Source organism: Bacillus sp. GbtcB14 (assembly GCF_019091205.1).
GTDB classification, from domain to species: domain Bacteria; phylum Bacillota; class Bacilli; order Bacillales; family Bacillaceae_G; genus Bacillus_A; species Bacillus_A cereus_AG.
The window spans coordinates 1-48,440 of record NZ_JAGXJT010000019.1 but is presented as its reverse complement, the minus strand read 5'-3'; the positions used below and the strand labels follow the sequence as shown (position 1 = coordinate 48,440).

Sequence of the window (48,440 nt, the reverse complement as noted above, 5' to 3'; positions counted from 1 at the left end):
GAACACGGAAGTTAAGCTCTCTAGCGCCGATGGTAGTTGGGACCTTGTCCCTGTGAGAGTAGGACGTCGCCAAGCAATTAAAAACACAAGTCTTTTGACTTGTGTTTTTTTGTGTTTTCAAACAGTACGTAAAAGAAGTAATGGTAATACAAACACGTTGCCCAAGGGTTAATCATATTATATAAGAGATGGATGTATATTTTTCTGTAAATTGTTAAGGAATAGAAGTATAAAATATGTCCATTTAAATAGGGAGGGAAGGTTATGAAAGCACAAAATGAAGTTTGTATTGTTTGTGAGACAGAAAGAAAAGAAGGGATATATGTTTATAATAATTTGATATGTTATGAATGTGAAAAAGATATGGTGAATACTGAGACAGATGATCCAAAATATATACATTATTTAAAACAGCTCCGAAAGTTAGAAGTATCATATTTATAAATAGGCATTTGCCTATTATTTTTTTTGTCTTAATATCTGTATAATAGATACAGAATGAATAATAAGGAAGAGATATATATGAATCAAAAGCGTATGCCTTTATATGAGGCCTTAATAGAGTTTAAAGAAAGAGAACCACTGTCCTTTCATGTTCCAGGTCATAAGAATGGTGTAAACTTCCCTCAGGAAGCCACTGGGGAGTTTAAAGATATACTATCCATTGATGTAACCGAACTAACAGGATTAGACGATTTACATAGTCCATTTGAGTGTATAGATGAAGCACAAAAATTATTAGCGGATGTATATGGAGTGAAAAAAAGTTATTTTTTAATTAATGGTTCAACAGTGGGGAACTTAGCAATGATTTTGTCTTGTTGCGGGGAACATGATATTGTTCTTGTACAAAGAAATTGTCATAAATCAATTATTAATGGTTTAAAGTTAGCGGGAGCAAATCCAATCTTTTTAGATCCATGGGTCGATGAAGCTTATAATGTACCAGTGGGAATTCATGATGAAATTATTAAGGAAGCAATTGAAAAATATCCAAATGCTAAAGCACTCATTTTAACGCATCCTAATTATTATGGTATGGGGATGAATCTAGAGGCGAGCATCGCTTATGCACATGCACATAAAATCCCCGTTTTAGTAGATGAGGCACATGGAGCTCATTTTTGTTTAGGCGGGGTATTTCCAAAGTCAGCATTAGCATATGGTGCAGATATTGTAGTTCATTCTGCACATAAAACATTACCCGCGATGACAATGGGGTCCTATTTACATATAAATAGTTGCTTAGTGAAAGAAGAAAAAGTTTCTACTTATCTAAGTATGCTACAGTCTAGTAGTCCATCGTATCCAATTATGACTTCTCTTGATATTGCACGCTTTACAATAGCGCGTATAAAAGAAAAGGGCCATGATGAAATTGCCGAGTTTTTACGGGAATTTAAAGAAGAATTGTGTTCTATTCCACAAATAGCTATTTTACAATATCCATTACAAGACGAGTTAAAAGTAACCGTACAGACACGTTGTCAGTTATCAGGATACGAATTACAGTCTGTATTTGAAAAGGTCGGAATATATACAGAAATGGCGGATCCATATAATGTCCTATTTATTTTGCCCTTGCAAGTAAATAAGGAGTATATGAAGGCTATAGAGATGATCCGAGTGGCATTGAAATATTATGAGGTGAAAGACAAGAAGGAATCTATTCGTTATACTTATAAAGGGGAAATTTCTCCTTTACCGTATACATATAAACAACTGGAAGGATATGAAACAAAAGTAGTATCTGTAGAGGAAGCAGTTGGGATGATAGCGGCAGAAATGGTGATTCCGTATCCACCTGGAATTCCATTGATTATGTATGGGGAAAGAATTACTTCAGAACATAAAGAGCAAATTATGTATTTAGAGAAAGCAGGCGCTCGTTTTCAAGGCAGTACGAAATATATGAAAGTGTATGATATAGAAAGTGGGTTTTAGGATGAAGGGATTATTTGTAACAATTGAAGGTCCAGAAGGTTCGGGTAAAACAACGTTAATTAAAAGTTTATTGCCGTACTTTGAACAAAAAAAACAAAAGGTAATGGCGACGAGAGAACCAGGTGGTATTGCAATTTCTGAGGATATTAGAACAATTTTACATAAACAAGAATATACGATGATGGAAGCACGTACAGAGGCGCTTCTATATGCTGCTGCACGTAGGCAACATTTGGTGGAAAAGGTTATGCCGGCACTTAATGAGGACTACCTTGTATTATGTGATCGTTTTATAGATAGCTCTTTAGCGTATCAAGGATATGCAAGAGGATTAGGTATGGATAAAGTATTCGAAATCAATCGTTTCGCAACAGAGGACTGTATGCCTAGTTTAACGATTTACTTAGACATTGAACCAGAGGTTGGTTTAGCTCGAATTGAAAAAGATGCAGGGCGTGAAGTGAATCGATTAGATATGGAAGATATCTCTTTCCATAAACGTGTGCGTGAAGGATATTTACAAGTTGTAGAACGTTTCTCAGATCGTATTGTATTAGTAAATGCTGATCAACCAATGGAAAAACTTATAGAAGAAGTTGTTCAGATTATAGAAGATAAATTGTTATAATAGAAGGAAAGAATGAAATAAGTGAGGTATGCATTATGACGAAGACGTGGGAGCAGCTTTCTGCTATACAACCCATCGGTGTAAAAATGTTGATGAATAGCATTGCAAAAGAGCGTATATCCCACGCTTACTTGTTAGAGGGAGGGAAAGGGACAGGAAAGTTTGCGACGGCAATTCAAATGGCAAAGAGTTTCCTCTGTTCTCAGCGGAATGGGGTAGAGCCTTGTCATGTATGTACAAATTGTAAGCGAATTGATTCAGGTAACCACCCGAACTTACATATTGTAAAACCAGACGGATTATCTATTAAGAAGCAACAAATTCATGATTTACAAGAAGAGTTTTCAAAAACAGGATTAGAAGCAAATAAAAAAGTATATATTATTGAGCACGCAGACCGTATGACAGCAAATGCAGCGAATACACTATTGAAATTTTTAGAAGAACCAAGTAGTGATACAACAGCTATTTTACTTACTGAACAAAGTCATCAAATTTTAAATACGATTTTATCTCGCTGTCAAGTTGTTACATTTAGACCATTACCTACGGAATCTTTAATTAGAAGATTACAGGATGAAGGTATTACAGCGTCTTTATCGACACTTGCTGCGCAGCTCACGAATAGTTTTGATGAAGCTTTAGCTTTATGTAGTGATGAATGGTTTGCACAAGCACGAGCTTTAGTGATAAAATTATGTGAAGCGCTCGAAAAGGATAAAGCCTCTATTTTTTTTGTACAAGAAAAATGGGGAAAACACTTTGGAGAGAAAGAACAATTACAGCAAGGTTTAGATATGTTACTCCTTATTTATAAGGATTTATTATATGTTCAACTTGGAGAAGAAGATCGTCTTGTTTTTCATGAGCAGAAAGAGATGTTTGAATCTTTCTCCCATGCTCAGAAGCGCATTGTATCAGCTCTCTTTAATATATTAGAGGCAAAAAATAGAATCAACGCTAATGTAAATGCGCAGCTTGTGTTCGAACAGTTAGTGTTGCGGTTGCAGGAGGGATGACCGTTTTGTATGATGTAGTAGGTGTTCGCTTTAAGAAGGCCGGAAAGGTGTACTATTTTGATCCGAACCAGTTCGATATCTCTGAAAATGAGTTTGTAATTGTAGAAACGGTAAGAGGTATTGAATACGGAAAAGTAGTTATTACCAAAAAGCAAGTTGATGAGAACGACGTTGTATTACCGCTAAAAAAGGTTATTCGTATTGCAAATGAAAATGATCGTACCATTGTTGAAGAGAACAAGCATGCTGCGAAAGAAGCATACCAAGTTTGTCAGCAAAAGGTGGTAGAGCATAATCTTGATATGAAACTTGTAGATGTAGAGTATACGTTCGATCGCAATAAGATTATTTTTTACTTTACTGCGGATGGTCGGATTGATTTCCGCGAACTGGTGAAGGACTTAGCAGCAATTTTTAGGACAAGAATTGAACTAAGACAAATTGGTGTTCGTGATGAAGCGAAGATGCTTGGCGGTATTGGTCCGTGTGGTCGTATGCTTTGTTGTTCTACTTTTTTAGGTGATTTTGAACCCGTATCTATTAAGATGGCAAAGGATCAAAATTTATCATTAAATCCTGCAAAAATCTCTGGTTTATGTGGTCGTTTAATGTGTTGCTTAAAATATGAGAATGATGAATATGAGGCAGCAAAGGAACAACTTCCTGATTTAGATCAACGTATACAAACCCCGCATGGTACTGGCCGTGTTATCGGATTAAATATTTTAGAAAGATTAATTCAAGTGGAACTAGTAGACAAGGAACGGATAGTAGAATATACGTTAGATGAGTTAGTGAATAAAGGGGTCGTTTCGAGTCAAACCACAGATTAATGAGGTGGGTGCTTGTGGAGAAAAAAGATATTTTTGCATCGGTTTCTAGTATGGAAGAGCAAATTGGACATTTATACAAACAGTTGGGAGAATTAAAACAACACCTTGCAGAGTTGTTGGAAGAAAATCAACATATAAAAATGGAAAATGAAAATTTGCGACACCGTTTTGAAGAAGTGCAGATTAAGGAAAAACAAAAAACTCAAAAACGTAAAGAAGTGAAGCCAAAGACAACTGATATTGGTGAAGGTTACGATAACTTAGCTAGACTATATCAAGAAGGTTTTCATATTTGTAATTTGCATTATGGAAGTGTACGTAAAGAGGGAGATTGTTTATTCTGCCTGTCATTTTTAAATAAAAAGTGAAATTACCTTTCCAATGATAATTGGAAAGGTAATTTTTTATACATGAGAGTAGAATGAAATATGTTTTTTATTGGTAGAAGATGAAATAGGGTAGGTTAAGTGTAAGAAAAGGAGTAGTATATGAATTTATATGAAGATGAACGTTTAGATTACTTATTAGCACAAGATATGAAAATCGTACAAAGCCCATCAGTATTTAATTTTTCTTTAGATGCTGTTTTACTTGCAGACTTTGCTTGGGTGCCAATTCAAAAAGGTAATGTACTTGATCTGTGTACAGGTAACGCAGTTGTCCCCCTTTTATTAAGTACAAGAACGAAAGGGAAGATTACAGGTGTGGAAATTCAAGAACGTTTATATGATATGGGAATCAGAAGCGTTCAATACAATAAGTTAGAAGAAAGAATTCATTTAATACATGGGGATTTGAAAGATATGCCAGAGAAACTTGGGCGTCATCAATATGATGTTGTCACGTGTAATCCGCCTTATTTTCAAACACCTGCAACGTCTGAGAAAAATATGAATGAACATTTAGCGATAGCTCGTCATGAAATTATGTGTACATTAGAGGATGTTGTATCTGCAAGTAGTCAGCTAGTAAAGCAAGGCGGGAAAGTAGCATTTGTACATCGTCCAGGTCGTTTACTAGATATTGTTACATTAATGCGTAAATACAAAATTGAACCAAAACGTGTACGATTTGTTTATCCAAAGGCAGGGAAAGAAGCGAATACGTTGTTAATTGAAGGAATTAAGGACGGAAACGCAGATTTGAAAATATTGCCACCCCTTTTTGTATATGAAGATAATAATGAATATACAAAGGAGATTCGTTCAATTTTATATGGAGAAGAATAAGCATTGTTTTTATGTAGTAGAGTGCTCTGACGGGAGTTATTATGCTGGATATACAAATCATATAGAGAAGCGGATTCAGACACATAATAGTGGGAAAGGAGCTAGGTATACGCGTGCTAGACTTCCTGTTGTTTTAAAATATGTAGAGTTTCATGAAGATAAGCGTACAGCTATGCAAGCAGAGTATCATTTTAAGCAATTAAATAGAAAACAAAAAGAAGAATATATGCAAAAAGGAGAACGCTATGTGGCAACAAAAAAGCTTTCAACAAAATGAAAAGGGAGTTTTATATTTAGTACCAACTCCTATTGGAAATTTAGAAGATATGACATTTCGTGCAATCCGAATTTTAAAAGAAGCTGATTTAATTGCTGCTGAAGATACGAGACAAACGAAAAAACTTTGTAATTATTTCGAAATTGAAACACCTGTTATGAGTTACCATGAGCACAATAAGGGAGTAAGTGGGAAGAAAATATTAGGGAAGTTAGACGAAGGAAAGACGGTAGCACTTGTTAGTGATGCTGGTATGCCTTGTATTTCCGATCCAGGTTACGATATTGTTGTAGAGGCTGTAGCAGAACAGTATCATGTTATTCCGCTTCCTGGGGCAAATGCGGCCCTTACAGCATTAATTGCATCAGGCCTTGAAACAAAACAGTTTTATTTCTATGGATTTTTACAAAGAAATAAAAAAGAAAGAAAAATGGAGTTAGAGAAGCTTCGTTATGTACAAACTACAATGATGTTTTATGAGGCACCTCATCGTTTAGATGATACTTTAATCTCGATGCAAGAAGTGTTGGGAAATAGAGAAATTGTATTATGTCGAGAGTTAACGAAAAAATTTGAGGAATTTATTCGTGGGACAGTCGAGGAAGCAATTGAGTGGACGAAACAAAATGAAGTTCGTGGCGAGTTTTGTATTTTAGTAGCTGGTTCAACGGAAGAACCTGCACCAGAAGAACAATGGTGGGAAGCTATTTCGGTATATGATCATATTGAACATTATATAAACGAAAAAGGTATGAATTCAAAAGAGGCGATAAAAACGGTCGCTAAAGATCGAGATTTGTCGAAACGCGATGTATATCAAATCTATCATGTCGATAAAAAATAAGCTTCTCATAATTGAGAAGCTTATTTTGCTGTTTCGATATAATCTTGAAGTTCGTTTAAGATTTGCTCAGCGCCTTCTTTGCTTAAGATAATTTTACCTTCAGCTAAAGATAGGTTACCATCAGATACTTCACCAGTTACTTGGCAAGTCATGTTTGGCTTATATTTTTTTAAGATGATTTTCTCGTCATCAACGTAGATTTCAAGAGCATCCTTTTCTGCAATACCTAAAGTACGGCGTAATTCGATTGGAATTACTACACGACCTAATTCATCAACTTTACGAACGATACCAGTAGATTTCATAATTCTTTTCCTCCTAAAGAAATAGTTTATAAGTTTCGAGTCTATTTTCTAGATTCGTCATTTTTCGACAAAATACCCTATGGACATATGATACCAATCATTTACATTTCCGTCAATTCTTTAATTCTATATTTTTTAAAAAGATTTATAGATTTCTTACTTCTTATATATAATAGAATGTGAGTAATTTCTACTATTATTTCACTTTATTTTCAGAAAAATTATAGATTGTAAGTAAGGACTGTATATTTTCTTGAAATATGAGTAATAGATGATAAAGATACTAAGTATTAACTCGTTTTTATCCCGCATTAACAAGCGGTAAGATTTTAAATTTAAAATTTGGCTGGAGCAAAGAAGTTAAGGTGGAGTCGGATTGCTCGTAAAAGCCCGATTGGTGCGGGCTAATAATCCGCGGGAGTGAACACCCCCCCACAGATTAAAGTTTCACTTTATATATAAGTTTTTGATATACTATTTATAAATACATATGAGGTTATCCGGGAGGTCCAAAACAATGACAGAGGAAAACAAATCCTTTTATATTACTACCCCAATTTATTATCCAAGTGGAAAATTACACATTGGACATGCTTATACAACAGTAGCAGGAGATGCGATGGCACGATATAAGCGTATGCAAGGATATAATGTTCATTATTTAACAGGAACTGATGAGCATGGACAGAAAATCCAAAAGAAAGCAGAAGAATTAAACGTTACACCACAAGCATATGTGGATAACATTGTTGCAGGAATTAAAGAACTTTGGGAGAAGATGGATATCTCTTATGATGATTTTATTCGTACAACTGAAGATCGTCATAAAGATGTTGTTGAAAAAATCTTCAAGCAACTAGTAGATCAAGGGGATATTTATCTTGATGAATATGAAGGATGGTATTCTGTACAAGATGAGACATTCTATACAGAGCATCAATTAGTAGATCCAATTATGGAAGGTGACAAAGTAGTTGGAGGAAAAAGCCCAGATAGTGGTCATGATGTAGAACTTGTTCGTGAAGAATCGTATTTCTTTAGAATGGGTAAATATGTCGACAGACTATTAAAATTCTATGAAGATAATCCACATTTCATTCAGCCGGAGTCTCGCAAGAATGAAATGATTAATAACTTCATTAAACCAGGCTTAGAAGATTTAGCTGTTTCGCGTACTTCATTTGACTGGGGAGTTCGTGTTCCAGGTAACCCAAAACACGTTATTTACGTATGGGTTGACGCATTATCTAACTACATTACAGCATTAGGTTATGGAACAGAAAATGAAGAGATGTATAAAAAGTTCTGGCCGGCTGATGTGCATTTAGTTGGAAAAGAAATCGTTCGTTTCCACACAATTTATTGGCCAATCATTTTAATGGCATTAGATTTACCTCTTCCGAAAAAAATCTTTGCTCATGGTTGGATTTTAATGAAGGATGGAAAGATGAGTAAGTCAAAAGGAAACGTAGTAGATCCAGTTACATTAATCGATCGTTACGGATTAGATGCATTACGTTATTACTTACTTCGTGAAGTTCCATTCGGATCTGATGGCGTATTCACACCAGAAGGGTTTGTGGAGCGTATCAATTTCGATTTAGCAAATGACTTAGGTAACTTATTAAATCGTACAGTAGCTATGATTGATAAGTACTTTAACGGAGAAATCCCTGCATTTAAAGCAAATGTAACGGAATTTGATGAAACGTTAGTAACGTTTGCAAAAGATACATTGAAAAAAGTAGAAGAGGCAATGGAGAATATGGAATTCTCTGTAGCGCTAAGCTCAATTTGGCAATTGGTTAGCCGTGCAAATAAATATATTGATGAAACACAACCGTGGGTATTAGCGAAAGATGAGAATGATCGTGAAAAGTTAGCTTCTGTAATGGCTCACTTAGCAGAAGTACTTCGTCAAACAGGTATTATGCTTATGCCGTTCTTAACGGTAGCACCAAGTAAGATGTTTGATCAACTTGGACTTACTGAAGAGGCACATAAATCTTGGGAAAGCCTATCTACAATTGGCTGTATTCCAGCTGGAACAAAAGTAGAAAAAGGAAACCCGATTTTCCCTCGTTTAGAAATGGAAGTAGAAGTAGGGTACATTAAAGAACAAATGAAAAGCTCTGCTCCTAAAGTAGAAGAGAAAAAAGAAGAAGAACCGAAAGCAGAAGAAATTACAATTGATGATTTCTTTAAAGTAGAATTACGCGTAGCTGAAGTACTATCAGCTGAACCTGTGAAAAAAGCAGATAAGTTGTTAAAAATTCAGCTGGATTTAGGTACAGAAAAGCGTCAAGTTGTTTCAGGGATTGCAAAGTTCTATTCGCCGGAAGACCTAAAAGGTAAAAAGGTTATTTGTGTAACAAACTTAAAACCTGTAAAATTACGCGGTGAATTATCACAAGGTATGATTTTAGCGGGTGAAGAGAATGGCGTATTGTCATTAGCATCAATTGACCAAAATTTACCAAATGGTACAAAAATCAAGTAATTAAGACAAGAAAAGAGATGTTTCACGTGTAACATGTGTGAAGCGTCTTTTTTCTTTTTACACTCTCTATTTTTGCATTAAAATTATAGTATTGTTATCGTTAAGTTATTAAAGGGCTTATTTTTAGAATAAACTTGATTTCAATATAAAAGGAGTTATGTATTATGTTGTTTGATACACATTCACATTTGAATGCAGAGCAATTTGAAGAAGATTTGCAAGAAGTTATTGCACGAATGAAAGAAGCGGGAGTTACCTATACAGTTGTTGTTGGTTTTGATGAAGTAACGATAAAAAAGGCGATTGAATTAGCTGAAACTTATGATTTTATTTACGCTGCGGTTGGATGGCATCCAGTTGATGCAATCGACATGACGGAAGAACATTTAGCTTGGTTAGAAGAACTTGCTTCCCATCCTAAAGTCGTTGCACTTGGAGAGATGGGCTTAGATTATCACTGGGATAAGTCTCCAAAAGAAATACAGAAGGAAGTATTCCGTAAACAAATTACATTAGCCAAAAAGGTGAAATTGCCGATTATTATACATAATCGCGATGCAACTCAAGACATTGTTGATATTCTAGAAGAAGAGAATGCAGCTGAAGTGGGAGGCATTATGCATTGCTTTAGTGGCAGCGTAGAAGTAGCAGAGCGATGTGTTGATATGAACTTTTTAATTTCGTTAGGCGGACCAGTTACATTTAAAAATGCTAAGAAACCGAAAGAAGTTGCCACGGAGATTCCATTAGAGAAATTGTTAATAGAGACGGATTGTCCATATTTAACACCACATCCATTTCGAGGGAAACGAAATGAACCGAGTTATGTAAAACTTGTAGCAGAAGAAATTGCGAATTTAAAAGGAATTTCTTATGAAGAAGTAGCAGAAATAACAACAAAAAATGCAAAAGCTTTATTTGGTGTTGAATAAAAAGGAGTGGGAGAACCCATTCTTTTTTATTTTTGTGGAAAAATAGCAGGAGTGATAGAGAAAATAAGGGCGAATGAGGAAGTGTTATAATAAGGAGAGAGAACAAAGTTTTGGACATTCTATTTTTTAAAATGTAAGAATGGGGAAAATAATAATGGAAAAGTCGTCATTTTTTTGTTTTACTAAGTAGAGACGAAACGAGTGTGGAGGCAAGCATGAAAATTAAAGAGATTATCGTTGTAGAAGGTAAAGATGATACAGTGGCGATTAAGCGTGCTGTTGATGCGGATACAATTGAAACGAACGGTTCAGCAATCGGTGATCATGTTATTGAGCAAGTTAAATTAGCGCTGCAAAAACGAGGCGTTATTATTTTCACAGATCCGGATTATCCCGGAGAGCGTATTAGAAAAATTATTTCTGATAAGGTTCCTGGATGTAAACATGCCTTTTTACCGAAGGAAGAAGCACTTGCTAAAAGGAAAAAGGGTGTCGGAATTGAACATGCTTCTAATGAATCAATTCGCCGTGCTTTAGAGAATATACATGAAGAAATGGAAGCTTACACAAGTGAAATTAGTTGGAGCGATCTAGTCGATGCAGGCTTAGTGGGCGGAGAAATGGCAAAGAGTCGCAGAGAAAGAATGGGTAAGCTATTAAAGATTGGTTATACAAACGCAAAACAGTTACATAAACGTTTACAAATGTTTCAAGTTTCAAAAGAAGCATTTGCAGAAGCTTATAAGCAAGTCATACAGGAGGAAAGAAAATGAAGGATATCGCAACGCCAAATCGTACGAAAGACATTGTTGAAAAGTACGGATTTTCATTCAAAAAAAGTTTAGGACAAAATTTTTTAATTGATACGAATGTATTAAATCGTATTGTCGATCACGCTGAGATTGGTTCGGAAAGTGGTGCAATTGAAATTGGACCAGGTATCGGTGCGTTAACAGAACAATTAGCGAAGCGTGCTAAAAAAGTAGTGGCTTTTGAAATTGATCAGAGATTATTACCGATTTTAGATGAGACGTTAGCTCCATATAGCAACGTTACAGTTATAAATAAAGATGTACTAAAGGCAGATGTACATGAGGTGTTTAGTGAGCAATTTGAGGAAGGGCAAGATGTAATGGTAGTAGCTAATTTACCGTACTATATTACAACGCCAATTTTATTTAAATTGCTGGAAGAGAAATTACCGGTTCGTGGATTTGTTGTTATGATGCAAAAAGAAGTAGGAGATCGTTTAGCTGCTAAACCAGGAACGAAAGAGTATGGTTCTTTATCCATTGCTATTCAGTATTATACAGAGGTAGAAACAGTTATGACTGTACCGCGTACAGTGTTTGTGCCACAACCAAATGTTGATTCTGCGATTATTCGTCTCTTGAAGCGTCCGAAACCAGTTGTAGAAGTAACAGATGAGACATTCTTCTTTGAAGTAGTACGAGCAAGTTTTGCACAGCGTCGTAAAACTTTAATGAATAATTTATCAAATAATTTAAATGGTTTCCCGAAAGATAAAGAGCTATTGGATCGAATTTTAACAGAAGTAGGAATTGATCCGAAACGAAGAGGCGAAACGCTATCTATCGAGGAGTTTGCAACATTAAGTAATGCATTAGTTCTTCATAAATTGTCATAAGAATAGAAAAGGGACAGTTCAACTTGAACTGTCCCTTTTGTCACCTTTCCTCTCCTACATTCATACTTTAAAAACAGGTAAGATGGCCTAACGAGTTTGGAGGTAAGAGAATGGCTTTACATGTTGGAGAATTAGTGGAACGATATTCTCATAATAGGGATATTCTTTTTCGTATTATAGAAATAAAAGGCGAGATAGCCATATTATTTGGAGAGGAAATTAGACTGGTGGCGGATGCGCCACTTGAAGATTTAATTAGTATAGATCAACGGGAACATAAAAAAAGAGCGAAGCGTGAGAAAGAAACGATGGAGCGTACGTATCGTTTGTTTCAACAAGATTATGTATTAATGAAACAAAGGCATGAACACACTTCAACGGGTGGATATACAAGTGAGGTGAATTATTTTCAAATGCCGGGACGTGTATTGCATATAGATGGAGACCCGTTATATTTGCGCAAATGCTTAGACTTATATAATAAAATTGGTGTTCCTGTACAAGGTATTCATTGTAAAGAAACAGAGATGCATGAAAAGGTAGTAGATTTAATAGATCATTTTCGTCCGGACATTTTAGTTATTACAGGGCACGATGCATATACAAAATCAAAAGGGGTAAAGGGAGATTTAGCAGCATATAGGCATTCAAGGCATTTTGTACAGGCTGTTCGAGAAGTGAGAAAAAAATATCCATCATTGGATCAACTCGTTATTTTTGCTGGGGCATGTCAATCACACTTTGAAGCATTAATTCGAGCAGGCGCTAATTTTGCTAGTTCACCATCTAGAATTAATATTCACGCACTAGATCCTGTATATGTGGTGGGTAAAATTAGTTTTACGTCATTTATGGAAAGAGTAAATGTATGGGATGTTGTACGTAATACGATTACCGGCGAAAAGGGACTTGGCGGGATTGAGACGAGGGGGATTTTACGAACTGGATTACCCTTTCAACATTATGAAGAATAAGCAAGGTACATATGTATCTTGCTTTTTTGTATGGAAAGGATTTAAATCAGCTTGGATAAAAAGAGACAAGAACGCGCAGACTACATAATGATACTTTTACAATATAGTATTTCTTCTATCTATTTGAACGCATGATGCTTTTATAAAGATATTGTCTGTGAGTTGCGGTTAATAATTGGGATAGATATATCGTGTTTTAAGTGTTCAATCTAAATTACAGCGAGGTGTAACGAAGTATATGTCAAAACGTTTAGATGAAATTAAAAGCGAATTAGATCACCATCTTGGACAGAGACTGATGTTAAAGGCGAATAGTGGGAGAAGAAAAACAGTGGAACAATCAGGTGTACTTGCAGAAACGTACCGTTCTGTTTTTGTTGTACAATTGGATCAGCAAGAAGATGCGTTGCAACGTGTATCATATAGCTATGCGGATGTTTTAACAGAGACAGTAGAGTTAACGTTTTATGGTGAACCTCATAATGAAGTGATTTTTTAATTCATGTATCGTTACATATATTCCCACAAATGAAAAGCTATATTATTTTGCATACTAATTATACCGTAGCAAAATAAGGAGGGACTCTGCATTGAGTAGACGAAGAGGTGTCATGTCAAATCAATTTAAAGAAGAGCTTGCAAAAGAGCTAGGCTTTTATGATGTTGTTCAGAAAGAAGGCTGGGGCGGAATTCGTGCGAAAGATGCTGGTAACATGGTGAAACGTGCTATAGAAATTGCAGAACAGCAATTAATGAAACAAAACCAGTAGTTGTAAGATACTTTCTATGCTACGGTAGCCGAGGAGTGATTCCTCGGCTTTTTGTACTCGAAAAGGTGCCATCATTTTACATAAGTAGTTTCATTCTGAATGCTTTTCGTTATAATTAGGGAAGTGTCATCGTCTTACTATAAATTTATGGTAAAATAAACGATAAAAGATTGAGTACATAGAGTGGGTGAATAGATTGAAGCTACTAGTGAAAGCACCAGCAAAGATTAATCTGTCGTTAGATGTACTGGGAAAAAGACAAGACGGATATCATGACGTGAAAATGATTATGACAACAATTGATTTAGCAGATCGTTTAGAACTAATGGAATTAGCAGAAGACCGTATTGAAATTTTATCCCATAATCGGTATGTCCCAGACGACCAAAGAAATTTAGCTTATCAAGCAGCGAGATTATTAAAAGAGAAGTTTAATGTGAAAAAAGGCGTATCTATTACTATTGAAAAAACGATTCCAGTAGCAGCTGGATTAGCAGGTGGAAGTAGTGATGCAGCAGCGACATTACGTGGCCTTAATAAATTATGGAATTTAGGGCTTACAATTGACCAGTTAGCAGAGCTTGGCGCAGAAATTGGGTCAGATGTATCGTTTTGCGTATATGGTGGGACAGCAATTGCCACTGGAAGAGGAGAGCAGATTGAGCACATAAAAACTCCGCCTTCTTGTTGGGTTATTTTAGCAAAACCCCATATTGGTGTATCTACTGCTGATGTGTATGGAAATTTAAAGTTAAATCGAGTTACACATCCAAATGTAGATAAAATGGTTGATGTCATAAATGCTGGGGACTACAAAGGGATTTGTGATACTGTAGGTAACGTTTTAGAAGATGTGACGTTTGCGATGCATCCTGAAGTTGCACGTATTAAGGCACAGATGAAGCGGTTTGGGGCGGATGCCGTATTAATGAGTGGAAGTGGTCCAACTGTATTTGGTCTTGTGCACCATGATTCACGAATGCATCGTATATATAACGGATTAAAAGGATTTTGTGAACAAGTATACGCAGTACGTTTATTGGGAAAGCGAGAAACGCTTGAATAAAGACGTATAATACGGTATGATTTGTTTAGAATATTCGTGATTTGAGGTGAGAGTATGAAAATTAGACGAAGTACAAGATTAGTCGATATGACGTATTACTTGTTACAAAACCCTCGTCAGCTAGTTTCTCTCACTTTTTTTGCTGAAAGGTATCAATCAGCTAAGTCTTCCATTAGTGAAGATTTAGTTATTATTAAGCAAACGTTTGAACAACAAGGGGTCGGCACATTGCAAACGGTACCAGGAGCAGCAGGAGGAGTGAAATATATACCATATATAAGTGAGGAAGAGGCAGATCTAATTATCGGTGAGCTTTGTAGCTTATTTGAAAATCCAGATCGTATTTTGCCTGGCGGTTACTTATATATGACAGATCTTTTAAGTAATCCTCGCCATATTAATGGCGCAGGTCGTTTGTTTGCTTCTGTTTTTGCTAGGCAACCAATTGATGCGGTTATGACGGTGGCAACGAAGGGGATTCCACTTGCTTATGCGGTGGCAAATTACTTAGATGTACCGGTGGTAATTGCAAGGAAAGATAATAAAGTAACAGAAGGTCCAACTGTTAGTATTAACTATGTATCAGGTTCTTCTAAGCGAATTCAAACAATGACGTTAGCAAAGCGTAGCCTTCCAGAGGGATCAAATGTTTTAATTATTGATGACTTCATGAAAGCTGGCGGGACAATTCAAGGTATGATGAGTATGTTAGAAGAGTTTAAGGCTAATGTTGTTGGTATTGGTGTATTAGTAGAATCCACGGATATTGAAGAACGACTAATTAATAATTTTGTATCATTAATTCGTCTATCAGAAGTTGATGTGAAAGAAAAAGCGATTCAAGTGGAAAAGGGAAATTATTCACTGGCCCCATTTGATGAAGGGCTTGTAGAGGCTGAGTAAAAAGATAAAGCAGATCGCTTTATCTTTTTTTTATTCTATTTATAAATTATAAAATAGATGGACAAACTGCTTTTCGTGCACTATTTTTAAAGAGTAAAAATAAATAATAAAAGGGTGGAAAAATATGAAAGTTGTTCAAACAAACAATGCACCACAAGCAATTGGACCATATTCACAAGGGATTATTGTAAATAATATGTTTTACAGTTCAGGACAAATTCCGTTAACTGCAAGTGGAGAGCTTGTAGCAGGAGACGTGACAGTACAAACAGAGCAAGTATTTCAAAATTTACAAGCGGTATTAGAAGAAGCGGGTGCTTCATTTGATACAGTAGTAAAAACAACAGTATTCTTAAAAGATATGGATGATTTTAATGCTGTTAATGACGTATACGGCTCTTATTTCTCTACTCATAAGCCAGCTCGTTCTTGTGTACAAGTAGCAAAATTACCGAAAGATGTTTCAATTGAAATCGAAGTAATTGCCCTAGTTAAGTAATCTTTTGTAAGCGATAACCTCCACTAATCTCTATATTCAATTACATTAAAAATTTTTATCTTAAAAATTTTTAAAAAATTAAAGGGAAAATAGAAAATTTGTGGAATTTATACAAATATATCGCTTATTTAGAAAAGGGTGGTGAACACAAGATGGAAGTGACTGACGTAAGATTACGCCGCGTAAACACAGAAGGCCGCATGAGAGCAATTGCCTCTATTACTCTAGACCATGAATTTGTTGTTCATGATATTCGTGTAATTGATGGTAATAATGGATTATTTGTAGCAATGCCAAGTAAACGTACTCCAGATGGAGAATTCCGTGACATTGCACATCCAATTAATTCTAATACACGCTCTAAAATTCAAGATGCGGTTTTAACAGAGTATCATCGTTTAGGCGAGTTAGAAGAGGTTGAGTTTGAAGAAGCGGGTGCTTCGTAAAATTCGAATGAAAAGGGCTTTTTAAAGAAAGCTCTATAATTTTGCAACAAACCCCTGTAAGTATTTACAGGGGTTTGTTTTTTGTGGTTTTATATATTTCTTGTACGGAAAATTCAGAATTCATCAAAGCGAAGAGAAAAACTTCTAATTTTTTCAAAATCATTTTAAATAGTATAGCTTATTTCTTAAAAAAGATACTAAAGAGTAAAACATCGTATGAGAATTATGGTAAAATTTAATAGTTAAAATGTGTTTCTTGAAATATATGATGATTTAGGATAATATCGTTAATGGATAAATAGGTTGCGATGGAGGGTCTATATGTCAAACAGATTTGCAGTGATTCTAGCTGCAGGCAAAGGCACACGTATGAAGTCTAAGCTATACAAAGTGCTTCATCCTGTATGTGGAAAACCTATGGTACAACATGTTGTCGATCAAGTAACGCAATTAGGATTGCAGAAACTTGTAACAGTCGTAGGACATGGTGCTGAAATGGTACAAGAACAGCTAGGAAACGTAAGTGAGTTTGCATTACAAGCAGAACAACTTGGTACAGCACATGCTGTAGATCAAGCTGCAAGTGTACTTGCAAATGAAGAAGGAACAACTTTAGTTATTTGTGGTGATACGCCGCTAATAACTGCTGAAACGATGGAAGCATTGCTTCAGCAACATAAAGAAGCAGGGGCAATGGCAACGGTGCTAACAGCTTACATAGAAGAACCTGCTGGATATGGTCGTATCGTTCGTAATGAGAATGGTCATGTTGAAAAGATTGTTGAGCATAAGGATGCAAATGAGAAAGAATTAGCTATTAAAGAAATCAATACAGGTACGTATTGTTTTGATAATAAAGCTTTATTCGCCTCACTTTCTAAAGTTTCAAATGATAACGTACAAGGTGAATATTACCTGCCAGATGTTATTGAAATTTTAAAAAATGAAGGTCATATCGTATCAGCTTATCAAACAGAGCACTTCGATGAAACGTTAGGTGTTAACGACAGAGTCGCTCTATCGCAAGCGGAAATTATTATGAAAAACCGTATCAACCGCAAGAACATGGTAAATGGTGTTACAATTATCGATCCAAGTAACACGTATATTTCTGCTGATGCAATTATCGGTAGTGATACAGTTCTTCATCCAGGAACAATTATTGAGGGGAATACTGTAATTGGTTCTGATTGTGAAATTGGACCGCATACAGTAATTCGCGATAGTGAAATTGGAGATCGTACGACAATTAGACAATCTACTGTACATGATAGTAAACTTGGTACAGAAGTATCGGTTGGTCCATTTGCACATATTCGCCCAGATTCAGTTATTGGAGATGAAGTACGCGTTGGAAACTTCGTGGAAATCAAAAAAACTGTTTTTGGTAATAGAAGTAAAGCTTCACACTTAAGTTATATCGGGGATGCACAAGTTGGAGAAGACGTGAATCTTGGTTGTGGTTCAATTACGGTGAACTATGACGGTAAGAATAAATTCAAAACTGTGATTGGTAACGGGGTATTTATTGGATGTAATTCAAACCTTGTTGCTCCTGTAACAGTTGAAGATGGTGCTTATGTGGCAGCAGGCTCTACAATTACAGAGAATGTTCCATCAAAAGCATTATCTGTAGCACGTGCACGTCAAGTTAACAAAGAAGACTATGTTGATCAATTGCTGAATAAGAAAAAATCATAATGTGGAGGGTTAATCTAGATGTCGACTCAATATCTAAATTCTAATTTGAAAGTATTCTCTTTAAACTCTAATAAGGAACTTGCTGAGCAAATTGCAAAGCACATTGGAGTAGGACTAGGAAAATGTTCTGTTGATCGTTTTAGTGATGGAGAAGTTCAAATTAACATTGAAGAAAGTATCCGTGGTTGCGATGTATTCATTATTCAATCTACAAGCTTCCCAGTAAACGAACATATCATGGAATTACTTATTATGATCGATGCATTAAAGCGTGCATCTGCAAAAACAATTAATATTGTTATTCCTTACTATGGTTATGCGCGTCAAGACCGTAAAGCGCGTTCTCGTGAACCAATTACATCGAAACTTGTAGCAAACTTGCTTGAAACAGCAGGTGCAACTCGTGTAATCACTCTAGATTTACATGCTCCACAAATTCAAGGGTTCTTTGATATCCCAATCGACCACCTAATGGGTGTACCGATTCTTTCAGATTACTTTGAAACAAAAGGTCTTAAAGATATCGTAATCGTGTCACCTGACCACGGTGGAGTAACTCGTGCTAGAAAAATGGCAGATCGCCTAAAAGCACCAATCGCTATTATTGATAAGCGTCGTCCTCGTCCGAACGTATCAGAGGTAATGAACATTATCGGTAATATTGAAGGTAAAACAGCAATTTTAATTGATGACATCATTGATACAGCTGGTACAATTACATTAGCAGCAAACGCTCTTGTTGAGAACGGTGCTTCTGAAGTATATGCTTGCTGTACACACCCAGTATTATCTGGTCCAGCAATTGAGCGTATCCAAAACTCAAATATTAAAGAGTTAGTTGTAACGAACTCTATCGTATTACCTGAAGAGAAGAAAATCGACAAAGTACATGAACTTTCAGTTGCTCCACTAATCGGAGAAGCAATCATTCGTGTATACGAAGAAGAATCTGTAAGTGTATTATTCAATTAATTGGATAGAATGAGACGTAACCAAGATTGGTTACGTCTTTTCGTATCGAAAGAAGAAAGTAGTGGTACAAGAATGAAATTGATAGTAGGACTTGGGAACCCGGGTAGAGAATATGAATTAACAAGGCATAATATTGGATTTATGGCGATTGATGAACTTGCAAAGCGTTGGAATATCTCTTTAAACGAACAAAAATTTAAAGGAGTATTTGGTGCAGGATTTGTTAATGGAGAAAAAGTAATCTTATTAAAGCCACTTACATATATGAATTTATCTGGGGAAAGTATTCGTCCGCTTATGGATTACTATAAAATTGATGTAGAGGACTTCGTTGTTCTGTATGATGATTTAGATATCCCTGTAGGTAAATTACGCCTTCGTATGAAAGGTAGTGCTGGTGGACATAATGGTGTAAAATCAACAATTTCACATTTAGGAACGCAAGAGTTTCAACGTATCCGTATGGGAATTGATCGCCCGAAAAATGGAATGAAGGTAGTAGATTACGTATTAGGACGTTTTACATCGGAAGAAATTCCTGATGTGAATCATTCTATTGAAAAAGCAGCGGATGCATGTGAAGAATGGTTGAATAAACCTTTTCTTCAAATCATGAATACCTTCAATAGTTAAGGGTATGATTGGGAATATTTTATCTTGTTTTTACCCATACTAGTAGTAATTGGATTTTTAGGAGGCTAGTATGGAAGGGTATTATTATTGCAGACATTGCGGGAGTAATGTAGGCTCCGTTACTGCAGAAAAAGTGTATAGCGACGTTTTATTTCAACTAACAGAGCAAGAAGTAGTAGAGATGATTCATTTTCATGAGAATGGAAATATATATATAAAAACGATTTGTGAATCGTGCCAAGAAACGCTCGCATCTTATCCTGAGTATTATGAATATGAAAAATTTCTGCAATAAAATGTTGTCGCTTTGGCATGTCCAAAGCATTTTTCTGTTTTCTTTTTCCAAAATATTTGCATAAAATATAGTGGCTTGCTCTTTATGTTGAGAGGGGTTTTGAAAATGATAGGTTTATTAGAGCAATTTTATAAAAATGAAGAGATCCAATCGGTTATTAACGGACTAGAAGATGGTTTAAAAGAACAACTTGTATCAGGTATGGCAACCTCTTCACGTTCGTTATTAATGGCGGCCTTATATAAAAAAACAAAAAAAACACAACTTATTGTGACGCATAATTTATATCAAGCACAAAAAGTGCATGAAGATTTAGTGGCGTTACTTGGTGAAAAAGATGTGTGGTTATACCCAGTAAATGAATTGATAGCATCAGAAATTGGTGTTGCAAGCCCAGAATTGAAGGCGCAACGTATTGAAGTATTGAATCGTTTAGCTGCAGGAGAGAATGGGATTATTGTAGCACCAGTTGCAGGACTACGCAGATTTTTACCAATGAAAGAATTGTGGAAGCAAAGGCAAATCGAAATCAGTCTAGGGCAAGAGATTGATTTAGATACATTCTTGCATACTTTACATCATATTGGTTATGAGCGTAAGTCGATGGTAGAAGCTCCTGGGGAATTCAGTTTGCGTGGGGGAATATTAGATATCTATCCATTAACTGAAGAATTACCATTTCGTATTGAATTTTTCGACACAGAAGTTGATTCTATTCGATTATTTGATGTGGATGAACAGCGTTCTCAAGATAAAAAAGAAAGTGTTAGATTTGGCCCAGCAACAGAGTTTTTATTTTCACAGGAAGAATTGAAGTCGGGAATTAAGCATCTTGAGGAAGGCTTGACTAAGACGATGCAAAAACTTTCCGATGATAAATTGAAGACTACAGTGCTTGAGACGGTAAGTCATGAAATTGAGATGTTAAAAAACGGGCAAAGTATAGAACAGATGTTTAAATATTTATCTATTTTCTATAAAGAACCTGCTAGTCTGATAGATTATTTACCAGAAGATGGTATTGTGATTTTAGATGAGATTTCTCGTATTCAAGAAACAGCATCACATCTTGAAACGGAAGAGGCGGAATGGTATATATCACTTCTTGGTGAGGGAACAATTATTCAAGATTTATCTTTCTCACACTCGTTTGAAGAATTTCTTCATCATAAAAAAAGAAGTTTTGTATATTTAACGTTATTCTTACGTCATATAGCACATACACATCCGCAAAACATTGTGAATGTGACATGTAAAACAATGCAAGATTTTCATGGGCAGATGCAGTTGTTGAAAACTGAAATTGATAGATGGAACGAAGGGCATTTTACGACTGTTGTGCTCGGAACTGATGATGAACGTGTAAAAAAACTACAACATATTTTAAGTGATTATGATATTGAGGCTGATATCGTAGAGGGCACAGATATATTATTGCCTGGAAGGTTACAAATTGCTGTAGGTGATTTACATGCAGGATTTGAAATGCCGATGCAAAAACTTGTTGTCATTACGGAAAAAGAGCTTTTTCATAAGAAAGTTAAAAAATCACAACGTAAGCAAAAGTTATCTAATGCGGAACGTATTAAAAGTTATTCGGAATTAAAAGTTGGAGATTATGTAGTTCATGTAAATCATGGTATAGGTAAATTCTTAGGTATCGAGACATTAGAGATTAATGGTGTTCATAAAGATTACTTGAATATTAAATATCAAGGTAATGATAAGTTATACGTTCCAATTGAACAAATTGACCAAGTGCAGAAATATGTAGGATCTGAAGGTAAGGATCCGAAAGTGTATAAATTGGGCGGAAATGATTGGAAAAAGGTCAAAACGAAAGTTGAAAAATCTGTACAAGACATTGCGGATGACCTAATTAAACTATATGCTGAACGCGAAGCTTCAAAGGGTTATGCATATACACCAGATACGGCAGAACAACAAGAATTTGAATCTTCTTTCCCATATCAAGAGACAGATGATCAATTACGTTCTATTGAAGAGATTAAGAAAGATATGGAACGTGGACGTCCGATGGATAGGCTTCTTTGTGGTGATGTAGGATATGGAAAGACGGAAGTAGCTATCCGTGCGGCATTTAAGGCAATTATGGATGAAAAACAAGTTGCAATTTTAGTGCCGACAACGATCCTTGCACAACAACACTATGAAACAATTCGAGAGCGTTTTCAAGATTATCCAATCAATATAGGATTATTAAGTAGATTCCGTACGAGAAAACAGCAAAATGAAACAATTAAAGGCTTAAAAGATGGAACGGTAGATATTGTAATCGGAACGCATCGTATTTTATCTAAAGATGTTACGTATAAAGATTTAGGTCTTCTTATTATTGATGAAGAACAAAGATTTGGTGTAACGCATAAAGAAAAAATTAAACAATTGAAAGCAAATGTTGACGTATTAACATTAACGGCAACTCCGATTCCGCGTACACTCCATATGTCTATGCTTGGTGTGCGTGACTTATCTGTTATTGAGACACCACCAGAAAATCGTTTCCCAGTCCAAACGTATGTAGTAGAGTATAATCCAGCGTTAATGCGAGAAGCGATAGAACGAGAGCTTGCAAGAGGTGGGCAAATTTACTTCCTATATAATCGTGTGGAGGATATCGAAAGAAAAGCAGATGAAATTTCGATGTTAGTTCCAGACGCGCGTGTAACTTATGCACATGGGAAAATGAACGAAAGTGAATTAGAGTCTGTTATGCTATCGTTTTTAGAGGGGCAGCATGATGTTCTTGTAAGTACAACAATTATTGAGACTGGTGTAGATATTCCGAATGTAAATACGTTAATTGTATTTGATGCAGATCGTATGGGATTATCGCAGCTGTATCAGCTTCGTGGGCGTGTTGGACGTTCTAATCGTGTTGCATATGCATACTTTGCATACAAACGGGATAAAGTGTTATCAGAAGTTGCAGAGAGGCGTCTGCAAGCCATTAAAGAGTTCACAGAGCTTGGATCAGGTTTCAAAATTGCGATGAGAGACTTATCCATTCGTGGTGCAGGTAACTTGTTAGGAGCCGAACAGCATGGATTTATTGATTCTGTCGGATTTGATCTATATTCTCAAATGTTAAAAGATGCAATTGAACAGCGTAGAGGAACAGATGGGGTTGAAAATACAGTTAATGTTGAAATTGATTTAGAGGTAGATGCATATTTACCAGATGCTTATATTTCAGATAGTAAACAAAAAATTATGATGTATAAACAGTTTAGAGGTGTTTCTGCAATTGAAGATATTGAAGAGTTGCAGGAAGAGATGATAGATAGATTTGGTGATTACCCGCAAGAAGTTGGTTACTTATTGCAAATTGCAAATATTAAAGTATTGGCAATGAAAGAACAAATTGAGTTAATTAAACAAAATAAATTTGAAGTAACAATTCTGTTTTCAGAACAAGCAAGTCAAAATATTGATGGTGGAAAATTATTCATGCTTGGAAATAGTTTTGGACGTATGATCGGTCTAGGTATGGAAGGATCACAATTGAAAATCGTTATGAAAACAAATGGATTAGAGACATCGAAGTGGTTAACAATTGCTGAAAATTTAATAAAAGGCCTACCAGATGTGAAAAAAGAAGTCATAAATGCCTAATATAAGATAAAAAAATACAATTCGGCGTGCATAGAAGAACTAATGTGTAAAATACTATGTCTAACAGTTGGTGATTTTTACATGAACAGGTAAATTCACCACTTTGATCATCAGTAGAAAGTGAGGCAGCATTAGAATGAAAGCAACTGGAATCGTACGTCGAATTGATGATTTAGGTAGGGTAGTAATCCCGAAGGAAATTCGTAGAACTTTACGTATTCGAGAAGGAGACCCACTAGAAATATTTGTTGATCGCGATGGAGAAGTAATTTTGAAGAAGTATTCTCCGATTAGTGAACTAGGTGATTTTGCAAAAGAATATACGGAAGCTTTATACGATAGCTTAGGACATAATGTGCTTGTATGCGATCGTGATTCTATTATCGCAGTAGCAGGCATATCTAAAAAAGAATACTTAAATAAAAGCGTTGGCGATTTAATTGAGAAGACAATGGAAGAGCGTAAGTCTGTAATTATGACGGATGAAAGCGAAATTTCAATTATTGATGGAGTAACAGAGAAAGTTAGTTCCTATACAATTGGCCCGATTGTTGCGAATGGGGATCCAATTGGAGCTGTTATTATCTTCTCCAAAGAGGCTATTATAAGTGAAGTAGAGCATAAGTCAGTAAATACAGCTGCAAGCTTTTTAGCGAAACAAATGGAGCAGTAAGGCCATATTGAATTTTAGAAGTAGCAATCTTTCCTAATTATGATATTTCTTCTTGAGAAATCAATTATTTGGAGATATATGTATATTGAATGAAGGTAGCGCTTTGCTACCTTTTTTCGTTGAACATTTCTAGTGTTGCACGAACGTGTTATTACGCGTGTAGGCAAGGAAGCTTGTCCTTTTCTTTATGATATAATACGAGGGGTGAGAATAGAAAAAGGAGTTTTCTTGTATGGAATCGAAGAAGTATCAAGCCTTTTGGCGTGGGGCTATTATATTAACAATCGCAAGTTTTGTTACAAAGGTATTAAGCGCTTTTTACCGTATTCCATATCAAAATATAGCGGGTGATATTGGTTTTTATATTTACCAACAAATTTATCCGTTTTATGGATTTTGTTTAATTTTAGCTACTTATGGGTTCCCCATTATAATTTCAAAAATGGTTGCGGAACGATTAGAGCGAGGGAAACAACAAGAAGCAGAAGAAATTATTTGTGTATCTTTTTGGTTTTTATTAGGAATTGGTTTCATAGGATTTTTTACATTGTTCTTTGGTGCCGAAGCAATTGCAACAGCCATGGGCGATATACATTTAGATAAGCTATTACGTGTTATTTCCTTTTCATTCATATTGATGCCGTTTTTATCTGTAGCAAGAGGATATTTTCAGGGGTTCAATAATATGATGCCAACAGCTGTTTCGCAAGTGATAGAACAAACGATTCGTGTTTCTATTATTGTGTTTTTATCTCTATTCCTAATTGCTCACGGATTTGATTTATATACAGTCGGTGCAGGTGCTATGTTAGGTTCGATCGCAGGTGGACTGATTGGGATTATCGTACTTGTACTTTATATGCGTCATGACTTTCGTTCTATATTCTTCAAAAGTGTAAAGAGAATTAAGGGGAAAAAGAGGATCATTAAAATTCTGTTTTGGCAAGGATTGGCGATTTGTGTTAGTAACTTAGTACTTATTTTTATACAAATGGCTGATTCTGTTTCCTTCTATTCCTTACTTGTTAGGGCAGGAGAGCAAGCTGAAAGTGCAAAGGTATTAAAAGGTGTGTATGACAGAAGTATCCCGCTTATGCAATTAGGGACTGTCGTGACAACTTCGTTCTCGTTGTCGCTTATTCCAATTATTACAGCGGCGAAGGAAAGAGGAGATCTTTCCTTTATTCGAGAAAAGGTAAAGTTAGCAATGAAAATAACATTTGTTATTGGATTTGCAGCGGCCATTGGATTAACTTGTATTATTCAGCCTACGAATATTATGTTGTTTGAAAATAGTGATGGGTCAGATGTTTTATCTATTTTATCTCTATCTATTTTGTTTAGTTCATTGTCGATTACAACTGCTTCTATTTTGCAAGGGTTAGGACAAACATTAAAACCAGCAATATTCGTTATATTTGGGGGTTGTTTAAAGTTAGCTTTAAATTATATATTAATGCCGTATTTTGGTGTGAAGGGAGCTGCAATTGCAACAATAGTTGCGTTAATTGTAATTTCTGTGTTAAATAGTGCATTACTTATGCAAGCCGTATCTGAATCGCTTATCGATAAACGTAATATGTTAGGTGTAGTTATTAGTGGTATCGGTATGGGATTTGTATTAATAATGTTTATGCGTGTATTACAAATGTCTGGATTAGTAATTGATACAGAACATAGAGGTATCGCGACAATTGAGGCGTTGTTAGGTGTAGCTATCGGCGGATTGGCGTATATGTTTTTAATTTTAAAATTACGTGTATTTACAAAAGAGGAAATAGGAACCGTGATGAAACAAGAGAAAAAAGAAGGTTCATTGAAGAAGAGTGGATAGAGGTGGCAGGTTGTGAGTGGAATCATTACTATTTTAGGATTAGGTGCTGGTGAGTTAGATCAGTTAACGATGGGTGTATATCGAAAAATAAAAGAAGCAGATCACATGTTTGTTAGAACGAAGGAACATCCAGTTATAGAAGAATTGGAGAAAGAAGGTATACAATATACAGCCTTTGACAGTGTATATGAAGCACATGATACATTTGAAATTGTATATGAAACAATTGCGAATACGTTGCTAAAACAAGCTGAGGGCGCAGAAATCATCTATGCCGTTCCAGGGCACCCGCTTGTAGCGGAAAGAACGGTGCAGCTATTGTTGGAAAAAGGCGAAGTAGCGAATGTTGAAGTGCGCATTGAAGGTGGACAAAGTTTCCTTGATCCGATGTTTGCAAGTCTAAAGATTGATCCGATTGAAGGATTCCAATTAATTGACGCCACATCATTTGAAAGAGGACAATTAGAATTACGTCAACATTTAATCTTTTGCCAAGTATATGACGCATTCGTTGCTTCTGATGTGAAATTAACATTAATGGAGATACTACCAGATGATTATGAAGTGTATATCGTAACAGCTGCAGGTACTTCATTTGAACAAGTTAAAAAGGTACCGTTGTACATGTTAGATCATGAAACGGAGTTAAATAATTTAACGAGTGTATATGTACCGCCAGTTCAGGAACGTGCGTCCCTGTATCAACAGTTTGATGTGCTTAGAGAAATTATTGCAGACCTTCGTGGACCGAATGGTTGTCCGTGGGATAAAAAGCAAACACATCAATCTTTAAAGAAGTATTTAATTGAGGAAGCTTATGAAGTGTTGGAAGCGATTGATGAAGAGGATGATGATCACTTAGTAGAAGAACTGGGTGATATATTATTACAAGTTATGCTGCATGCTCAAATCGGAGAGGACGAAGGTTGGTTCTCTATAGATGATATTATTCGAACTTTATCTGAGAAAATGGTTCGTCGCCATCCGCATGTATTTGGGAATACGGATGTAAATAATGCGGATGAGGTAGTTGCCAATTGGGAAGAAATTAAAAAACAAGAAAAAGGATTCGTGAAAGAATCTGTGTTAAGCGGAGTTCCAAAAAGTTTGCCACAGTTACTACGTGCTTATGAAATCCAGAAAAAAGCTGGCAAGGTTGGTTTTGATTGGGCTGATGTACAACCGATGATAGAGAAAGCCTTAGAAGAATGGCAAGAGTTCCAACAAGAAGTTACAAACATGGATGAGGCGAAGATGTTAGGTGAATTTGGCGATTTACTATTTGCGTTTGTTAATATAGCTCGTCATTATAAAATAGATCCAGAAGAGGCGTTACATTCAACGAATGAAAAGTTCATCGGTCGTTTCTTATACATGGAGGCAAAGGTAGCTGAAATGAATAAAGAGATGCAAGATTTATCATTAGAGCAGTTAGATGTTTTATGGGAAGAGGCAAAACAAACAGAGCGTTAGTAGGGGGATTTGATATGCGTCTAGATAAGTTTTTAAAAGTATCACGTTTAATTAAGAGAAGAACATTAGCGAAAGAAGTAGCTGATCAAGGAAGAATATCAATTAATGGTCAAGTGGCAAAAGCGAGTTCAGATGTGAAAGTAGCTGATGAATTAACAATTCGTTTCGGTCAAAAAATAGTAACTGTAAAAATAAATGAATTGAAAGAAACGACTAAAAAAGAAGATGCAGTAAATATGTATAGCTTAGTTCGCGAAGAAAAAGTAAAGGCTGAAGAAGGCTTGTTCTAAAATCAATTATCTCTTCATACATTACTATTAGCTAGTATAAATGTATGGGGGGATTTACGTGAATAATGGTTACTCACCTATGTCTTCTAATCAACAAAATGTTTCTGTAGAGCATGATATTATTATGCGTGGCAGGCGTGTAATTGATATTACCGGTGTAAAGCAGGTAGAGAGTTTTGATAGCGAGGAGTTTTTACTTGAGACCGTAATGGGTTTTTTAACAATTCGTGGTCAAAATTTGCAAATGAAAAACTTAGATGTAGAAAAAGGTGTTGTATCGATTAAAGGGAAAGTTCATGAGATGCTTTATATTGATGAGAACCAAGGGGAGAAAACTAAAGGATTCTTTAGTAAGTTGTTTAAATGAGCCTAACAATTCAGTTGTATACGATGCTCTCAATGATCGGAATGGGTGCTTGGATTGGAGCGTCTTTAGATACATACCAACGATTTTTAAAGCGGCAAGAACGTAAACGTTGGCTTGTATTTATACATGATATACTATTTTGGATTGTCCAAGCATTATTCGTTTTTTATGTATTGCTTCTTGTAAATGAAGCTGAACTACGTATATATGTATTTTTGGCATTATTATGTGGTTTTGCGGCATATCAAAGCTTATTGAAAGCAATATACATGAGACTGTTAAATTTTCTCATCTATATTTTTATGCAAACAACACACTTTTTTGTTCAAATTATAAAGCTACTCATGATAAAACCTGTTATTATTATAGCGCAGCTATTTATTGCATTTATATTATTCTTATTTCGTATACTGCTTTCAATTGGACATGTGTTATGGAAAATGGTGATTTGGATATTACTTTTCATATGGAAAGTTTTTTTCTGGCCTGTTCGATTTATTGCTTCGCTCATATGGAAACTTCTCCCTAATCGTGTTAAACTTTTTATAATGAAACATGTAGGGTTCCTGCAATATATAGCAAAATTGAAGGGACACATCTTCCAATTATGGGAGCGTATAAAAAAGAAGTTAGGGGGACCTCGGAAATGAGGGAACTGAGACAAAGAACAATCGAAAAACAGAGTCCAAATCCTGTTAAAGAGCATATAATACAAACGGATGAGAACAGGAAGCGACTTTATCGCCGTTTAGCGGTTTTTCTTGTCTTTGCTTTTACAATTATTGCGAGTATTAGTGTAACGTTTTATCAACAAAACAGTTCCATTAGAGCAAAAGAAGCAAAAGTTAAGGACATGAAAAAAGAACTGGATTCATTAACGAATAAGGAAAAGAGTCTAAAAGACGAAGTTCAAAAGTTAAATGATGAAGAGTACGTATTAAAGATTGCTAGAAGGGATTATTTCTTCTCTGGAAAAGGGGAGATAATTTTTCCTGTTTCTAAGTAGAGTATGTCTTATTGACACTATATTTTAGGATTATATATAATAAAGTAAAATTTGACTTTTTAACCACTAAGGAGGAGCATTTTTTTTATGTCAATCGAGGTAGGCAGCAAGTTACAGGGTAAAGTAACAGGTATTACAAATTTTGGGGCTTTTGTGGAGCTGCCAGAAGGCTTAACGGGTCTTGTTCATATTAGTGAAGTTGCTGATAATTATGTGAAAGATATTAACGATCACTTAAAAGTGGGCGACCAAGTAGAAGTAAAAGTTATTAACGTTGAAAAAGATGGTAAGATCGGTCTATCTATTAAAAAAGCGAAAGAGCGTGAAAAAACAGAAGGAGATCGTCCACGTGGTGAATACCAACGCGGTGGCGGTGGCGATCAACAACGTTCTGGACGTCCACAACGTAATCGTTCTTTCAACAGAGATAACCGTGGCGGCGGTAACGAACGAGCTCCAAAAGAAACATTCGAGCAAAAGATGGCACGTTTCTTAAAGGATAGTGAAGATCGTTTAACTTCTTTAAAGCGTAACACAGAATCTAAACGTGGTGGCCGTGGCGCACGTCGCGGATAATAAGAACGTTTAATTCTTAGCATATAGAGAGGTACTCAGGGCGATTGCTCGGGGTGCCTTTTTATATGTGAAAATATATTTTAAAAAAGTTTTCAAGATGTGTTGACTTTAAATTATATCTGAGGTAAGATACTAATTGTCCGTTAAATAAGACGACATGGCGGTGTAGCTCAGCTGGCTAGAGCGTACGGTTCATACCCGTGAGGTCGGGGGTTCGATCCCCTCCGCCGCTATATTTAATTTAACGGCCCGTTGGTCAAGTGGTTAAGACACCGCCCTTTCACGGCGGTAACACGGGTTCGAATCCCGTACGGGTCATCCTAAAAAGATCATGCAAATTTGCATGATCTTTTTTTGTTAAATAAACTAAGACATACAACACTTCTACAAAATCACCCCGCATTTTCTGAATTTTCTATTAAAATATTGAAAATAAATTACATACCGTGTATATACGTAGAGTTATTTCGAATAAAAAGTCGAACGATTATAAAAGTGAAAACTGTTGTTTTGACAAAAATCCCAATAATAATCTTTTATAATGACAGTAATTAAACTATGCAGGTGGTGTTAAAAATATGCCTAAAGCAGGAAGGAATACTATGAATACAAGTGCATTGGCAATGAATGAGAGTCAGCTTGGAGCAGTAAAGTGGACGAGTAAGTTGCGAATGAAGTTTGAACAGGTTTTCTTTAGATGGGGATTTATTATTGTTGTTATTGGTTTTCTTTTGGGACGAGCATATATATTAACAAACATTTTACCGTTTGCACTGCCGTTTTTTGCTGCTGTTTATGTTATGAAGCGGGATAAGATGCCGCTCGCGTTCTTGGCTCTAATGGGGGGCGCACTTTCAGTTTCGATAGATAATTTATTCTTTACCTTTGCATCTATTTTTACTTTCTTCATTTATAATATCTTCTTTAGTCGGTTTACACGTAAAACTGTTGGGCTTGTTCCATTCCAAGTATTTATCTCCGCATTAACCGCACATTTAGTTGTCGTATATTTTGCACAACAAACTGTCACCATGTACGATCTACTCGTTAGTACGATTGAGGCAGGGCTTAGCTTCGTATTAACTATGATATTTTTACAAAGTGTTCCGCTTTTATTAGAAAGGAAAGGTAAACAGCAAGCGTTAGAGACAGAAGAAATTGTTTGTTTAATTATATTACTAGCATCTGTTTTAACAGGTACAACAGATTGGTTTGTATATGATGCTTCTATTCAACATATTTTTACTAGGTATTTAGTGCTCGTTTTTGCATTTATCGCGGGGGCCGCTACAGGATCTACAGTGGGGGTTGTAACTGGATTAATATTAAGTTTAGCCAATGTCTCCAGCTTATCTCAACTTAGTCTGTTAGCCTTTTCTGGGTTGCTAGGTGGTTTGTTGAAAGAAGGGAAGCGTTTAGGTGTTAGTTTAGGTTTATTAATTGGGACGAGCTTGATTACGCTATATGTAGACAAGCAAACAAACATTGTGACAACTTTAATTGAATCTGGTGTGGCAATTGCTTTCTTCTTATTAACACCGAAACTTGTTATGGATCGTATTGCTAAATTTATGCCAGGCACACAGGAACATTCGCAAGATCAACAACAGTATTTAAGAAGGATGCGCGATGTTACAGCGAGTAAGATTAATCAATTTGCCAATGTATTTGCTGCTTTATCTAATAGTTTTTCTGTATATGGATATGTAGAGGAGGAAGATAAAGAGACAGAGGCAGATTTGTTCTTAAGTACAATTACTGCAAAAACATGTCAAACATGCTTTAAAAAGGACCAATGTTGGGTAGTTAACTTCGACAAAACGTATGATTATATGAAACAAATAATGAGCGAAACGGAAGAGGGGACGTTGCAGCATAATCGGAAGTTAGTTCGTGAGTGGGACAAGCATTGTGTGAGAGGGAAAAAAGTGACGGATTTAGTAGCAGGCGAATTAGATCACTTCTATGAGGGACAAAAATTACGAAAACAAATGAAAGAAAATCGTAGAATAGTAGCGGAGCAACTATTAGGTGTATCAAAGGTTATGGAAGATTTCGCTAAGGAGATACAAAGAGAACGAGAAAATCATCAAGTACAGGAAGAACAGATTCTACAAGCGTTTCGTGATTTTGGTGTAGAAATAGAGCATGTTGATATTTATTGTTTAGATAGAGGGGGTATTGATATTGAAATGTTGATTCCAGTTGCATCTAATGAACATGGGGAATGTGAAAAGTTAGTTGCGCCTATGCTTTCTGATATTCTAAAGGAAAACATTGTTGTTAAACATGAAGAAAAATCTTCTTATCCGAACGGCCATAGCTTAATATCATTTGGTTCGGCAAAAACGTATTCTCTTGATACGGGGTTGGCCACAGCCGCAAAAGGCGGTGGGTTTGTTTCAGGTGATTCTTATGCGATGGTGGATTTGAGTGTTGGTAAATATGCGCTTGCAATTAGTGATGGTATGGGAAATGGGCAAAGAGCTCATATGGAGAGTAAAGAAACGGTAAAATTATTGCAAAAAATACTTCAATCAGGCATTGATGAGGAAATAGCGATTAAGTCTATCAATTCTATTCTTTCTTTAAGAACAACAGAAGAGATGTTTACGACGTTAGATTTAGCTATGGTAGATTTGCGGGATGCGAGTGCGAAATTTTTAAAGATTGGATCGACGCCGAGTTTTGTTAAACGTGCGAATAATATTTTGAAAATTGAGGCAAGTAATTTACCGATGGGGATTATCGAGGATGTTGAAGTTGATGTAGTAGGTGAACAATTAAAAACAGGTGATATCCTTATTATGATGAGCGATGGGATTTTCGAGGGAGCGCAACATGTGGAGAATCATGAACTATGGATGAAACGAAAAATTAAAGAATTACAAACCGAAGATCCGCAAGAAATTGCTGATATCATTATGGAAGAAGTAATTCGTTCGGGTGATGGTTATATAAATGACGATATGACTATTGTTGTGGCGAAAGTGAAGAAAAATATGCCGAAGTGGGCTACGATTCCAATTGTAGGAATGCAGGCACAATAAATTTTCAGTGTGATGTTTCTCTATCGTTATTTTTTTCTAAAAACCTAGGTGGATACCTAGGTTTTTTTACTTTAAAAGATAATGTTATTATTTTTGTGAATATGTACGGATGATGTAAGATAAAAATGTAATTTTTGTATATCTTTTTTTTGCACAATGTTTGTAAAAGTTGTACCATTATAAACAAGGTAACTAACGTTGCTGTTCTTGTTTAATGAAAGGTGATTACGAAGTTGAAAGATACATTTGTTGAGAAGGTAGATGACTTTGTAAAGCAGCATGATGTATTAAAGGAACGTTCAACGATTGTCGTAGGGGTTTCTGGTGGTCCTGACTCTTTGGCTCTTCTATATTATTTGTTAGAAAAAAGAGCAGCAAAACAATTTGAAGTTGTAGTGGCACATGTGGATCATATGTTTAGAGGTGATGAATCTCATGAGGACCTACAGTTTGTGCAGGACCTTTGTAAAGGGCTGGGAGTTATTTGCGAAACGATAAGGATTAATGTGTCGCAATATCAACAGCAATACGGAATGAATGCACAGGTTGCTGCTAGAGAATGCAGATATGCATTTTTGGAAAGAATAATGAAGAAATATGATGCGAGATATGTAGCTCTTGGACATCATGGTGATGATCAAGTAGAGACGATTTTAATGCGCCTTGTACGAGGGAGTACTCCGGAAGGATATGCAGGAATTGCAGTGAAGCGTCCTTTTCATAATGGGTATTTAATTAGGCCGTTACTTGGAGTAACAAAGGAAGAAATTGTTGATTACTGTGATAAGCTAAAAATAATTCCCCGTATAGATCCAAGCAATAAAAAGGAAGTATATACAAGGAATCGATTACGTAAATATGTCATTCCTCATTTGAAAGAAGAGAATCCACAAGTGCATGAGAAATTTCAAAAATTTAGCGTGCAGATGCAAGAGGATGAGGCTTATTTGCAGGAATTAGCTTTTGAGAAAATGAATAAAGTAATTACAAAAAAAAGTGATAAACAAATTAGCTTATCAATTCCTGCCTTTGAATCCATGTCTATGCCTTTACAAAGAAGAGGGATTCAACTAATATTAAACTATCTTTATGAATATAAGGTTCCATCTTCTCTTTCCTCTATACATATTGACAAAGTGATTGAGTTTTTTAAGCGGACACAACCTTCGGGTTCACTTGATTTCCCAGGTGATTTAAAAATTGTTCGCACATACGAGGAGTGTAGCTTTGGATTTAAACAAGAAATTGTTTCTCCTTTTTCGCAAGATTTATCAGTGCCCGGGACAATTACGCTATCGAACGGGGATAAACTTGTAATAGAGGTGAGCGAAGATATACCAAGTAACATGAATGAAACAGTATTTGTTGCTAAGTATAATGATATATCATATCCACTTCGTATTCGTTCTAGGGAAAATGGAGATCGCATGTCAATACAAGGTATGAATGGAACAAAAAAGATAAAAACTATTTTTATCGAAGCAAAAGTACCAAGAGAAAAAAGAGAAGAATGGCCGATCGTTTGTGATGCAAGTGGTAATATTATTTGGGTACCCTTGTTGAAGCGATCTGCATTTGCTATTTCGAAAGAGATGGCAAAGAAGGATAAATATATGATTATTCACTACAAAAGCAAGGAGTCTTCCGGGAGGATAATGAAATGATGAATCAAGATATCGAAAAAGTATTAATTTCTGAAGAACAAATACAAGAAAAGGTGCGCGAATTAGGTGCAATTATTGCAGAGGATTATAAAAACACAGTACCTCTTGCGATTGGTGTATTAAAAGGCGCAATGCCATTCATGGCAGATTTATTAAAGAGAACAGATACATATCTTGAAATGGATTTTATGGCTGTATCTAGTTACGGTCACTCTACTGTTTCAACAGGCGAAGTGAAAATTTTAAAAGATCTTGATACTTCTGTAGAAGGTCGCGATATTTTAATCGTTGAAGATATTATTGATAGCGGTCTTACGCTAAGTTACTTAGTAGACCTATTTAAATATCGTAAAGCGAAGTCTGTAAAAATTGTTACGTTATTAGATAAACCGACAGGCCGCAAGGTAGACTTGAAAGCGGATTATGTTGGATTTACTGTTCCGCATGAATTTGTTGTAGGATATGGATTAGATTATAAAGAGCAGTACCGTAATCTTCCTTATGTAGGAGTATTAAAACCAAGTGTTTACTCAAATTAATTAAATACAGGCGTTACAATTGTATAGGAAAGTTTTTCTATGTTACGATTTACAATAGTGTTTATGCCGTGAGAGGAGGTTAGGAATGAATCGTATCTTCCGTAATACCATCTTTTATTTACTGATATTCCTAGTAGTAATTGGAATCGTGAGCTATTTTAATGGTTCGACACAAAAAACGACATCAGTTAGCTACGATAAATTCATTACTAAACTAGAAAAAGGTGAAGTGCGTAATGTGCAACTTCAACCGAAAAATGGTGTATTTGAGGTAAAAGGACAATTTAACAACTCTAGCCAAGGAGAACAATTTGTTACTTATGCACCAAATACTGAGGAATTACAAAAGAAAATTAATGACAAAGCGCAAGGTGCTGAAGTTAAGTATCAACCAGCAGAAGAAACAAGTGCTTGGGTAACGTTCTTTACTTCTATCATTCCGTTCGTCATTATCTTCATTTTATTCTTCTTCTTATTAAACCAGGCTCAGGGCGGCGGTAGCCGTGTTATGAACTTCGGGAAAAGTAAGGCGAAGTTATATAATGACGAAAAGAAAAAAGTTCGTTTCAGAGATGTTGCTGGAGCGGATGAAGAGAAACAAGAGCTTGTTGAGGTAGTTGAATTCTTGAAAGATCCTCGTAAGTTCGCTGAAGTTGGTGCCCGTATTCCGAAGGGTGTTCTATTAGTAGGGCCTCCAGGTACAGGTAAAACTTTACTAGCACGTGCCGTTGCAGGTGAGGCAGGCGTTCCATTCTTCTCTATCAGTGGTTCTGATTTCGTAGAGATGTTCGTCGGTGTCGGTGCATCCCGTGTACGTGATTTATTCGAAAATGCAAAGAAAAATGCTCCTTGTATCATTTTCATTGATGAAATTGATGCGGTAGGACGTCAACGTGGCGCAGGTCTTGGCGGTGGCCATGATGAGCGTGAGCAAACGCTGAACCAATTACTTGTTGAAATGGATGGATTCGGTGCAAACGAAGGTATTATTATCATCGCTGCAACAAACCGACCTGATATTCTTGACCCAGCATTATTACGTCCAGGTCGTTTTGACCGTCAAATTACAGTAGATCGTCCAGATGTAAATGGTCGTGAAGCTGTACTTAAAGTACATGCTCGTAATAAACCGCTTGCTGATAATATCAACTTAAGAGCAATTGCAACTCGTACACCAGGGTTCTCTGGTGCCGATCTTGAAAACTTATTAAACGAAGCTGCTTTAGTAGCTGCGCGTCAAGATAAGAAGAAAATTGATATGAGTGACATTGATGAAGCGACGGATCGTGTTATTGCAGGTCCAGCTAAGAAAAGCCGTGTTATCTCTGAAAAAGAACGTAATATCGTTGCATTCCATGAAGCTGGCCATACTGTAATTGGTGTTGTCCTTGATGAAGCAGATATCGTTCATAAAGTAACAATTGTCCCTCGTGGTCAAGCAGGTGGATATGCAGTAATGCTTCCGAAAGAAGATCGTTACTTCATGACAAAACCAGAGTTACTTGATAAAATCACTGGTTTACTTGGTGGTCGAGTAGCTGAAGAGATTGTGTTTGGTGAAGCAAGCACAGGTGCTCACAACGACTTCCAACGTGCGACTGGTATTGCAAGACGTATGGTTACGGAATTCGGTATGAGTGATAAGCTGGGACCGATGCAATTCGGTAGCTCACAAGGTGGTCAAGTGTTCTTAGGAAGAGACTTCCATTCAGAACAAAACTACAGTGATGCAATTGCACATGAAATTGATGTGGAAATGCAAACGATTATAAAAGAATGTTATGCTCGCGCGAACCAAATTCTTACTGAAAAACGTGATAAGCTAGATCTTATTGCGAAAACGTTACTTGAAGTAGAAACGTTAGATGCAGAGCAAATCAATCATTTATATGATTACGGCAGATTACCAGAGCGTCCAACATCTTCAGATGATGTGAAAGTAAACATCAATATGAAGAAGGACGATGAAGACATAGAAGATAAGTAAGAGATAAAGGAGTGACAGTTGTCACTCCTTTTTTATTTGTAGAAAAATACTAAGTCGGAAAAAATTAAAATAAAATTAGTATTAAAAATTGAAATAGAGAGTAATCTTTTTGTAAAATGATGAGGATAGAAAAGCTGATTATATAAGTATGTGTGATATGATGTTTTTATAAGTTTTATACATACTGCATAAATATAGATTAAATAAGATAAGTGGTGAGAATATGATTTTTGTATTGGATGTAGGGAACACAAATGCTGTACTAGGCGTGTTTGAAGAGGGGGAACTTCGTCAACATTGGCGCATGGAAACAGATCGTCATAAGACAGAAGATGAATATGGAATGCTTGTAAAGCAGTTGCTTGAGCATGAGGGTCTTTCGTTTGAAGATGTGAAAGGTATTATCGTGTCTTCAGTCGTACCACCAATTATGTTTGCTTTAGAGCGCATGTGTGAAAAGTATTTTAAAATTAAACCGCTTGTAGTAGGTCCTGGAATAAAAACGGGGCTAAATATTAAATATGAAAATCCACGTGAAGTAGGCGCGGACCGAATTGTAAATGCAGTAGCAGGAATCCACTTATATGGAAGTCCGCTTATTATTGTCGATTTTGGTACGGCTACTACATATTGTTATATTAACGAAGAAAAGCATTATATGGGTGGAGTTATTACGCCGGGAATTATGATTTCAGCAGAGGCTTTATATAGTAGAGCGGCAAAACTTCCTCGTATTGAAATTACAAAGCCAAGCAGTGTTATTGGAAAGAATACGGTAAGTGCGATGCAATCTGGTATTCTTTATGGTTATGTTGGACAAGTGGAAGGTATTGTTAAGCGTATGAAAGAGGAAGCTAAACAAGAACCGAAAGTTATTGCAACAGGTGGATTGGCGAAATTAATTTCAGAAGAATCGAATGTAATTGATGTTGTAGATCCATTCTTAACATTAAAAGGTTTGTATATGTTATACGAGCGTAATGCAAATTTACAGCATGAGAAAGGTGAATAAATAAGTATGAAAGATTATTTAGTAAAAGCGTTAGCATTTGATGGAGAAGTACGTGCGTATAGTGTACGTACAACAAACACGGTAAGTGAGGCCCAAAAACGTCATGATACGTGGAGAACAGCTTCAGCCGCACTTGGTCGCTCTTTAACTGCCGGAACAATAATGGGAGCGATGTTAAAAGGTGACCAAAAGTTAACAATTAAGGTAGAAGGTAACGGTCCGATTGGCCCGATCTTAGTAGATGCTCATGCAAATGGAGATGTACGTGGCTATGTAACGAATCCACATGTTGATTTTGAAGGAACAGAACAAGGGAAATTACGTGTATATCAAGCGGTTGGTACAGAAGGATTTGTAACAGTAATTAAAGATATTGGTATGCGTGAGCCGTTTGTCGGCCAATCTCCAATCGTTTCGGGAGAATTAGGAGAAGACTTCACGTATTATTTCGCAGTTTCTGAGCAGACACCTTCTTCTGTAGGTGTTGGTGTTCTTGTAAATGGAGATGACAGCATATTAGCAGCAGGTGGATTTATTCTTCAAATTATGCCAGGCGCACAGGAGGAAACAATTTCATTCATTGAAGATCGTTTGCAAAAAATTCCTCCTGTATCAACATTGATCGAACAGGGGCTTTCTCCAGAAGAGGTACTATATGCAGTCCTTGGGGAAGATAAAGTAAAAGTATTAGAAACGATGGATGTTCAATTTAATTGTACGTGCTCACGCGAACGTATTGAGAGTGTGTTAATTAGTTTAGGTAAAACAGAGTTAGAGCAAATTCGTGAAGAAGACGAAGAGACAGAAGTTCATTGCCATTTCTGTAATGAACGACATAAGTTCTCTAAAGAAGATATTACAAATTTAATTGAGAATTTGTAATAAGGAAATCAAGGGGATTCACCCTCTAAATAGATTGACAAACAGAGAATTTTCTGACAAAATCTAAATATAGATAAAACCAATAAAAATACTCGGTGTTAGGAGTGACAGGAATGCGAGTGGCACAATCAGTTTCAGAATTAATCGGGAAAACGCCGATCGTTAAGTTGAACCGCATCGTAGAATCAGACAGCGCAGATATATACTTAAAATTAGAATTTATGAATCCGGGGAGCAGTGTTAAAGATCGTATTGCATTAGCTATGATTGAAGATGCTGAAAAAAAAGGATTATTAAAAGAAGGCGATACAATCATTGAGCCGACAAGTGGTAACACAGGAATTGGTTTAGCGATGGTAGCGGCCGCTAAAGGATATAAGGCAATTTTAGTAATGCCAGAAACAATGAGTATTGAGCGTCGTAATTTATTACGTGCTTACGGTGCAGAATTAGTATTGACTCCAGGGCCTGAAGGAATGGGTGGAGCGATTCGTCAAGCGACTGAATTAGCAAAAGAGCATGGCTACTTTATACCGCAACAGTTCAAAAACCAATCGAATCCAGAAATTCATCGTTTAACAACAGGGCCAGAAATTGTTGAACAAATGGGCGACCAATTAGATGCGTTTATTGCAGGTATTGGTACAGGTGGAACGATTACTGGTGCTGGTGAAGTACTGAAGGAAGCGTATAAAGATATTAAAATTTATGCAGTAGAACCTGCGGATTCACCAGTATTATCTGGTGGGAAACCGGGTCCACATAAAATCCAAGGAATTGGGGCGGGATTCATCCCAGAGACATTGGATGTAGAGGTATATGATGAAATTGTTCAAGTGAAAACAGAGCAAGCATTTGAATATGCAAGAAGAGTGGCTAAAGAAGAAGGTATTTTAGTGGGCATCTCTTCTGGAGCAGTTATTTATGCAGCAACAGAAATTGCGAAAAAGTTAGGTAAAGGGAAAAAGGTACTTGTTATTATCCCGAGTAACGGTGAACGTTATTTAAGTACACCACTTTATCAATTTGAGTCTTAATTATATGCGATTGAAAAAGCATCCTTGAAAAAGGATGCTTTTTCTTTTTGGATTGGAAATAGGAAAAGAGTGAATGACTAGAAAACTTCATGTAAAATAAGAGGTAGTATAATTAATTTATTTTCACTAGCCTTCGAGTATAACCCTTCTATATACATAACGAATGTAGAGTTTGAAGTGGTTAATATAAGAGGGTGGGATAAAAGAAGACGGGGTGTTGATATGCAACGAAGAAAATCTTTAGCGCTTTCTATTCCATATCAGTTAGATTTCTTTAAGCAGTATAAATTTCTTTCTAAGGATAAACCGCAACATATTTTGTTAGAGAGTGGACGTGGCGGTCGTTATAACATTGTGGGGTTGAACCCAGTAGCGGTAATTCAAGGGAAGGGTGAAACGTTACATATAAGTGAAAGTGGTAAGGAAACAATAAAGCAAGGAAATCCATTAGATTTAATGCAGGAATATATGGAGCGATGGGAAACAGATTATAATCCGGAGTACCCGCCATTTCAAGGTGGTGCAATTGGTTACTTTAGTTATGATTGCATCCGTTATATTGAAAAACTCCCTTCTCTTGCGAAGGATGATATTAATATACCTGATATATTCTTTTTATTATTTGATGATGTGTTTGTGTATGATCAAGAAGAAAAAGTATTATGGATTATTACACATTATGTCGACAAGCATGAAGAGGCAAAAGAGCGATTAAATGAATGGAAGATTCTTTGGGCGACAGAAGCGCCGGAAGTGACTATGCCGTTCGTATGCCCTGAAAAGAAAAGCGAAGCAGTTGCTTTTACTGAAGAAGGCTTCATGAAGGCAGTTGAATGTATTCAAGAATATATTGGGGCTGGTGATGTATTCCAAGTAAACTTGTCGACGAGACAAGAAAGAACATTACAAACACACCCGCTAGAAATTTATACAAGTCTTCGTGAAATTAATCCATCTCCATATATGGGTTACTTGGAGCTTGGAGATTTTCAAATTGTTAGTGGATCGCCAGAGTTGTTAATTAAGAAACAAGGAACAGAAGTAAGTACAAGACCAATTGCTGGAACGAGATCTAGAGGTGCGAATGAGCAAGAGGATGAAGAATTAGCAAGAGAATTAATTGAGAATGAAAAAGAAAGAGCGGAGCACGTCATGCTTGTAGATTTAGAACGAAATGATTTAGGGCGTGTTTGTAAATATGGCACTGTAGAAGTAGATGAATTTATGGTAATTGAGAAATACTCACATGTTATGCATATTGTTTCTAATGTACGTGGTGAGGTGGAAGAAGATAAAGATGCTTTTGATTTAGTGAAGGCTGTATTCCCTGGGGGAACAATTACTGGTGCCCCGAAAATACGTACGATGGAAATTATTGAAGAATTAGAACCTGTTCGCCGAGGAATTTATACAGGTTCGATCGGATGGATCGGTTATTCTGGAGATACAGAATTGAATATTGTAATTAGAACACTTCTTGCTAAAGATGGAAAAGCGCATGTACAAGCAGGAGCGGGAATTGTAATTGATTCAAATCCGGAAAATGAATATAAAGAGTCGTTAAAAAAGGCGATTGCTTTATGGCGTGCAAAAGAACGTAGCGAAGAAACGGTTAGGTGAGAGAAATGATATTAATGATTGATAATTATGATTCTTTTACATTTAATTTAGTGCAGTTTCTTGGAGAACTTGGACAAGAGCTCGTTGTTAAACGAAACGATGAAGTAACTATTTCGGATATTGAGAATATGAAACCGGACTTTTTAATGATTTCGCCAGGTCCATGTAGTCCGAATGAAGCAGGTATTAGTATGGAGGTTATTCGATACTTTGCCGGAAAGGTTGCGATTTTTGGGGTTTGTCTTGGGCATCAATCTATTGCACAAGTGTTTGGTGGAGAGGTTGTTCGTGCGGAACGATTAATGCACGGAAAAACGTCGCTTATGCATCATGACGGAAAGACGATTTTTTCGGATATTCCTAATCCGTTTACTGCGACGCGCTACCATTCCCTTATCGTTAAGAAAGAGACGTTACCAGATTGCTTAGATGTAACAGCTTGGACAGAAGAAGGGGAAATTATGGCGCTCCGTCATACAACATTACCGATTGAAGGTGTACAGTTCCATCCGGAATCGATTATGACTTCCCATGGGAAAGAGTTGTTGCAGAATTTCATTCGTAAATACAGTCCGAGTGTGACAGTATGTTAATTTACGTAAATGGTGAGTATGTAGAGGCAAGTGAAGCGAGAATTTCTCCGTATGACCATGGTTATTTATATGGTCTTGGAGTTTTTGAGACGTTTCGTATTTATAATGGTCATCCTTTCTTATTGGATGATCATTATAATCGTTTAATAGATGCACTGAATACATTGCAAATTAAATTTACAATGACAAAAGATGAAGTGCTGCTTATTTTGAAGGGTTTACTCGTTAAGAATGAATTAGAGCATGCGTATGTACGTTTTAATGTATCGGCTGGTATAGATGAAATTGGATTGCAAACGGAAATGTATGAAGAACCGTCTGTTATTGTTTTTATAAAACCTTTAGCAGCCCCGGGAGATGTAGTGGAAAAAGAAGGGGTTATTTTAAAGCAAGTGCGAAATACACCAGAGGGTGCGTCTCGCTTAAAGTCTCATCATTATTTAAATAACATTTTAGGAAAACGTGAAATTGGAAGTGTTGTGAATAAGGAAGGTATTTTCCTTACTGAAGCAGGTTATGTTGCAGAGGGTGTTGTTTCGAATCTCTTTTTTGTGAAGGGTGATATTTTGTATACACCTTCGTTAAAAACAGGGATTTTAAATGGTATCACTCGTGCGTTTATTATAAAGGTTGCTGAAGAGCTGGGTATAGAGGTAAAGGAAGGTTTCTTTACAAAAGATGAATTACTTTCAGCTGATGAAGTTTTCGTAACAAATTCAATTCAAGAAGTTGTTCCACTTTATCATATAGAGGGACGAGATTTCCCGGGTAAAGTAGGTATGGTTACAAAAAGGTTTATGAATCTTTATGAAATGCAGAGAGAGAAATTGTGGAGTAGAAATGAATTGTGAAGAGGAGATGTGTAGTTTGAAGTGGGATTATGATTTGCGCTGCGGCGAATATACATTGAACTTAAATGAAAAAACTTTAATTATGGGGATTTTAAATGTAACGCCAGATTCATTTTCTGATGGTGGGAGTTACAACGAGGTAGAGGCTGCGGTGCGCCATGCGAAAGAGATGCGAGATGAAGGTGCTCATATTATTGATATTGGCGGTGAATCTACTCGCCCGGGTTTTGCTAAAGTATCAGTGGAAGAAGAAATCAAACGAGTTGTTCCAATGATTCAGGCGGTTTCAAAAGAAGTGAAATTGCCTATTTCTATCGATACGTATAAAGCTGAAGTTGCAAAACAAGCAATCGAAGCTGGCGCTCATATTATTAATGACGTTTGGGGAGCGAAGGCGGAACCAAAAATCGCTGAAGTTGCAGCTCATTACGATGTACCTATTATCTTGATGCATAATCGCGATAACATGAATTACCGCAATTTAATGGCTGATATGATTGCCGATTTATATGACAGTATTAAAATTGCTAAAGATGCTGGTGTGCGAGATGAGAATATCATTTTAGACCCAGGCATCGGTTTTGCTAAAACACCTGAACAAAATTTAGAAGCGATGCGTAATTTAGAACAGTTAAACGTACTAGGTTATCCAGTTCTCTTAGGTACTTCTAGAAAGTCCTTTATTGGACATGTGTTAGATTTACCGGTAGAGGAACGTCTTGAGGGAACGGGAGCTACCGTTTGTCTTGGCATTGAAAAGGGTTGTGAGTTTGTTCGTGTTCATGATGTGAAGGAAATGGCACGTATGGCTAAGATGATGGATGCGATGATTGGTAAGGGGGTAAAGTAATTGGATAAAATTTATGTTCATGATATGGAGTTTTACGGTTATCATGGTGTATTCCCAGAGGAAAATAAATTGGGTCAGAGATTTAAAGTGGACTTAACGGTGGAGTTGGATTTGAAACAGGCAGGAGAAAGTGATGACTTAGAGCATTCTGTCAATTATGGAGAGCTTTTCGAGTTATGTAGAAAAGTTGTTGAAGATAGAACGTATAAGCTTGTAGAGAGTATCGCTGAAAATATCGCTGCAGATATATTGAAACAATATGAGAGTATTTCAAGATGTACGATAAAGGTAATTAAACCAGATCCGCCGATACCTGGGCATTATCGTGCTGTAGCAGTGGAAATTACGAGAGAACGACCATGAATAATATAGCTTACATTGCATTAGGTTCAAATATCGGAGAACGTTATACGTATTTAACAGAAGCGATTCAGTTTTTAAACAAAAACCCGTATATCCAAGTTAACGATATTTCATCTGTATATGAAACAGAACCAGTTGGCTATACTGACCAAAGTTGCTTTTTAAATTTAGTTATAAAAATTTCTACCAATTTATCACCGCAAGAGTTATTGAAAATTACACAAAGAGTAGAGAATGATTTAGGAAGAAAAAGGGAAATTAGATGGGGTCCGAGGACCATCGACCTTGACATTTTACTATATAATCAAGAAAATATTGAAGCAGAGAATCTTATTGTTCCGCATCCGCGGATGTTCGAAAGAGCTTTTGTTATCGTTCCGTTGTTAGAGATTAATCAAGATATTAAACAAAACATTTCACGTTCACAAGTAGAAGAAATGAAAAGGCGAGAGGGAGTAACGGTATGGAAGCAGAAAAATGGGGAAGACGCATTCGTGCTTTTCGAAAGCTAAAAGGCTATACGCAAGAAGGTTTTGCTAAAGAATTAGGGGTATCTGTATCTGTTTTAGGTGAAGTTGAGAGAGGGAATCGATCGCCTTCCCAAGATTTTGTAGTGGAAGTTGCTAAGGCATTGAAGGTTTCGGTGGAGGAATTAATGCCAAAGTAACTATGAAGGAAGGAGTAAGTCGAGTGTTAAAGATCGCAAATATTGAGATGAAAAACCCGGTTGTATTAGCACCGATGGCGGGAGTGTGTAATTCTGCATTCCGTTTGACAGTGAAAGAATTTGGTGCAGGCCTAGTTTGTGCTGAAATGGTAAGTGATAAAGCGATATTGCTTAATAACAAAAGAACATTAGATATGTTATATATTGATGAAAGAGAAAAGCCATTAAGTTTACAAATTTTCGGCGGAGAGAAAGAAACTCTTGTAGATGCTGCGAAATATGTAGATAAATATACGACAGCAGACATTATTGATATTAATATGGGGTGCCCAGTACCGAAAATCATTAAGTGTGATGCGGGAGCAAAGTGGCTTTTAGACCCGAATAAAATATATGAAATGGTAGCGGCAGTTGTAGATGCTGTTGAAAAGCCAGTTACAGTTAAGATGCGTATTGGTTGGGATGCAGATCATATTTTCGCAATTGAGAATGCGAAAGCTGTTGAGCGTGCTGGCGGACAAGCGGTAGCGGTTCATGGGCGTACACGAGTACAAATGTATGAAGGGAAAGCGGATTGGGATATTATTAAACAAGTAAAGCAAGCTGTAAATATCCCGGTTATCGGAAATGGTGATGTCGAAACGCCACAAGATGCAAAGCGAATGCTTGATGAAATTGGTGTGGATGGTGTTATGATTGGTCGCGCTGCCCTTGGGGACCCGTGGATGATTTATCGTACGGTAAAGTATTTAGAGACAGGTGAATTAATGCCGGAACCGACAGTGCGTGAGAAAATTGACGTGTGTATGTTGCATCTAGATCGTCTTATCGATTTAAAGAACGAAAATGTCGCTGTAAGAGAGATGAGAAAGCATGCAGCTTGGTACTTAAAGGGTGTTCGAGGTAATGCAACTGTACGCAATGGTATCAATGCTTGTAATACGCGTGAAGACCTTGCGAATGTATTAGGTGCATTTGTAGACGAAGTAGAAGCGAAACAACAAACGATTCACGTTGGTTAATAATAGATAGGGAAGATTGACATTCTTCTATACACTTCCTATAATTACGTGAAAGAAAGAAGAACTGCCAGCTAGTTGCTGGCAGTTTTTCTAGTTGAGTAGAAAATGCTATACTGTATATATTGTAAAAATTAATAGAGCTGGAGTGATATCAATACCATGGATAACATGAACCACGAAGAATTAAACGACCAATTGCTTGTTCGTCGTGAAAAGTTACATAACTTACGTGAGCAAGGAATCGATCCGTTCGGTAAACGATTTGAACGTACAAATGCAACAAATGACTTATTAAGCTTATATGGAGAGTTCTCTAAAGAAGAATTAGAAGAGAAAGAAATCTCTGTTTCTATCGCTGGTCGTATTATGACAAAACGCGGTAAAGGAAAAGCTGGATTTGCACATATTCAAGATTTACATGGACAAGTTCAAATTTATGTTCGTAAAGATGCTGTTGGAGATGAAGAGTACGAATTATTTAAAACAGCAGATTTAGGTGACTTAGTAGGTATTGAAGGTAAAGTATTCAAAACAAACGTTGGAGAACTTTCAGTGAAAGCAACGGGCTTTACACTATTAACGAAATCTCTTCGTCCATTACCGGATAAATATCATGGGTTAAAAGATGTTGAACAACGCTACCGTCAACGTTACTTAGATTTAATTACAAGTATGGAAAGCCGTGAAACATTCGTTACTCGTAGTAAGATCATTCGTGAAATGAGAAGATACTTAGATGACAATGGTTACCTTGAAGTGGAAACGCCTATGATGCATGCAATTGCAGGTGGAGCTTCTGCACGTCCTTTCATTACGCACCATAATGCGTTAGATATGGAATTATACATGCGTATCGCAATTGAACTTCATTTAAAACGCCTTATTGTGGGTGGATTAGAAAAAGTTTATGAAATCGGTCGTGTATTCCGTAATGAGGGTGTATCAACTCGCCATAACCCAGAGTTTACAATGATTGAATTATATGAGGCGTATGCTGATTATAAGGATATTATGAAACTAACAGAAAATATGGTTGCTCATATTGCGAAGCAAGTACTAGGTACAACAACAATCCAATATGGTGATTATGAAATTGATCTAGAGCCAGAATGGACACGCCTTCATATGGTAGATGCGATTAAAGAACACTCTGGAGCAGATTTCTGGAATCCAATGAGTGTAGAAGAAGCGCGTGAACTTGCAAAGGAACATAATGTAGGTATTAAGGATACGATGGAAGTTGGTCATATTATAAACGAATTCTTCGAACAAAAAGTAGAAGATAAATTAATCCAACCAACATTTATTTACGGTCATCCGGTAGAAATTTCGCCACTTGCGAAAAAGAATGATGAAGATCCGCGATTCACAGATCGTTTCGAATTATTTATCGTTGCACGTGAACATGCAAATGCATTCACTGAGCTAAATGATCCGATTGATCAAAAAGAACGTTTTGAAGCGCAATTAAAAGAACGCGAACAAGGTAATGATGAAGCTCACATGATGGATGATGATTATATTGAAGCTCTTGAGTACGGCATGCCTCCTACAGGTGGACTAGGAATTGGTATTGATCGTCTTGTTATGTTATTAACGAATGCACCATCTATTCGTGATGTATTATTATTCCCTGCTATGCGTCATAAGCAAGACTAAGCTTTGGAGATTTCTCCAAAGCTTTTTTTATTTGAGTAAGAGCTACGTGGGGATAGTAGCTCTTGAGGGGCGAGAAATTATATTTATATAGAAGAAATGTGCTGTTTTTATACTTTTTTACTAAGTTAAAAATTTTATTAGAAAAACTATTGCATTTTAATAATCAAACTGGTATATTTATATTCGTTGCCACGAAAGGTAACAAGCAAAACAAACGAAAAACAACTTATTGAAAAAAGTTGTTGACGAAAATATAACGAAATGTTATATTGATAAAGTCGCTTCTGAGCGACAGACAAGTTCTTTGAAAACTGAACGAAACAAACAACGTGAAACGTCAATTTTTATTTTTAGATGCTAGACAAACTAAC

50 protein-coding genes and 2 tRNA genes are annotated in these 48,440 nt (G+C 36.3%); 51 read left to right on the top strand and 1 reads right to left on the bottom strand.

The annotated features are described in order from the left end of the window. The first annotated feature begins 264 nt into the window (after positions 1–264). From KVT31_RS27770 to rsmI, 9 genes are all read left to right on the top strand, one after another. Complete coding sequence (locus KVT31_RS27770; RefSeq protein WP_088094774.1) at positions 265–444, top strand: sigma factor G inhibitor Gin; 180 nt, start codon at positions 265–267, stop codon at positions 442–444. A 78-nt stretch (positions 445–522) separates the two neighbouring features. After that, positions 523–1,944, top strand: coding sequence for an aminotransferase class I/II-fold pyridoxal phosphate-dependent enzyme (locus KVT31_RS27765; protein ID WP_088094775.1), 1,422 nt, complete (start codon positions 523–525; stop codon positions 1,942–1,944). A gap of 1 nt (position 1,945) precedes the next feature. Further along, on the top strand, positions 1,946–2,572 hold the full coding sequence (tmk, locus tag KVT31_RS27760) for a dTMP kinase (RefSeq protein WP_088094776.1): 627 nt from the start codon (positions 1,946–1,948) through the stop codon (positions 2,570–2,572). A gap of 35 nt (positions 2,573–2,607) precedes the next feature. Beyond that, on the top strand, positions 2,608–3,591 hold the full coding sequence (holB, locus tag KVT31_RS27755; RefSeq protein ID WP_088094777.1) for a DNA polymerase III subunit delta': 984 nt from the start codon (positions 2,608–2,610) through the stop codon (positions 3,589–3,591). 5 nt (positions 3,592–3,596) lie between these two features. Continuing rightward, positions 3,597–4,424, top strand: a complete 828-nt coding sequence (locus KVT31_RS27750; RefSeq protein ID WP_000272429.1) for a PSP1 domain-containing protein — start codon at positions 3,597–3,599, stop codon at positions 4,422–4,424. A gap of 14 nt (positions 4,425–4,438) precedes the next feature. Beyond that, positions 4,439–4,792 (top strand): DNA replication initiation control protein YabA, encoded by a 354-nt coding sequence (yabA, locus tag KVT31_RS27745; protein ID WP_000412057.1) that lies wholly within the window; start codon positions 4,439–4,441, stop codon positions 4,790–4,792. Positions 4,793–4,912: 120 nt separating this feature from the next. Then, on the top strand, positions 4,913–5,653 hold the full coding sequence (locus KVT31_RS27740) for a tRNA1(Val) (adenine(37)-N6)-methyltransferase (protein ID WP_088094778.1): 741 nt from the start codon (positions 4,913–4,915) through the stop codon (positions 5,651–5,653). Beyond that, a complete protein-coding gene (locus KVT31_RS27735; RefSeq protein WP_029439096.1) occupies positions 5,640–5,930 on the top strand; it encodes a GIY-YIG nuclease family protein in 291 nt (96 codons plus the stop codon). The genes KVT31_RS27740 and KVT31_RS27735 overlap by 14 nt, the downstream gene beginning before the upstream one ends. Then, positions 5,899–6,774 (top strand): 16S rRNA (cytidine(1402)-2'-O)-methyltransferase, encoded by an 876-nt coding sequence (gene rsmI, locus KVT31_RS27730; protein ID WP_088094779.1) that lies wholly within the window; start codon positions 5,899–5,901, stop codon positions 6,772–6,774. Before KVT31_RS27735 ends, rsmI begins: the two co-directional genes overlap by 32 nt. 20 nt (positions 6,775–6,794) lie before the next feature. On the opposite strand, the gene KVT31_RS27725 is transcribed toward rsmI, so the two are convergent. Next, positions 6,795–7,079: a transition state genes transcriptional regulator AbrB gene (locus KVT31_RS27725; protein ID WP_000843036.1), complete on the bottom strand. Its 285-nt coding sequence runs from the start codon at positions 7,077–7,079 to the stop codon at positions 6,795–6,797. Between the two features lie 517 nt (positions 7,080–7,596). Between KVT31_RS27725 and metG the strand changes: the two genes are divergently transcribed. The 42 genes from metG (at position 7,597) to lysS (ending at position 48,069) form a co-directional block, all read left to right on the top strand. Next, complete coding sequence (metG, locus tag KVT31_RS27720) at positions 7,597–9,579, top strand: methionine--tRNA ligase (RefSeq protein WP_088094780.1); 1,983 nt, start codon at positions 7,597–7,599, stop codon at positions 9,577–9,579. A 164-nt stretch (positions 9,580–9,743) separates the two neighbouring features. After that, complete coding sequence (locus KVT31_RS27715; RefSeq protein ID WP_088094781.1) at positions 9,744–10,511, top strand: TatD family hydrolase; 768 nt, start codon at positions 9,744–9,746, stop codon at positions 10,509–10,511. A gap of 215 nt (positions 10,512–10,726) precedes the next feature. Next, a complete protein-coding gene (rnmV, locus tag KVT31_RS27710) occupies positions 10,727–11,284 on the top strand; it encodes a ribonuclease M5 (protein WP_048562636.1) in 558 nt (185 codons plus the stop codon). Further along, a complete protein-coding gene (gene rsmA / locus KVT31_RS27705; RefSeq protein WP_000651555.1) occupies positions 11,281–12,159 on the top strand; it encodes a 16S rRNA (adenine(1518)-N(6)/adenine(1519)-N(6))-dimethyltransferase RsmA in 879 nt (292 codons plus the stop codon). The genes rnmV and rsmA overlap by 4 nt, the downstream gene beginning before the upstream one ends. Before the next feature lie 110 nt (positions 12,160–12,269). After that, a complete protein-coding gene (gene yabG, locus KVT31_RS27700) occupies positions 12,270–13,133 on the top strand; it encodes a sporulation peptidase YabG (protein ID WP_001173738.1) in 864 nt (287 codons plus the stop codon). Positions 13,134–13,371: 238 nt separating this feature from the next. Further along, on the top strand, positions 13,372–13,632 hold the full coding sequence (gene veg, locus KVT31_RS27695) for a biofilm formation stimulator Veg (protein ID WP_088094782.1): 261 nt from the start codon (positions 13,372–13,374) through the stop codon (positions 13,630–13,632). 91 nt (positions 13,633–13,723) lie between these two features. Then, complete coding sequence (gene sspF / locus KVT31_RS27690) at positions 13,724–13,903, top strand: acid-soluble spore protein SspF (protein ID WP_001985066.1); 180 nt, start codon at positions 13,724–13,726, stop codon at positions 13,901–13,903. A 196-nt stretch (positions 13,904–14,099) separates the two neighbouring features. Further along, positions 14,100–14,969 carry a 4-(cytidine 5'-diphospho)-2-C-methyl-D-erythritol kinase gene (gene ispE, locus KVT31_RS27685; protein WP_140392301.1) on the top strand — a complete coding sequence of 290 codons (870 nt, stop codon included), beginning with the start codon at positions 14,100–14,102 and terminating at the stop codon, positions 14,967–14,969. A gap of 54 nt (positions 14,970–15,023) precedes the next feature. Further along, on the top strand, positions 15,024–15,872 hold the full coding sequence (gene purR, locus KVT31_RS27680) for a pur operon repressor (RefSeq protein WP_000702481.1): 849 nt from the start codon (positions 15,024–15,026) through the stop codon (positions 15,870–15,872). Between the two features lie 124 nt (positions 15,873–15,996). Next, complete coding sequence (locus KVT31_RS27675; RefSeq protein WP_088094784.1) at positions 15,997–16,371, top strand: RidA family protein; 375 nt, start codon at positions 15,997–15,999, stop codon at positions 16,369–16,371. A 152-nt stretch (positions 16,372–16,523) separates the two neighbouring features. After that, entirely contained in the window at positions 16,524–16,817 is a 294-nt protein-coding gene (gene spoVG, locus KVT31_RS27670; RefSeq protein WP_000454042.1) for a septation regulator SpoVG, read from the top strand. 321 nt (positions 16,818–17,138) lie between these two features. After that, positions 17,139–18,518, top strand: coding sequence for a bifunctional UDP-N-acetylglucosamine diphosphorylase/glucosamine-1-phosphate N-acetyltransferase GlmU (glmU, locus tag KVT31_RS27665; protein ID WP_000071045.1), 1,380 nt, complete (start codon positions 17,139–17,141; stop codon positions 18,516–18,518). Between the two features lie 18 nt (positions 18,519–18,536). Further along, a complete protein-coding gene (locus KVT31_RS27660) occupies positions 18,537–19,490 on the top strand; it encodes a ribose-phosphate diphosphokinase (RefSeq protein WP_000107420.1) in 954 nt (317 codons plus the stop codon). Between the two features lie 72 nt (positions 19,491–19,562). Further along, entirely contained in the window at positions 19,563–20,123 is a 561-nt protein-coding gene (pth, locus tag KVT31_RS27655) for an aminoacyl-tRNA hydrolase (RefSeq protein ID WP_001979768.1), read from the top strand. 70 nt (positions 20,124–20,193) lie between these two features. Further along, positions 20,194–20,418, top strand: a complete 225-nt coding sequence (locus KVT31_RS27650) for an anti-sigma-F factor Fin family protein (protein WP_000399441.1) — start codon at positions 20,194–20,196, stop codon at positions 20,416–20,418. A 105-nt stretch (positions 20,419–20,523) separates the two neighbouring features. Next, positions 20,524–24,054 (top strand): transcription-repair coupling factor, encoded by a 3,531-nt coding sequence (mfd, locus tag KVT31_RS27645; RefSeq protein WP_088094785.1) that lies wholly within the window; start codon positions 20,524–20,526, stop codon positions 24,052–24,054. Positions 24,055–24,190: 136 nt separating this feature from the next. Further along, positions 24,191–24,727 carry a stage V sporulation protein T gene (gene spoVT, locus KVT31_RS27640; protein ID WP_000648310.1) on the top strand — a complete coding sequence of 179 codons (537 nt, stop codon included), beginning with the start codon at positions 24,191–24,193 and terminating at the stop codon, positions 24,725–24,727. Between the two features lie 232 nt (positions 24,728–24,959). Beyond that, a complete protein-coding gene (locus KVT31_RS27635; protein ID WP_088094786.1) occupies positions 24,960–26,561 on the top strand; it encodes a putative polysaccharide biosynthesis protein in 1,602 nt (533 codons plus the stop codon). 12 nt (positions 26,562–26,573) lie between these two features. Continuing rightward, on the top strand, positions 26,574–28,034 hold the full coding sequence (gene yabN, locus KVT31_RS27630; RefSeq protein WP_088094787.1) for a bifunctional methyltransferase/pyrophosphohydrolase YabN: 1,461 nt from the start codon (positions 26,574–26,576) through the stop codon (positions 28,032–28,034). 14 nt (positions 28,035–28,048) lie between these two features. Further along, positions 28,049–28,324, top strand: coding sequence for an RNA-binding S4 domain-containing protein (locus KVT31_RS27625; RefSeq protein ID WP_088094788.1), 276 nt, complete (start codon positions 28,049–28,051; stop codon positions 28,322–28,324). A gap of 58 nt (positions 28,325–28,382) precedes the next feature. Next, positions 28,383–28,691, top strand: coding sequence for a sporulation protein YabP (gene yabP, locus KVT31_RS27620; RefSeq protein WP_001059101.1), 309 nt, complete (start codon positions 28,383–28,385; stop codon positions 28,689–28,691). Further along, positions 28,688–29,341 carry a spore cortex biosynthesis protein YabQ gene (gene yabQ / locus KVT31_RS27615; protein WP_048562631.1) on the top strand — a complete coding sequence of 218 codons (654 nt, stop codon included), beginning with the start codon at positions 28,688–28,690 and terminating at the stop codon, positions 29,339–29,341. The genes yabP and yabQ overlap by 4 nt, the downstream gene beginning before the upstream one ends. Next, positions 29,338–29,697 (top strand): cell division protein DivIC, encoded by a 360-nt coding sequence (divIC, locus tag KVT31_RS27610; protein ID WP_001208737.1) that lies wholly within the window; start codon positions 29,338–29,340, stop codon positions 29,695–29,697. The genes yabQ and divIC overlap by 4 nt, the downstream gene beginning before the upstream one ends. Positions 29,698–29,784: 87 nt before the next feature. After that, positions 29,785–30,273 (top strand): S1 domain-containing RNA-binding protein, encoded by a 489-nt coding sequence (locus tag KVT31_RS27605; protein ID WP_000021454.1) that lies wholly within the window; start codon positions 29,785–29,787, stop codon positions 30,271–30,273. Between the two features lie 159 nt (positions 30,274–30,432). Next, a tRNA-Met gene (locus KVT31_RS27600) sits at positions 30,433–30,506 on the top strand. Positions 30,507–30,519: 13 nt separating this feature from the next. Then, positions 30,520–30,591, top strand: a tRNA-Glu gene (locus tag KVT31_RS27595). Positions 30,592–30,851: 260 nt separating this feature from the next. Next, a complete protein-coding gene (spoIIE, locus tag KVT31_RS27590) occupies positions 30,852–33,323 on the top strand; it encodes a stage II sporulation protein E (RefSeq protein ID WP_140392303.1) in 2,472 nt (823 codons plus the stop codon). A gap of 233 nt (positions 33,324–33,556) precedes the next feature. Beyond that, on the top strand, positions 33,557–34,987 hold the full coding sequence (gene tilS / locus KVT31_RS27585; RefSeq protein WP_088094789.1) for a tRNA lysidine(34) synthetase TilS: 1,431 nt from the start codon (positions 33,557–33,559) through the stop codon (positions 34,985–34,987). Then, positions 34,984–35,526 (top strand): hypoxanthine phosphoribosyltransferase, encoded by a 543-nt coding sequence (hpt, locus tag KVT31_RS27580; RefSeq protein WP_000981842.1) that lies wholly within the window; start codon positions 34,984–34,986, stop codon positions 35,524–35,526. The genes tilS and hpt overlap by 4 nt, the downstream gene beginning before the upstream one ends. 85 nt (positions 35,527–35,611) lie before the next feature. Continuing rightward, positions 35,612–37,513, top strand: coding sequence for an ATP-dependent zinc metalloprotease FtsH (gene ftsH, locus KVT31_RS27575; RefSeq protein ID WP_088094790.1), 1,902 nt, complete (start codon positions 35,612–35,614; stop codon positions 37,511–37,513). A 223-nt stretch (positions 37,514–37,736) separates the two neighbouring features. Beyond that, positions 37,737–38,525, top strand: coding sequence for a type III pantothenate kinase (locus tag KVT31_RS27570; protein WP_063222213.1), 789 nt, complete (start codon positions 37,737–37,739; stop codon positions 38,523–38,525). Positions 38,526–38,531: 6 nt separating this feature from the next. After that, on the top strand, positions 38,532–39,407 hold the full coding sequence (hslO, locus tag KVT31_RS27565) for a redox-regulated molecular chaperone HslO (RefSeq protein WP_088094791.1): 876 nt from the start codon (positions 38,532–38,534) through the stop codon (positions 39,405–39,407). A 113-nt stretch (positions 39,408–39,520) separates the two neighbouring features. Continuing rightward, positions 39,521–40,444, top strand: coding sequence for a cysteine synthase A (gene cysK, locus KVT31_RS27560; protein ID WP_001261702.1), 924 nt, complete (start codon positions 39,521–39,523; stop codon positions 40,442–40,444). Positions 40,445–40,666: 222 nt separating this feature from the next. After that, complete coding sequence (gene pabB / locus KVT31_RS27555) at positions 40,667–42,064, top strand: aminodeoxychorismate synthase component I (RefSeq protein ID WP_088094792.1); 1,398 nt, start codon at positions 40,667–40,669, stop codon at positions 42,062–42,064. A gap of 5 nt (positions 42,065–42,069) precedes the next feature. After that, positions 42,070–42,657 (top strand): aminodeoxychorismate/anthranilate synthase component II, encoded by a 588-nt coding sequence (gene pabA, locus KVT31_RS27550; protein WP_088094793.1) that lies wholly within the window; start codon positions 42,070–42,072, stop codon positions 42,655–42,657. Next, complete coding sequence (gene pabC / locus KVT31_RS27545) at positions 42,651–43,508, top strand: aminodeoxychorismate lyase (protein ID WP_088094794.1); 858 nt, start codon at positions 42,651–42,653, stop codon at positions 43,506–43,508. The genes pabA and pabC overlap by 7 nt, the downstream gene beginning before the upstream one ends. Continuing rightward, the gene (folP, locus tag KVT31_RS27540) at positions 43,498–44,358 is read left to right on the top strand and encodes a dihydropteroate synthase (protein ID WP_140392304.1); all 861 of its coding nucleotides are present in this window, start codon (positions 43,498–43,500) and stop codon (positions 44,356–44,358) included. The genes pabC and folP overlap by 11 nt, the downstream gene beginning before the upstream one ends. Next, positions 44,359–44,721, top strand: coding sequence for a dihydroneopterin aldolase (gene folB / locus KVT31_RS27535; protein WP_088094795.1), 363 nt, complete (start codon positions 44,359–44,361; stop codon positions 44,719–44,721). After that, complete coding sequence (gene folK, locus KVT31_RS27530) at positions 44,718–45,233, top strand: 2-amino-4-hydroxy-6-hydroxymethyldihydropteridine diphosphokinase (protein WP_001059453.1); 516 nt, start codon at positions 44,718–44,720, stop codon at positions 45,231–45,233. Before folB ends, folK begins: the two co-directional genes overlap by 4 nt. Further along, a complete protein-coding gene (locus tag KVT31_RS27525) occupies positions 45,185–45,388 on the top strand; it encodes a helix-turn-helix domain-containing protein (RefSeq protein ID WP_000387029.1) in 204 nt (67 codons plus the stop codon). Before folK ends, KVT31_RS27525 begins: the two co-directional genes overlap by 49 nt. Before the next feature lie 23 nt (positions 45,389–45,411). Beyond that, complete coding sequence (gene dusB / locus KVT31_RS27520; protein ID WP_140392305.1) at positions 45,412–46,410, top strand: tRNA dihydrouridine synthase DusB; 999 nt, start codon at positions 45,412–45,414, stop codon at positions 46,408–46,410. A 159-nt stretch (positions 46,411–46,569) separates the two neighbouring features. Then, on the top strand, positions 46,570–48,069 hold the full coding sequence (gene lysS, locus KVT31_RS27515; protein ID WP_088094797.1) for a lysine--tRNA ligase: 1,500 nt from the start codon (positions 46,570–46,572) through the stop codon (positions 48,067–48,069). Positions 48,070–48,440 lie beyond the last annotated feature (371 nt).

Bases quoted from the DNA above. Each gene is read 5' to 3' on its own strand.
- KVT31_RS27770 (WP_088094774.1), top strand. From the start codon at position 265: ATGAAAGCACAAAATGAAGTTTGTATTGTTTGTGAGACAGAAAGAAAA.
- KVT31_RS27765 (WP_088094775.1), top strand. From the start codon at position 523: ATGAATCAAAAGCGTATGCCTTTATATGAGGCCTTAATAGAGTTTAAA.
- tmk (WP_088094776.1), top strand. From the start codon at position 1,946: ATGAAGGGATTATTTGTAACAATTGAAGGTCCAGAAGGTTCGGGTAAA.
- holB (WP_088094777.1), top strand. From the start codon at position 2,608: ATGACGAAGACGTGGGAGCAGCTTTCTGCTATACAACCCATCGGTGTA.
- KVT31_RS27740 (WP_088094778.1), top strand. From the start codon at position 4,913: ATGAATTTATATGAAGATGAACGTTTAGATTACTTATTAGCACAAGAT.
- KVT31_RS27735 (WP_029439096.1), top strand. From the start codon at position 5,640: ATGGAGAAGAATAAGCATTGTTTTTATGTAGTAGAGTGCTCTGACGGG.
- rsmI (WP_088094779.1), top strand. From the start codon at position 5,899: ATGTGGCAACAAAAAAGCTTTCAACAAAATGAAAAGGGAGTTTTATAT.
- KVT31_RS27725 (WP_000843036.1), bottom strand. From the start codon at position 7,079: ATGAAATCTACTGGTATCGTTCGTAAAGTTGATGAATTAGGTCGTGTA.
- metG (WP_088094780.1), top strand. From the start codon at position 7,597: ATGACAGAGGAAAACAAATCCTTTTATATTACTACCCCAATTTATTAT.
- KVT31_RS27715 (WP_088094781.1), top strand. From the start codon at position 9,744: ATGTTGTTTGATACACATTCACATTTGAATGCAGAGCAATTTGAAGAA.
- rnmV (WP_048562636.1), top strand. From the start codon at position 10,727: ATGAAAATTAAAGAGATTATCGTTGTAGAAGGTAAAGATGATACAGTG.
- rsmA (WP_000651555.1), top strand. From the start codon at position 11,281: ATGAAGGATATCGCAACGCCAAATCGTACGAAAGACATTGTTGAAAAG.
- yabG (WP_001173738.1), top strand. From the start codon at position 12,270: ATGGCTTTACATGTTGGAGAATTAGTGGAACGATATTCTCATAATAGG.
- veg (WP_088094782.1), top strand. From the start codon at position 13,372: ATGTCAAAACGTTTAGATGAAATTAAAAGCGAATTAGATCACCATCTT.
- purR (WP_000702481.1), top strand. From the start codon at position 15,024: ATGAAAATTAGACGAAGTACAAGATTAGTCGATATGACGTATTACTTG.
- KVT31_RS27675 (WP_088094784.1), top strand. From the start codon at position 15,997: ATGAAAGTTGTTCAAACAAACAATGCACCACAAGCAATTGGACCATAT.
- spoVG (WP_000454042.1), top strand. From the start codon at position 16,524: ATGGAAGTGACTGACGTAAGATTACGCCGCGTAAACACAGAAGGCCGC.
- glmU (WP_000071045.1), top strand. From the start codon at position 17,139: ATGTCAAACAGATTTGCAGTGATTCTAGCTGCAGGCAAAGGCACACGT.
- KVT31_RS27660 (WP_000107420.1), top strand. From the start codon at position 18,537: ATGTCGACTCAATATCTAAATTCTAATTTGAAAGTATTCTCTTTAAAC.
- pth (WP_001979768.1), top strand. From the start codon at position 19,563: ATGAAATTGATAGTAGGACTTGGGAACCCGGGTAGAGAATATGAATTA.
- KVT31_RS27650 (WP_000399441.1), top strand. From the start codon at position 20,194: ATGGAAGGGTATTATTATTGCAGACATTGCGGGAGTAATGTAGGCTCC.
- mfd (WP_088094785.1), top strand. From the start codon at position 20,524: ATGATAGGTTTATTAGAGCAATTTTATAAAAATGAAGAGATCCAATCG.
- spoVT (WP_000648310.1), top strand. From the start codon at position 24,191: ATGAAAGCAACTGGAATCGTACGTCGAATTGATGATTTAGGTAGGGTA.
- KVT31_RS27635 (WP_088094786.1), top strand. From the start codon at position 24,960: ATGGAATCGAAGAAGTATCAAGCCTTTTGGCGTGGGGCTATTATATTA.
- KVT31_RS27625 (WP_088094788.1), top strand. From the start codon at position 28,049: ATGCGTCTAGATAAGTTTTTAAAAGTATCACGTTTAATTAAGAGAAGA.
- yabQ (WP_048562631.1), top strand. From the start codon at position 28,688: ATGAGCCTAACAATTCAGTTGTATACGATGCTCTCAATGATCGGAATG.
- divIC (WP_001208737.1), top strand. From the start codon at position 29,338: ATGAGGGAACTGAGACAAAGAACAATCGAAAAACAGAGTCCAAATCCT.
- KVT31_RS27605 (WP_000021454.1), top strand. From the start codon at position 29,785: ATGTCAATCGAGGTAGGCAGCAAGTTACAGGGTAAAGTAACAGGTATT.
- spoIIE (WP_140392303.1), top strand. From the start codon at position 30,852: ATGCCTAAAGCAGGAAGGAATACTATGAATACAAGTGCATTGGCAATG.
- hpt (WP_000981842.1), top strand. From the start codon at position 34,984: ATGATGAATCAAGATATCGAAAAAGTATTAATTTCTGAAGAACAAATA.
- ftsH (WP_088094790.1), top strand. From the start codon at position 35,612: ATGAATCGTATCTTCCGTAATACCATCTTTTATTTACTGATATTCCTA.
- KVT31_RS27570 (WP_063222213.1), top strand. From the start codon at position 37,737: ATGATTTTTGTATTGGATGTAGGGAACACAAATGCTGTACTAGGCGTG.
- hslO (WP_088094791.1), top strand. From the start codon at position 38,532: ATGAAAGATTATTTAGTAAAAGCGTTAGCATTTGATGGAGAAGTACGT.
- cysK (WP_001261702.1), top strand. From the start codon at position 39,521: ATGCGAGTGGCACAATCAGTTTCAGAATTAATCGGGAAAACGCCGATC.
- pabB (WP_088094792.1), top strand. From the start codon at position 40,667: ATGCAACGAAGAAAATCTTTAGCGCTTTCTATTCCATATCAGTTAGAT.
- pabA (WP_088094793.1), top strand. From the start codon at position 42,070: ATGATATTAATGATTGATAATTATGATTCTTTTACATTTAATTTAGTG.
- pabC (WP_088094794.1), top strand. From the start codon at position 42,651: ATGTTAATTTACGTAAATGGTGAGTATGTAGAGGCAAGTGAAGCGAGA.
- folP (WP_140392304.1), top strand. From the start codon at position 43,498: ATGAATTGTGAAGAGGAGATGTGTAGTTTGAAGTGGGATTATGATTTG.
- folK (WP_001059453.1), top strand. From the start codon at position 44,718: ATGAATAATATAGCTTACATTGCATTAGGTTCAAATATCGGAGAACGT.
- KVT31_RS27525 (WP_000387029.1), top strand. From the start codon at position 45,185: ATGGAAGCAGAAAAATGGGGAAGACGCATTCGTGCTTTTCGAAAGCTA.
- lysS (WP_088094797.1), top strand. From the start codon at position 46,570: ATGGATAACATGAACCACGAAGAATTAAACGACCAATTGCTTGTTCGT.